The organism is Streptomyces sp. NBC_01429 (assembly GCF_036231945.1).
Classification (GTDB): Bacteria; Actinomycetota; Actinomycetes; order Streptomycetales; family Streptomycetaceae; genus Streptomyces.
The window spans coordinates 1,892,501-1,950,171 of record NZ_CP109599.1 but is presented as its reverse complement, the minus strand read 5'-3'; the positions used below and the strand labels follow the sequence as shown (position 1 = coordinate 1,950,171).

The 57,671-nt window shown below is 69.6% G+C and carries 47 protein-coding genes (2 of these 47 running past the window's edge); 29 read left to right on the top strand and 18 right to left on the bottom strand.

Annotation, left to right across the window (positions count from 1 at the left end; all coding sequences use genetic code 11):
* The 6 genes from dxr to OG627_RS07935 all read left to right on the top strand — a co-directional run.
* Positions 1-957 carry the 3' portion of a 1-deoxy-D-xylulose-5-phosphate reductoisomerase gene (gene dxr, locus OG627_RS07960; protein WP_329062840.1) on the top strand. 318 nt of this gene lie to the left of the window's left edge, so 957 of the gene's 1,275 nt are visible here — the last part of the coding sequence; its start codon lies off the left edge, out of view; it ends in the stop codon at positions 955-957.
* Entirely contained in the window at positions 954-2,255 is a 1,302-nt protein-coding gene (locus tag OG627_RS07955; protein WP_329062838.1) for a M50 family metallopeptidase, read from the top strand. The genes dxr and OG627_RS07955 overlap by 4 nt, the downstream gene beginning before the upstream one ends.
* A gap of 228 nt (positions 2,256-2,483) precedes the next feature.
* On the top strand, positions 2,484-3,638 hold the full coding sequence (ispG, locus tag OG627_RS07950; RefSeq protein WP_329062836.1) for a flavodoxin-dependent (E)-4-hydroxy-3-methylbut-2-enyl-diphosphate synthase: 1,155 nt from the start codon (positions 2,484-2,486) through the stop codon (positions 3,636-3,638).
* A gap of 296 nt (positions 3,639-3,934) precedes the next feature.
* Positions 3,935-4,780: a GNAT family N-acetyltransferase gene (locus OG627_RS07945; protein ID WP_329062834.1), complete on the top strand. Its 846-nt coding sequence runs from the start codon at positions 3,935-3,937 to the stop codon at positions 4,778-4,780.
* Positions 4,781-4,805: 25 nt separating this feature from the next.
* Positions 4,806-5,387 (top strand): GNAT family N-acetyltransferase, encoded by a 582-nt coding sequence (locus OG627_RS07940; protein WP_329062832.1) that lies wholly within the window; start codon positions 4,806-4,808, stop codon positions 5,385-5,387.
* Between the two features lie 74 nt (positions 5,388-5,461).
* Positions 5,462-7,153: a proline--tRNA ligase gene (locus OG627_RS07935; RefSeq protein WP_329062830.1), complete on the top strand. Its 1,692-nt coding sequence runs from the start codon at positions 5,462-5,464 to the stop codon at positions 7,151-7,153.
* A gap of 63 nt (positions 7,154-7,216) precedes the next feature.
* On the opposite strand, the gene OG627_RS07930 is transcribed toward OG627_RS07935, so the two are convergent.
* From OG627_RS07930 to OG627_RS07920, 3 genes are read right to left on the bottom strand one after another with little or no spacing between them, the layout of a single operon-like run.
* Positions 7,217-8,128, bottom strand: a complete 912-nt coding sequence (locus OG627_RS07930; protein ID WP_329062828.1) for an aminoglycoside phosphotransferase family protein — start codon at positions 8,126-8,128, stop codon at positions 7,217-7,219.
* Positions 8,129-8,160: 32 nt separating this feature from the next.
* Positions 8,161-8,583, bottom strand: a complete 423-nt coding sequence (locus OG627_RS07925; RefSeq protein WP_329062826.1) for a ferritin-like domain-containing protein — start codon at positions 8,581-8,583, stop codon at positions 8,161-8,163.
* Positions 8,580-9,224 (bottom strand): hypothetical protein, encoded by a 645-nt coding sequence (locus tag OG627_RS07920; protein WP_329062824.1) that lies wholly within the window; start codon positions 9,222-9,224, stop codon positions 8,580-8,582. The genes OG627_RS07925 and OG627_RS07920 overlap by 4 nt, the downstream gene beginning before the upstream one ends.
* 136 nt (positions 9,225-9,360) lie before the next feature.
* Here OG627_RS07920 and rimP point away from each other — a divergent pair, with 136 nt between their 5' ends.
* The 8 genes from rimP to OG627_RS07880 all read left to right on the top strand — a co-directional run bounded on the left by rimP (position 9,361) and on the right by OG627_RS07880 (position 17,611).
* Positions 9,361-9,858, top strand: a complete 498-nt coding sequence (gene rimP, locus OG627_RS07915; protein ID WP_329062822.1) for a ribosome maturation factor RimP — start codon at positions 9,361-9,363, stop codon at positions 9,856-9,858.
* 2 nt (positions 9,859-9,860) lie between these two features.
* Complete coding sequence (gene nusA / locus OG627_RS07910) at positions 9,861-10,871, top strand: transcription termination factor NusA (RefSeq protein ID WP_329062820.1); 1,011 nt, start codon at positions 9,861-9,863, stop codon at positions 10,869-10,871.
* A gap of 95 nt (positions 10,872-10,966) precedes the next feature.
* Positions 10,967-11,275, top strand: coding sequence for a YlxR family protein (locus OG627_RS07905; RefSeq protein WP_329072469.1), 309 nt, complete (start codon positions 10,967-10,969; stop codon positions 11,273-11,275).
* Positions 11,276-11,424: 149 nt separating this feature from the next.
* Complete coding sequence (gene infB, locus OG627_RS07900; RefSeq protein ID WP_329062818.1) at positions 11,425-14,541, top strand: translation initiation factor IF-2; 3,117 nt, start codon at positions 11,425-11,427, stop codon at positions 14,539-14,541.
* Positions 14,542-14,679: 138 nt separating this feature from the next.
* A complete protein-coding gene (locus OG627_RS07895) occupies positions 14,680-14,973 on the top strand; it encodes a DUF503 domain-containing protein (protein ID WP_329062816.1) in 294 nt (97 codons plus the stop codon).
* Between the two features lie 57 nt (positions 14,974-15,030).
* On the top strand, positions 15,031-15,507 hold the full coding sequence (rbfA, locus tag OG627_RS07890) for a 30S ribosome-binding factor RbfA (RefSeq protein WP_329062814.1): 477 nt from the start codon (positions 15,031-15,033) through the stop codon (positions 15,505-15,507).
* Positions 15,504-16,403, top strand: coding sequence for a tRNA pseudouridine(55) synthase TruB (gene truB, locus OG627_RS07885; RefSeq protein ID WP_329062812.1), 900 nt, complete (start codon positions 15,504-15,506; stop codon positions 16,401-16,403). The genes rbfA and truB overlap by 4 nt, the downstream gene beginning before the upstream one ends.
* Before the next feature lie 269 nt (positions 16,404-16,672).
* Positions 16,673-17,611 carry a bifunctional riboflavin kinase/FAD synthetase gene (locus OG627_RS07880; protein WP_329062810.1) on the top strand — a complete coding sequence of 313 codons (939 nt, stop codon included), beginning with the start codon at positions 16,673-16,675 and terminating at the stop codon, positions 17,609-17,611.
* 55 nt (positions 17,612-17,666) lie between these two features.
* Here OG627_RS07880 and OG627_RS07875 read toward each other — a convergent pair whose 3' ends face one another.
* The 9 genes from OG627_RS07875 to eccE all read right to left on the bottom strand — a co-directional run bounded on the left by OG627_RS07875 (position 17,667) and on the right by eccE (position 30,061).
* Positions 17,667-18,638 (bottom strand): ABC transporter ATP-binding protein, encoded by a 972-nt coding sequence (locus tag OG627_RS07875; RefSeq protein ID WP_329062808.1) that lies wholly within the window; start codon positions 18,636-18,638, stop codon positions 17,667-17,669.
* A 23-nt stretch (positions 18,639-18,661) separates the two neighbouring features.
* Positions 18,662-19,648: an ABC transporter ATP-binding protein gene (locus tag OG627_RS07870; RefSeq protein WP_329062807.1), complete on the bottom strand. Its 987-nt coding sequence runs from the start codon at positions 19,646-19,648 to the stop codon at positions 18,662-18,664.
* Entirely contained in the window at positions 19,645-20,619 is a 975-nt protein-coding gene (locus tag OG627_RS07865) for an ABC transporter permease (RefSeq protein WP_329062804.1), read from the bottom strand. Before OG627_RS07865 ends, OG627_RS07870 begins: the two co-directional genes overlap by 4 nt.
* A complete protein-coding gene (locus OG627_RS07860; protein ID WP_329062802.1) occupies positions 20,616-21,692 on the bottom strand; it encodes an ABC transporter permease in 1,077 nt (358 codons plus the stop codon). The genes OG627_RS07865 and OG627_RS07860 overlap by 4 nt, the downstream gene beginning before the upstream one ends.
* 3 nt (positions 21,693-21,695) lie before the next feature.
* Positions 21,696-23,585 (bottom strand): ABC transporter substrate-binding protein, encoded by a 1,890-nt coding sequence (locus tag OG627_RS07855; protein ID WP_329062800.1) that lies wholly within the window; start codon positions 23,583-23,585, stop codon positions 21,696-21,698.
* Positions 23,586-23,781: 196 nt separating this feature from the next.
* On the bottom strand, positions 23,782-27,060 hold the full coding sequence (locus tag OG627_RS07850) for an SCO5717 family growth-regulating ATPase (protein WP_329062798.1): 3,279 nt from the start codon (positions 27,058-27,060) through the stop codon (positions 23,782-23,784).
* A gap of 474 nt (positions 27,061-27,534) precedes the next feature.
* Positions 27,535-27,768 (bottom strand): DUF397 domain-containing protein, encoded by a 234-nt coding sequence (locus tag OG627_RS07845; RefSeq protein WP_329062796.1) that lies wholly within the window; start codon positions 27,766-27,768, stop codon positions 27,535-27,537.
* Positions 27,769-28,010: 242 nt separating this feature from the next.
* The gene (locus tag OG627_RS07840; RefSeq protein ID WP_329062794.1) at positions 28,011-28,721 is read right to left on the bottom strand and encodes a hypothetical protein; all 711 of its coding nucleotides are present in this window, start codon (positions 28,719-28,721) and stop codon (positions 28,011-28,013) included.
* Positions 28,718-30,061 carry a type VII secretion protein EccE gene (eccE, locus tag OG627_RS07835; protein WP_329062792.1) on the bottom strand — a complete coding sequence of 448 codons (1,344 nt, stop codon included), beginning with the start codon at positions 30,059-30,061 and terminating at the stop codon, positions 28,718-28,720. Before eccE ends, OG627_RS07840 begins: the two co-directional genes overlap by 4 nt.
* 182 nt (positions 30,062-30,243) lie before the next feature.
* Here eccE and eccB point away from each other — a divergent pair, with 182 nt between their 5' ends.
* The 6 genes from eccB to OG627_RS07805 all read left to right on the top strand — a co-directional run bounded on the left by eccB (position 30,244) and on the right by OG627_RS07805 (position 37,516).
* A complete protein-coding gene (gene eccB, locus OG627_RS07830) occupies positions 30,244-31,782 on the top strand; it encodes a type VII secretion protein EccB (RefSeq protein ID WP_329062790.1) in 1,539 nt (512 codons plus the stop codon).
* A gap of 13 nt (positions 31,783-31,795) precedes the next feature.
* Complete coding sequence (gene mycP, locus OG627_RS07825) at positions 31,796-33,088, top strand: type VII secretion-associated serine protease mycosin (RefSeq protein ID WP_329062788.1); 1,293 nt, start codon at positions 31,796-31,798, stop codon at positions 33,086-33,088.
* Positions 33,089-33,292: 204 nt separating this feature from the next.
* Positions 33,293-33,745 (top strand): hypothetical protein, encoded by a 453-nt coding sequence (locus tag OG627_RS07820; RefSeq protein ID WP_329062786.1) that lies wholly within the window; start codon positions 33,293-33,295, stop codon positions 33,743-33,745.
* A 1,641-nt stretch (positions 33,746-35,386) separates the two neighbouring features.
* Positions 35,387-36,646, top strand: coding sequence for a S8 family serine peptidase (locus OG627_RS07815; protein ID WP_329062784.1), 1,260 nt, complete (start codon positions 35,387-35,389; stop codon positions 36,644-36,646).
* Positions 36,647-36,775: 129 nt separating this feature from the next.
* Positions 36,776-37,135, top strand: coding sequence for a WXG100 family type VII secretion target (locus tag OG627_RS07810; RefSeq protein WP_329062782.1), 360 nt, complete (start codon positions 36,776-36,778; stop codon positions 37,133-37,135).
* 84 nt (positions 37,136-37,219) lie between these two features.
* Entirely contained in the window at positions 37,220-37,516 is a 297-nt protein-coding gene (locus OG627_RS07805) for a WXG100 family type VII secretion target (protein ID WP_329062780.1), read from the top strand.
* A gap of 282 nt (positions 37,517-37,798) precedes the next feature.
* Here OG627_RS07805 and OG627_RS07800 read toward each other — a convergent pair whose 3' ends face one another.
* The 4 genes from OG627_RS07800 to eccCa form a co-directional block, all read right to left on the bottom strand.
* Positions 37,799-38,338: a hypothetical protein gene (locus OG627_RS07800; protein WP_329062778.1), complete on the bottom strand. Its 540-nt coding sequence runs from the start codon at positions 38,336-38,338 to the stop codon at positions 37,799-37,801.
* Complete coding sequence (locus tag OG627_RS07795) at positions 38,335-40,419, bottom strand: hypothetical protein (RefSeq protein ID WP_329062776.1); 2,085 nt, start codon at positions 40,417-40,419, stop codon at positions 38,335-38,337. The genes OG627_RS07800 and OG627_RS07795 overlap by 4 nt, the downstream gene beginning before the upstream one ends.
* Positions 40,419-40,868: a hypothetical protein gene (locus tag OG627_RS07790; RefSeq protein ID WP_329062775.1), complete on the bottom strand. Its 450-nt coding sequence runs from the start codon at positions 40,866-40,868 to the stop codon at positions 40,419-40,421. Before OG627_RS07790 ends, OG627_RS07795 begins: the two co-directional genes overlap by 1 nt.
* Before the next feature lie 195 nt (positions 40,869-41,063).
* Positions 41,064-45,038 (bottom strand): type VII secretion protein EccCa, encoded by a 3,975-nt coding sequence (gene eccCa, locus OG627_RS07785; protein WP_329062773.1) that lies wholly within the window; start codon positions 45,036-45,038, stop codon positions 41,064-41,066.
* 473 nt (positions 45,039-45,511) lie between these two features.
* On the opposite strand from eccCa, the gene eccD reads away from it, so the two are divergent.
* The 6 genes from eccD to OG627_RS07755 all read left to right on the top strand — a co-directional run bounded on the left by eccD (position 45,512) and on the right by OG627_RS07755 (position 52,798).
* A complete protein-coding gene (gene eccD, locus OG627_RS07780; protein ID WP_329062771.1) occupies positions 45,512-47,014 on the top strand; it encodes a type VII secretion integral membrane protein EccD in 1,503 nt (500 codons plus the stop codon).
* 219 nt (positions 47,015-47,233) lie between these two features.
* Positions 47,234-47,524: a 30S ribosomal protein S15 gene (gene rpsO, locus OG627_RS07775; RefSeq protein WP_114623975.1), complete on the top strand. Its 291-nt coding sequence runs from the start codon at positions 47,234-47,236 to the stop codon at positions 47,522-47,524.
* A gap of 400 nt (positions 47,525-47,924) precedes the next feature.
* Positions 47,925-50,150, top strand: coding sequence for a polyribonucleotide nucleotidyltransferase (locus tag OG627_RS07770; protein ID WP_329062768.1), 2,226 nt, complete (start codon positions 47,925-47,927; stop codon positions 50,148-50,150).
* A complete protein-coding gene (locus OG627_RS07765; protein ID WP_329062766.1) occupies positions 50,147-51,523 on the top strand; it encodes a M16 family metallopeptidase in 1,377 nt (458 codons plus the stop codon). The genes OG627_RS07770 and OG627_RS07765 overlap by 4 nt, the downstream gene beginning before the upstream one ends.
* Before the next feature lie 64 nt (positions 51,524-51,587).
* Positions 51,588-52,340: a 4-hydroxy-tetrahydrodipicolinate reductase gene (gene dapB, locus OG627_RS07760; RefSeq protein ID WP_329062764.1), complete on the top strand. Its 753-nt coding sequence runs from the start codon at positions 51,588-51,590 to the stop codon at positions 52,338-52,340.
* Positions 52,341-52,345: 5 nt separating this feature from the next.
* Positions 52,346-52,798, top strand: coding sequence for a tetratricopeptide repeat protein (locus OG627_RS07755; RefSeq protein ID WP_329062762.1), 453 nt, complete (start codon positions 52,346-52,348; stop codon positions 52,796-52,798).
* 122 nt (positions 52,799-52,920) lie between these two features.
* Here the strand turns inward: OG627_RS07755 and OG627_RS07750 are convergent, their stop codons facing one another.
* Both OG627_RS07750 and OG627_RS07745 read right to left on the bottom strand, forming a co-directional pair.
* The gene (locus OG627_RS07750; protein WP_329062760.1) at positions 52,921-53,466 is read right to left on the bottom strand and encodes a hypothetical protein; all 546 of its coding nucleotides are present in this window, start codon (positions 53,464-53,466) and stop codon (positions 52,921-52,923) included.
* A gap of 94 nt (positions 53,467-53,560) precedes the next feature.
* Positions 53,561-53,800, bottom strand: coding sequence for a hypothetical protein (locus tag OG627_RS07745; RefSeq protein ID WP_329062758.1), 240 nt, complete (start codon positions 53,798-53,800; stop codon positions 53,561-53,563).
* Between the two features lie 205 nt (positions 53,801-54,005).
* Here OG627_RS07745 and thyX point away from each other — a divergent pair, with 205 nt between their 5' ends.
* From thyX to OG627_RS07730, 3 genes are all read left to right on the top strand, one after another.
* Complete coding sequence (thyX, locus tag OG627_RS07740) at positions 54,006-54,743, top strand: FAD-dependent thymidylate synthase (RefSeq protein ID WP_329062757.1); 738 nt, start codon at positions 54,006-54,008, stop codon at positions 54,741-54,743.
* A gap of 296 nt (positions 54,744-55,039) precedes the next feature.
* Positions 55,040-55,939 (top strand): 4-hydroxy-tetrahydrodipicolinate synthase, encoded by a 900-nt coding sequence (gene dapA, locus OG627_RS07735; RefSeq protein ID WP_329062754.1) that lies wholly within the window; start codon positions 55,040-55,042, stop codon positions 55,937-55,939.
* A gap of 164 nt (positions 55,940-56,103) precedes the next feature.
* Positions 56,104-57,671 carry the 5' portion of a ribonuclease J gene (locus OG627_RS07730; protein WP_329062752.1) on the top strand. The gene runs 118 nt beyond the window's last position, so 1,568 of the gene's 1,686 nt are visible here — the first part of the coding sequence; it begins with the start codon at positions 56,104-56,106; its stop codon lies off the right edge, out of view.

Here is a 57,671-nt window from a genome sequence, read left to right as displayed (position 1 = left end):
CTCGCCGGTCCCGACGCCGCCACCGAACTGGCCGCGTCCGACTGCCACACCGTGCTCAACGGCATCACCGGCTCCATCGGGCTCGCCCCCACCCTGGCCGCCCTCACGGCGGGCCGTACGCTCGCGCTGGCCAACAAGGAGTCGCTGATCGTCGGGGGCCCGCTGGTGAAGGCCCTCGCGCGGCCCGGCCAGATCATCCCGGTCGACTCCGAGCACGCCGCGCTCTTCCAGGCGCTGGCCGCCGGTACCCGGGCCGACGTGCGCAAGCTGGTGGTGACGGCCTCCGGCGGGCCCTTCCGGGGCCGTACCCGCGCCGAACTGGCGGCGGTCACCCGCGAGGAGGCCCTCGCGCACCCCACCTGGGCCATGGGCCCGGTGATCACGGTCAACTCCGCGACCCTCGTCAACAAGGGCCTCGAAGTCATCGAGGCCCATCTTCTCTACGACATTCCCTTCGAACAGATTGAGGTGGTCGTCCACCCTCAGTCGTATGTTCACTCGATGGTGGAATTCAACGACGGCTCGACCCTGGCCCAGGCGACCCCGCCCGACATGCGCGGGCCGATCGCCATCGGTCTCGGCTGGCCCGAGCGGGTGCCGGACGCCGCGCCCGCCTTCGACTGGACCAAGGCCTCGGCCTGGGAGTTCTTCCCGCTCGACACCGAGGCGTTCCCCTCCGTGGGACTCGCCCGGCACGTCGGCGCGCTCGGCGGCACGGCCCCCGCGGTGTTCAATGCCGCGAACGAGGAGTGCGTCGACGCGTTCCTGGCGGGCCGGCTCCCGTTCAACGGCATCATGGATACGGTCACCGAGGTCGTCGCCGAACATGGCACCCCTCGTACGGGAACCTCGCTCACCGTGGCGGACGTCCTGGAAGCAGAGGCCTGGGCGCGGGCCCGGGCCCGCGAGACGGCAGCGAAATTCACCGAAGAACAGCCAGCGGAGGCTCGCGCATGACGATTCTGTTGACAGTCCTGGGCATTGTGGTCTTTGTCCTGGGGCTGCTCTTCTCCATCGCCTGGCACGAACTCGGCCATCTCTCCACGGCCAAGATGTTCGGCATCCGCGTGCCCCAGTACATGGTCGGTTTCGGACCGACCATCTGGTCACGCAAGAAGGGCGACACGGAGTACGGGATCAAGGCGATCCCCATGGGCGGGTACATCCGCATGATCGGCATGTTCCCGCCGGGCGCGGACGGCCGGATCGAGGCGCGGTCCACCTCGCCGTGGCGCGGAATGATAGAGGACGCGCGTTCCGCGGCCTACGAGGAGCTGGAACCCGGCGACGAGAAGCGCCTCTTCTACACGCGCAAGCCGTGGAAGCGCGTGATCGTGATGTTCGCGGGCCCCTTCATGAACCTCATCCTCGCCACCGTGATCTTCATGGGCGTGGCGATGAGCTTCGGGTTCCAGACCCAGACCACGCAGGTCGCCGGCGTACAGAAGTGCGTGATCGCGCAGAGCGACAAGCGCGACACCTGTGAGAAGAGCGACCCGGTCTCGCCCGCGCAGGCCGCCGGGCTCAAGAAGGGCGACCGGATCGTCGCCTTCAACGGGCAGCGGGTCGCCGACTGGTCGACGCTCTCCGACCTCATCCGCAAGACGATCGGCCCGGCCACCATCACCGTCGACCGCGACGGGTCCCAGCAGGTGCTGCACGCCACCCTCGCCAAGAACATGGTCGCCCAGAAGGACTCCAAGGGCGAGGTCGTCCCGGACAAGTACGTGCCCGCCGGATACCTCGGCTTCGCCGCCGCCACCGAGATCGTCCCGCTCTCCTTCGGCGACTCCGTGGGCCGGATGGGCGACATGTTCCAGAACGGTGTCGACTCGATCATCGCCCTCCCCTCCAAGATCCCGGATCTGTGGAGCGCGGCGTTCGGCGACGGGCCGCGCAAGGACGACTCGCCGGTCGGCGTGGTCGGCGCGGCGCGCATCGGCGGCGAGGTGATGTCCCTGGACATCCCGGCGCAGAACCAGATCGCGATGATGCTGTTCCTGCTGGCCGGCTTCAACCTCTCCCTCTTCCTCTTCAACATGCTGCCGCTGCTGCCCCTCGACGGCGGCCATATCGCGGGCGCGCTCTGGGAGTCGGTACGGCGCAGGATGGCGCGGGTCTTCAAGCGCCCCGACCCGGGCCCCTTCGACGTCGCGAAGCTGATGCCGGTCGCCTACGTCGTGGCGGGGGTCTTCATCTGCTTCACCCTGCTCGTGCTGGTCGCCGACGTCTTCAACCCCGTCAAGATCAGCTGACGCAGGGCGGAACCGGACCGGGATCCCGTACGGGACCGGACACGGGAGCCTGTACGGGACCGGCTGATTCCCCGGTTCACCGCGGCCGGACACCATGCGTGTCCGGCCGCTGACCTTTGGGTGGAGTTTTCACGAGGATGTGCTCCCGTCGCGCACGGTGGCGTAATCTCGGAGGCTGGAGCCCGCCGATATCGGGACCTCGATCCACACCTTGGGGTTGCACAGCAGATGACCGCAATTTCTCTCGGAATGCCCTCCGTTCCGACGAAGCTCGCAGACCGAAGGGTCAGCCGCCAGATCCAGGTCGGGTCGGTGGCGGTCGGCGGCGACGCGCCGGTGTCGGTGCAGTCGATGACGACGACGCGGACGTCGGACATCGGTGCGACGTTGCAGCAGATCGCGGAGTTGACGGCGTCGGGTTGCCAGATCGTGCGGGTCGCGTGTCCCACGCAGGACGACGCCGACGCGTTGTCGGTGATCGCGCGGAAGTCGCAGATCCCGGTGATCGCGGATATTCATTTCCAGCCGAAATACGTGTTCGCGGCGATCGACGCGGGATGCGCGGCGGTCCGGGTGAATCCGGGAAACATCAAGCAGTTCGACGACAAGGTCAAGGAGATCGCGAGGGCGGCGGGAGACGCGGGAACGCCGATTCGCATCGGGGTGAACGCGGGATCGCTGGACGCGCGGCTGCTGCGCAAGTACGGGAAGGCGACCCCCGAGGCGCTGGTGGAGTCGGCCCTGTGGGAGGCGTCGCTGTTCGAGGAGCACGGCTTCCGCGACATCAAGATCTCGGTGAAGCACAACGACCCGGTGATCATGGTGAACGCGTACCGCCAGCTCGCGGCGCAGTCCGACTACCCCCTGCACCTGGGAGTGACCGAGGCGGGTCCCGCGTTCCAGGGGACGATCAAGTCGGCGGTCGCGTTCGGCGCGCTGCTGAGCGAGGGGATCGGGGACACGATCCGGGTCTCGCTGTCGGCGCCGCCGGCCGAGGAGGTCAAGGTCGGGATCCAGATCCTGGAGTCGCTGAACCTGAAGCCGCGTCGGCTGGAGATCGTCTCGTGCCCGTCGTGCGGTCGGGCGCAGGTCGATGTGTACAAGCTGGCCGAGGAGGTCACCGCGGGCCTGGAGGGCATGGAGGTCCCGCTGCGGGTGGCCGTCATGGGCTGTGTGGTGAACGGTCCGGGCGAGGCGCGTGAGGCGGACCTCGGGGTCGCCTCCGGCAACGGCAAGGGCCAGATCTTCGTGAAGGGCGAGGTCATCAAGACCGTTCCCGAGTCGAAGATCGTGGAGACCCTCATCGACGAGGCCATGAAGATCGCCGAGCAGATGGAGAAGGACGGCATCGCCTCCGGCGAGCCCGAGGTCTCCGTCAGCTGACCACCCCGTCCCCCGGCCCAAGGCCGGTCACGGACAGGACAGCACGGCGCAGCACGCAGCACAGCACGGACAGCACGGACAGGACAACAGGGTCCCGCGGCCACCGCCCCTCCGGGCACCGGCCCCGGGACCCGCCCCGTTCCGCACCCGCCGCCCGCCCGGAGCCCGCTCGGAGTCCGCCCCCCGCCCGGCCGCCCCGCCCCCGGCGACCCAGGCCCCGGCTCCCGCGAGCGGCGTACCACAGAATCGGCAGGTACAGTGCGGAGATCAGCAGTCGTACGGTGTGAGGCCCCCTCGTGTTGACGCAGACCACCACCCGGGTCCTCGAACCCAGCGAACTCGGCGCCGCGCTCGCCATCCTGGAGAGCGAGCCCGTCGCCAACGCCTTCGTGACAGCCCGCGTGCGGGTCGCGGGGCTCGACCCCTGGCGCCTCGGCGGCGAGATGTGGGGCTGGTACGCGGACGGGCGGCTGCGCTCGCTCTGCTACGCCGGAGCCAATCTCGTCCCCATCTGCGCCACCCCCGAGGCCGTCCGCGCCTTCGCCGACCGCGCCCGCAGGACCGGCCGCCGCTGCTCCTCGATCGTCGGCCCCGCCGAGGCCACCGCCCAGCTCTGGCGGCTGCTGGAGCCCAGCTGGGGGCCGGCCCGCGAGGTCCGTGCCCACCAGCCGCTGATGGTCACCGAACAGCTCTCCCCGGAGATAGCGCCCGATCCCTTCGTACGCCGGATCCGCAAGGACGAGCTGGAAGTGATCATGCCCGCCTGCGTGGCCATGTTCACCGAGGAGGTCGGCGTCTCGCCCCTCGCCGGGGACGGCGGGCTTCTCTACCAGGCGCGGGTGGCCGAACTGGTGGGCGCCGGTCGGTCATTCGCGCGAATCGAGGGCGACCGGGTCCTCTTCAAGGCCGAGATCGGCGCCGCCACCCGGCAGGCCTGCCAGATCCAGGGCGTGTGGGTCGACCCCGCGTACCGGGGCCAGGGCCTGTCCGAGTCCGGCATGGCGGCCGTCGTACGGTACGCGCTGGCCGATGTCGCCCCCGTTGTGAGCCTGTACGTCAACGACTACAACGCCCCAGCCAGGGCCGCCTACCGCCGCGTCGGCTTCCGCGAAGTGGGTGCCTTCATGAGCGTGCTGTTCTGACCGTTCCCACCGTAGGGTTCCGCCCATGCCGAGCATTCCAGGGGACAGCCCCAGGACCCCCGAGGTACAGGTGGGCCCCGTCGATCTCGCCGCCCGCGTGGACGAGGCGCTCGCCGTGCAGGCCCTCGCCTTCGGGCTCAGCGAGGAAGAGATCGACGTACGCCGCCACATCGTCCTGCGCCACCTCCTGCAGCCCGGCTGCCGCGCCCTCGGCGCGACCACCGAGGAGGGCCGGCTCGTCGGATTCGTGTACGGGATGCCCAACGACCGCGCCCACTGGTGGTCCACCGTGGTCCAGCCGTATCTGCGCGTCACCGGCGCCGACGGCTGGCTGGACGAGTCGTTCGTGATCACCGAGCTGCACGTCCACCCCGCGTACCAGGCGCGGGGCATCGGCCGCGCCCTGATCACCACGATCACCGACAACGCCACCCAGCCCCGCTCGATCCTGTCCGCCATCGACATCGAGAGCCCGGCCCGCCGGATGTACCGCTCGCTCGGCTACGAGGATCTCGCCCGCCGCGTCCACTTCCCCAGCGCGCCCAAGCCGTACGCCGTGATGGGCGCACCGCTCCCGCTGCGCAGGCCGGGCGCCGGGGGAATCTGATTTCCGCCTGCCCCCGCGCCCCGGCTAACCTCCTGACAACAGCCGAGAGAACGCAGAACGCAGGAGTGCTCCCCATGTCCCAGGTCCAGCGCATGTCCCGTTTGATGGCCAAGACATTGCGCGACGACCCGGCGGACGCCGAGACCCTCAGCCACAAGCTGCTCGTCCGCGCCGGATACGTCCGCCGTACGTCCGCCGGTCTGTGGAGCTGGCTGCCGCTGGGCAAGAAGGTCCTCGACAACATCTCCCGCGTCGTCCGCGAGGAGATGGACGCGATCGGCGCGCAGGAGGTGCTGCTGCCCGCGCTGCTGCCCCGGGAGCCGTACGAGGCCAGCGGGCGCTGGGAGGAGTACGGCGACCTGCTGTTCCGCCTCAAGGACCGCAAGGGCGCCGACTATCTGCTCGGCCCGACGCACGAGGAGATCTTCACCCTCGTCGTCAAGGACCAGTGCACGTCCTACAAGGACCTGCCGGTGATGCTCTACCAGATCCAGACGAAGTACCGCGACGAGGCCCGCCCCCGCTCCGGCGTGCTGCGCGGCCGCGAGTTCCAGATGAAGGACTCGTACTCCTTCGACACCACCGACGAGGGCCTGGCCGAGTCGTACGCGCTGCACCGCGCCGCGTACCAGAAGATCTTCGCGCGCCTCGGCCTCGACTACCGGATCGTCTCGGCGATCTCCGGCGCGATGGGCGGCTCGGCCTCCGAGGAGTTCCTGGCCCCGGCCGGGGCCGGCGAGGACACCTTCGTGGACTGTCCGAACTGCGACTACGCCGCCAACACCGAGGCCGTGACCTTCCAGGCCCCGGCGGCCGAGGCCGTCGAGCACGGACCGGTCGAGGAGCTGGACACCCCCGACACGCCGACCATCGAGACGCTCGCCGCCCACCTCGGCGTCCCCGCCTCCGCCACGCTGAAGAACCTCCTCGTCAAGGTCGACGGCGAGATCACCGCCGTGGGCGTGCCCGGCGACCGCGAAGTGGACCTCGGCAAGCTCGGTGAGCACCTCGCCCCGGCGGTCGTGGAGCTGGTGACGGCCGAGGACTTCGTGGACCGGCCGGATCTCGTACGGGGCTACGTCGGCCCCCAGGGCCTCAAGATCCGCTACATCGCCGACCCGCGCGTCGCGTCCGGCACGGCCTGGGTCACCGGCGCCAACAAGCCCGACACGCACGCGCGCAACGTCGTCGTGGGCCGTGACTTCGAGGTCGACGACTACCTGGACGTGGTCGTTGTCGAGGCGGGCGACCCCTGCCCCGCCTGCGGCGCGGGCCTCAAGCTCGACCGCGCCATCGAGATCGGCCACATCTTCCAGCTCGGCCGCAAGTACGCCGACACCTTCCAGCTCGACGTCCTCGGCCAGCAGGGCAAGCCCGTCCGGGTGACCATGGGCTCGTACGGCATCGGCGTCTCGCGCGCCGTCGCCGCGCTCGCCGAGCAGACCGCCGACGAGCAGGGCCTGTGCTGGCCGCGGGAGATCGCCCCGGCCGACGTCCATGTCGTCGCTGCGGGCAAGGCGCTCCAGACGGAGCTGGCGCTCGACGTGTCCGAGCAGCTCGCGGCGGCCGGTCTGCGGGTGCTGGTGGACGAGCGCCCCGGCGTCTCGCCCGGCGTGAAGTTCACGGACGCCGAGCTGATCGGGGTCCCGAAGATCCTGGTCGCCGGGCGCCGCTCCGCCGACGGCGTGGTGGAGCTGAAGGACCGCCGTACGGGTGAGCGCGAGGAGCTGACGGTCGCGGAGGCCGTCGCGCGCCTGACCGCCTGAGACACCGGAACGAGGGAGGGGCGGGGTACGGCACGCACGCCGCACCCCGCCCCCGCGCCGTTCTCACAGCCAGCCCGCGTACTCCAGCAGCAGTTCCGCGCTCTGCGGGCGCTCCGCCCGCCAGGCCCGTACGCCCGACTCCACCGCGCGGAAGAGGGTCCAGCCGCGCAGCCGCTCCCGGTCCAGATCCAGCGAGTCGGCCAGCCGGTTGAGGCGACGGCGGGCCGAGGAGGCACCCGCGTCGGAGGCGACGAGATCCTCCACCCGGTCGCGGGCCAGCCGGGCCAGGTCGTAGGCCCGCTCACCGATCAGCGGCTCGGGACCCACCGCGAGCCAGGGCGCGCGGTCACCGGCCAGGACCTTGCCCTGGCGGAAGGCGCCGTGCAGGAGCACCGCCTCCGCCGAGGCGTCGGCGCACAGTTCGTCACGGGCGGCCAGCGCGGCGGAGACGAGCGGGGCGAAGGGCTCGTCGCCCGACGTGGCCCGCAGCGCCTCCGCCTGACGGTCCGTCCGCTCGGCCACCGTCTCGAAGGCATGGCCGGCCGGCGGCTCGACCCACAGCTTGCGCACGGTGTCGGCGGCCTCCAGCAGCGCCTTGGCCTCGGGCAGGGAGCGCAGCGAGATCTCGGGGTGCAGACGCTCCAGCAGCAGCGCGTGGTCCGGCTCCGGCGGCGCGTCGTCGAGGAGCCGCACCGAGCCCCACCCCTGCCAGCACGCCAGCGCGGCCCGCTCCGGGGCGGGGCCGGCGAAGGGCGGCGCGATCTTGAGCGTGGCGGGGGAGCCGTCGGACCGCCGTACGAGGAGGAGCAGAGCGCTCCTGCCGCCCGGCGCGATGACCCGCTCGACCTCCAGGCCGCGCCGGGCTACCGCCTCCCCGGCGGCCTCGGACAGCCGCCCGAGCCACTCGGCGGCGGGTGGCTCCCCGTACTTCTCGGCGAGCGAGCGCACCAGTCGTCGCGGCGGTTCGAAACCCATACGTGCGTCGTTCCCCTTCACCGTTCACGGGCTCACGCGCGCTCGGCGAGCCCAGGAAAGGCTACGCCGCCGCCGCGCCAGCGCACCGCCCGCACCGCCGCCTCCCGCAGCGCGCCCGCCGCCTCCCGGCGCAGCGGCCCCTCGGCGGCCCGGACGAGATCGGAGTAGACGCCCGCGACCCGGTCCTCCAGCTCGGCGGCCAGCCGTACGGCGGCGGACGCGTCCGGCACCGTGAACGGCAGGGCGTACGCCGCCGCCGCTGCCTCGGGCCTGCCGCCCAGGTCGCGCACGGTCCTGGCCAGCGCGTCGCGCCGGGCACGGTGGGCCGCGTACGCGGCGGTGGCCTCGGCGCGGCGGTTGTCGCCGATCCGGCCGCCGACGACGCCGTACCCGTACACGGCGGCGTGCTCCGCGGCGAGCGCCGCCTGCGCGGCGGTCAGCGCACGGGTGGTCACGAGCGTGCTCCTTCGGTCAGCAGATAGGCGTGGGCGGCGTTCGCCGCGGCCACCGAGGCCAGCAGCCTGGCCAGTTCGGGGGAGGCCGTCACGAGGGCGCCGGTGTGCGCGTCGCTGGTGCGGCGCTCGGCGGCGGCCAGCGCCTTGAGCGCCTCCGCCGGCTCGGGGGCGACGGCCGGCGCGCCCGCGAGAGTGGACGACGGGGAGGGGGAGACGGAAGCCACGGGAGGCGCGGGCGAGTGGGACGGGGAGGGCGAGGCGGAGGTGGAGGGTGAGGCGGAAGGTTTTTCCGCTTCTCCGTCCCGGTCCCGCTCGCTCCCGCCGGGCCCCAGCGCCGACACATGGCGCGCGACCGCGGCCCGCAGCGGGGCCAGCCGTCCGCGCTGTCCCGGATGCCGGGTCAGCACCGCGTCGTACTCGCGCAGCAGCGCCTCGCTGCTCTCCGCCGACCGCCGCCGCAGCGCGGTCTGTTCGCGGGCGGCCCGCGCCACCGCGTTCGGGGACAGCGTCCCGTCCGCGGAGCCGTCCGAGGAGCAGGCGGTCAGCAGCCCGGCCCCCGTCGCGCCCGCCGCCATGAGCGCGTGCCTGCGTGTCGTCCCCGTGCGCCCCACGCGTCTCTCCTCGGGCTTCGCGATGATCACCGCAGGCGAGCGTACCCGCGGGTCACCCGTACGTGGACGGCAACACCCCCTGGGACCGGATACCCTTTGATCCGACCCACACCGATCTGACACGCGACGATCCCACAACAGCACACGCGGCCGAGGAGTCACCCGGATGAGCACGACCCAGAGCGAGAGGCTGCGCGGACTGCTGGAACCGCTCGTCAGCGCGAAGGACCTGGATCTGGAAGAGATCGAGCTGTCCCGGGCGGGCAGGCGTCGGGTGCTGAGGATCGTGGTGGACTCTGACGAGGGCGTGGACCTCGACGAGTGCGCCGAGCTGAGCCGCTCCCTCTCCGAGAAGCTGGACGAGACGGACGCGATGGGCGAGGACGAGTACCAGCTCGAAGTGACCTCCCCCGGCGCCGAGCGCCCGCTGACCGAGCATCGCCACTACGTACGCGCCGTCTCCCGGCTGGCCCGCATCCAGCCGGTCGACGGCGATGAGCTGGTGGCCCGCATCCTGGCCGTCGACGACACGGGACTCGATCTCGAAGTGCCGGGCGTGAAGGGGCGCAAGCCCACCGCCCGCCGGATCGAGTTCGCGCAGATCGCCAAGGCGCGCGTGGAGATCGAGTTCAACCGCAAGGACAAGAAGGAAGAGGAGGCGTAGCCGTGGACATCGATGTGAAGCTCCTGAAGGGCTTGGCACAAGAGAAGGAGATCCCCTTCGATCTGCTGGTCGAGGCGATCGAATCCGCCCTCCTCATCGCCTACCACCGCACGGACGGCAGCCACCGGCGCGCCCGTGCCGTCATCGGCCGGGACAACGGCCATGTCACGGTCTGGGCCAAGGAGGACCCGGCGGATCTGGAGGAGGGGCAGGAGCCCAAGGAGTTCGACGACACCCCGTCGGACTTCGGCCGGATCGCCGCCACCACCGCCCGCCAGGTGATCCAGCAGCGGCTGCGGGACGCCGAGAACGACGTGACCTTCGGCGAGTACGCCCGCCGCGAGGGCGACATCGTCGCCGGCCTGGTCCAGCAGGGCAAGGACCCGAAGAACGTCCTGGTCAGGCTGGACGACAAGCTGGAGGCCATCCTGCCGGTGCAGGAGCAGGTGCCGGGCGAGGAGTACGTCCACGGGCTGCGGCTGCGCACGTACGTCGTGCGGGTGGCCCGGGGCGTGCGCGGTCCGTCCGTGACGCTCTCGCGCACCCATCCCAACCTGGTCAAGAAGCTCTTCGAGCTGGAGGTCCCGGAGATCGCGGACGGTTCGGTCGAGATCACGGCGATCGCCCGCGAGGCCGGTCACCGCAGCAAGATCGCCGTACGTTCGACACGGTCCGGTCTCAATGCCAAGGGCGCCTGCATCGGCCCGATGGGCGCGCGTGTGCGCAACGTCATGGCCGAGCTGCACGGCGAGAAGATCGACATCGTCGACTGGTCGGACGACCCGGCCGACATGGTGGCGCACGCGCTCTCCCCGGCGCGGGTCAGCAAGGTCGAGGTGGTCGACCTGGGAGCCCGCTCCGCGCGGGTGACCGTGCCGGACTACCAGCTGTCGCTGGCCATCGGCAAGGAAGGGCAGAACGCCCGCCTCGCCGCGCGGCTCACCGGCTGGCGCATCGACATCCGTCCCGACACCGAGCCCGACGAGAGCCGCGACGAAAGTACTCGCGGGTAACGATCCGGGCGTGATCTCCGGACGTCCAGGTGTCATGCAAGCGTTCGAGCATTACCCCAGAGGGGTGAGGTCGGCGCGGGGAGGTAGACTTGAACGTGTCTGGCCGGACGAACGACCGAGCCTGCCCTGAGCGAACCTGCGTGGGCTGCCGGAAGCGAGCGGCCAAGAGCGATCTGCTGCGCATCGTGCTGATCGGTGAACAATGCGTTCCCGATCTACGCGGTACGCTGCCCGGCCGGGGTGCGTACACACACCCCGCCTCGAACTGTCTCGATCTGGCGGTCCGCCGCCGGGCGTTCCCACGGGCCTTCCGGGTCCAGGGACCGCTCGACAGCGCGGAACTGCGCCGGACCGTCGGGACGAGCACGGCCATCGGCACAGACACGGCGCACACAGCGTCGTAAGAAGAAGTACGGCACGGAGCCCCGTGCGGTTCAGGTACCTCGCGAGTTGGAAGTAGGTCGAGATTGCGATGAGCACTCGATGAGTACGCGATGAGTACGCCCATGAAGTAGCGACGGTCCGGCGGTAACCCGGACCTAAAAGGAGCGAAGTGGCTAAGGTCCGGGTATACGAACTCGCCAAGGAGTTCGGCGTCGAGAGCAAGGTCGTCATGGCCAAGCTCCAAGAACTCGGTGAATTCGTCCGTTCGGCTTCCTCGACCATCGAGGCGCCGGTTGTACGCAAATTGACTGATGCTCTCCAGGGGCCCGGCGGCAACGCCGGCAAGCCCGCTGCGAAGCCCGGGGCGCCCCGCAAGGCGACCCCCGCCCGCCCCGCCGCGCCCTCACCGGCGCAGGCGGCACGTCCCGCTGCCCCGAAGCCCGGCGTCCCGGCCCCCAAGCCGGCCGCCGCCGAGGCCCCCAAGAGCAGCACCCCCTCCGCGGCGCCGACTCCCGGCCCGCGTCCGGCACCGGCCCCCCGGCCCGCCCCGGCCGCCAAGCCGGCGCCCGCCGCGCCGTCGGTCCCGGAGTTCACCGCGCCCCCGTCGGCCCCGGCCGCCGGTCCCCGGCCCGGTGCCACGCCCGGCCCGCGTCCCTCCGCCCGCCCCGCGGGCGGTCAGGGTGACCAGCGCCAGAGCGACCGTCCGGCAGACCAGCGCGGCGGCGACCAGCGTCAGGGCGGCCGCTCCGGCGGCGCGCGCCCCGGCCAGGCCCCGCGTCCCGGCGCCCGCCCCGCGGGCCCGCGTCCGGGCAACAACCCCTTCACCTCGGGTGGCTCGACCGGAATGGCGCGCCCCCAGGCGCCCCGTCCCGGCGGCGCCCCGCGCCCCGGCGGCCAGGGTGCCCCCGGCGGCCCGCGTCCGCAGGGCGCCGGTCAGGGTGGCGGTCCCCGCCCCCAGGCCGGTCCCGGTGGTCAGTCCGGCGGCGGCCGTCCGAGCCCCGGCGGCATGCCGCGTCCGCAGGCCCCCAGGGCCGCGGGTCCCGGCGGTGGCCCCGGTGGTAACCGTCCCAACCCGGGCATGATGCCGCAGCGTCCCGCTGCCGGCCCGCGTCCCGGCGGTGGCCCCGGCGGTGGCCGCGGTCCCGGCGGCCCCGGCCGTCCGGCGGGTGCCGGTGGCGGCGGTCGTCCCGGTGGCGGCGGCGGCTTCGCCGGTCGTCCCGGTGGTGGCGGTGGCGGCTTCGCCGGCCGTCCCGGCGGTGGCGGCGGTGCCCCGGGTCGTCCCGGTGGCGGTGGCTTCGGTGGCGGCGGTGGCCGTCCCGGCTTCGGCGGACGTCCGGGTGGTCCCGGCGGTCGCGGTGGCACACAGGGCGCCTTCGGCCGTCCCGGCGGGCCCGCCCGTCGCGGCCGCAAGTCGAAGCGGCAGAGGCGCCAGGAGTACGAGGCCATGCAGGCCCCGTCGGTCGGCGGCGTCATGCTGCCGCGCGGCCAGGGCCAGACGGTCCGGCTGTCGCGCGGTGCCTCCCTCACCGACTTCGCGGAGAAGATCAACGCCAACCCGGCGTCGCTCGTCGCCGTGATGATGAACCTCGGCGAGATGGTCACGGCCACGCAGTCCGTCTCCGACGAGACCCTTCAGGTCCTCGCCGGCGAGATGAACTACGTCGTCGAGATCGTCAGCCCCGAGGAGGAGGACCGCGAGCTGCTCGGGTCCTTCGACATCGAGTTCGGCGAGGACGAGGGCGGCGAGGAAGCACTCGTCTCCCGTCCGCCGGTCGTGACCGTCATGGGTCACGTCGACCACGGTAAGACCAGGCTGCTGGACGCGATCCGCAAGACGAACGTCGTCGCGGGCGAGGCCGGCGGTATCACGCAGCACATCGGTGCGTACCAGGTCGCCACCGAGGTCAACGGTGACGAGCGCAAGATCACCTTCATCGACACCCCGGGTCACGAGGCGTTCACCGCCATGCGTGCCCGTGGTGCCAAGTCCACCGACATCGCGATCCTCGTGGTCGCGGCCAACGACGGTGTGATGCCCCAGACGATCGAGGCGCTGAACCACGCCAAGGCGGCCGGTGTGCCGATCGTGGTCGCGGTCAACAAGATCGACGTCGAGGGTGCCGACCCGACCAAGGTGCGCGGTCAGCTCACCGAGTTCGGTCTCGTGGCCGAGGAGTACGGCGGCGACACCATGTTCGTCGACATCTCCGCCAAGCAGGGTCTGAACATCGACAGCCTGCTGGAGGCCGTGGTCCTCACCGCGGACGCCTCGCTCGACCTCCGGGCCAACCCGGAACAGGACGCGCAGGGTATCGCCATCGAGGCCCACCTCGACCGCGGTCGCGGCGCCGTCGCCACCGTGCTCGTCCAGCGCGGCACGCTGCGCGTCGGCGACACGATGGTCGCCGGTGACGCGTACGGCCGGGTCAGGGCGATGCTCGACGACAACGGCAACAACGTCGACGTGGCGACGCCTTCGACGCCCGTCCTGGTCCTGGGTCTCACCAACGTCCCCGGCGCCGGCGACAACTTCCTGGTCGTCGACGAGGACCGCACCGCCCGGCAGATCGCCGAGAAGCGCGCCGCTCGTGAGCGGAACGCGGCGTTCGCCCGCAGGGGCGTCCGGTTCTCCCTGGAGAACCTGGACGAGGCCCTCAAGGCCGGTCTGGTGCAGGAACTCAACCTCATCATCAAGGGCGACGCGTCCGGTTCGGTGGAGGCTCTCGAGTCCTCGCTGCTCCAGCTCGACGTCGGCGACGAGGTCGACATCCGCGTCCTGCACCGCGGTGTGGGTGCGGTCACCGAGTCGGACATCGACCTGGCGATGGGCTCCGACGCCATCGTGATCGGCTTCAACGTGCGCGCCGCAGGGCGTGCCGCGCAGATGGCCGAGCGCGAAGGCGTGGACGTCCGGTACTACTCGGTCATCTACCAGGCGATCGAAGAGATCGAAGCGGCCCTCAAGGGCATGCTCAAGCCGGAGTACGAAGAGGTCGAGCTGGGCACGGCGGAGATCCGCGAGATCTTCCGCTCGTCCAAGCTGGGCAACATCGCGGGTGTTCTCATCCGCTCCGGCGAGGTCAAGCGCAACACCAAGGCCCGGCTCATCCGCGACGGCAAGGTCATCGCGGAAGACCTCAACATCCAGGGTCTGCGCCGCTTCAAGGACGACGTCACCGAGATCCGCGAAGGCTACGAGGGCGGTATCAACCTCGGAAACTTCAACGACATCAAGATCGACGACGTCATCGCGACGTACGAGATGCGCGAGAAGCCGCGAGGCTGACGTACATCTGCCGTCCGGGGCCGGTCGACGGGACGAAAATCCGTCGATCGGCCCCGGCCGTTCCAGGTACGGTTCTGATGCCTCTGCCGAGCACCGGCAGACCATCCGAACCCGTACCGGCGGGACATCCGGACATACATGTATGTGGGGACTCTGTCCTTCGATCTGCTCCTCGGCGACGTACGGTCGTTGAAGGAGAAACGCTCTGTCGTCCGGCCGATCGTCGCCGAACTGCACCGGAAATTCGCGGTCAGCGTGGCGGAGACCGGTGATCAGGACCTCCACCGCAGGACCGAGATCGGCCTCGCGGTGGTGTCCGGCGACTGGGAACATCTCACGGACGTGCTCGACCGCTGCGAACGCATGGTGGCGGGCCGCCCCGAGGTGGAGCTGCTGTCGGTACGGCGGCGGCTGTACGGCGCCGACGACTGACCGGCCGGCAAGACTGACCTGCACGACAAGAAACCCAGAAGGAAGAGTGACGGACCGGTGACCGACAACGCGCGGGCCCGCAAGCTGGCCGATCGCATCCAGGTCGTGGTCGCGGAGACCCTGGACCGGCGTATCAAGGACCCGCGACTCGGCTTCGTGACCATCACGGACGCCCGCGTCACCGGTGATCTGCGGGAGGCCACGGTCTTCTACACGGTCTACGGAGACGACGAGGAGCGCGCGGCCTCGGCCGCCGCCCTGGAGAGCGCCAAGGGCGTTCTGCGCTCCGAGGTGGGCCGTCAGACCGGCGTCCGCTTCACGCCGACCCTGGCGTTCGTTCCCGACGCCCTCCCGGACAACGCGCGCACCATCGAGGACCTCCTCGACAAGGCGCGCGCCAAGGACGCGGAGGTACGGGAGGTGTCGACCGGCAAGACGTACGCGGCCGGGGCCGACCCGTACCGCAAGGACGACGAGGCCGTCGCCGACACGGACGGCGAGACCGACCGCACGGACGGCGCTGCCTCGGAATGACTCAGCAGAACAGGACGCCCGACGGGCTTGTCATCGTGGACAAGCCGTCGGGCTTCACTTCGCACGACGTCGTCGCCAAGATGCGCGGGATCGCCAGGACCCGGCGCGTCGGCCACGCCGGCACCCTCGACCCCATGGCCACGGGCGTTCTCGTCCTCGGTGTGGAACGGGCCACGAAACTCCTCGGTCACCTCGCGCTGACCGAGAAGGAGTACCTCGGCACCATCAGGCTCGGCCAGAACACCGTGACCGACGACGCCGAGGGAGAGATCACCTCGGCCACCGACGCCTCCGCCGTGAAGCGCGAGGCCATCGACGCCGGGATCGCGGCCCTGACCGGCCCCATCATGCAGGTGCCCTCCAAGGTCAGCGCCATCAAGATCGACGGCAAGCGCTCCTACGCGCGCGTACGCGGCGGCGAGGAGTTCGAGATCCCGGCCCGGCCGGTGACCATCTCGTCCTTCCGGCTGTACGACGTCCGCGAGGCCGTCGCCGAGGACGGCACCCCGGTCCTCGACCTGATCGTCTCCGTCGTCTGCTCGTCCGGCACGTACATCCGCGCCATCGCCCGCGACCTGGGCGGCGGGCTCGGGGTCGGCGGCCATCTCACCGCGCTGCGCAGGACCCGGGTGGGCCCGTACGCGCTGGACGCGGCGAAGACGCTCGACCAGCTCCAGGAGGAGCTGACCGTCATGCCGGTCGCCGACGCCGCCGCCGCGGCGTTCGCGCGCTGGGACGTCGACGAGAAGCGCGCCAAGCTGCTGATCAACGGCGTACGGCTCGACATACCGGCGTTCGCCACGAGCCCGGTCGCCGTGTTCGACCCCGAGGGGCGCTTCGTGGCGCTCGTCGAGGAGCAGCACGGCAAGGCGAAGAGCCTCGCGGTCTTCGGCTGACCGGGCGCGGACTTGTCGTGGAGCGGGCAGGCACGCCTGCCCGCTCCACGATCCCCCTCCGACAGAGGTCTATCCACCTCGCCCCCCTCATTCACCCCATCGGCCGGGCGCACGGAGTGCCCGCCGGGTGCACGGGGGGCGTGCCCGGCTCACGCACCGTCCGAGCGGCGTTCGCCGGTGCCGGTGAGGGGGTTGGGCGCCGGGCATGGCAGTCTTGGAGCTGCGCAATGGGAAATCACGTACATGGGTTCGGGCGAGGAGCGGTCGCAGTGCAGCGCTGGCGTGGCTTGGAGGACATCCCCCAGGACTGGGGGCGCAGCGTCGTCACCATCGGTTCCTACGACGGGGTGCACCGAGGACACCAGCTGATCATCGGCCGGGCCGTGGAGCGGGCGCGGGAGCTGGGCGTCCCGTCCGTCGTCGTGACCTTCGACCCGCATCCCAGCGAGGTCGTACGCCCCGGCAGCCACCCGCCGCTGCTCGCCCCGCACCACCGGCGCGCCGAACTGATGGCCGACCTGGGTGTGGACGCGCTGCTGATCCTGCCGTTCACCGTCGCCTTCTCGCAGCTCTCGCCCGCCGACTTCATCGTCAAGGTGCTGGTCGACAAGTTGCACGCCCGCGCCGTCATCGAGGGCCCCAACTTCCGCTTCGGCCACCGGGCCGCGGGCAATGTCGCCGTCCTCGCCGATCTGGGCCCGACCTACGACTACGAGGTCGAGGTCATCGACCTCCACGTCTCCGGCGAGGCGGGCGGCGGCGAGCCCTTCTCGTCCACGCTCACCCGCAGACTGGTCGCCGAGGGCGATGTCGGGGGCGCCGCCGAGATCCTCGGCCGCCCGCACCGCGTCGAGGGAGTGGTGGTCCGGGGCGCCCAGCGCGGGCGCGAACTGGGCTTCCCGACGGCCAACGTCGAGACCCTTCCGCACACCGCGATCCCGGCGGACGGCGTGTACGCGGGCTGGCTGACGGCCGACGGCGAACGCATGCCGGCGGCGATCTCCGTCGGCACGAACCCGCAGTTCGAGGGTACGGAACGCACGGTCGAGGCGTACGCGATCGACCGCGTCGGCCTGGACCTGTACGGGCTGCACGTGACCGTCGACTTCCAGGCGTACGTGCGCGGTCAGCGGAAGTTCGACTCGATCGAGGGCCTGCTCGAAGCGATGGCGGACGACGTCAAACAGGCGCGGGCGCTGACCGCGTAGCCGTCTGTCGTGCATGGCGGACCGTGATCGGTCAGCCGTGGACACGCTGTCCCCTCTACCCCCGCAAGTGGCACGCCACCTGCGCCCCCGCCCCGCCCGTCAGCACCACCAGCGGTGTGCCGCGGCAGCTGTCCGCGACGCCCGCCCGGTCCGCCTCGCCCGACGCCAGGGCCTGGCACCGGGCGTGGAAGCGGCAGCCTTCCGGGATGCGGGAGGGATCCGGAGGCTCGCCGGTGAGCACCACGGGAGCGACGGGGGACTCCGGGAGTACCGACAACAGCGCCTGGGTGTACGGGTGCTGAGGAGCCGTCAGCACCTCCTCGACCGGACCGGTCTCCACGATCCGGCCCAGGTACATCACCGCGACCCGGTCCGCGATGTTCCACGCGAGCCCGAGGTCGTGCGTCACGACCAGTGCCGACAGGCCGAGTTCGTCGCGCAAGGAGAGCAGCAGCGCCAGGATCTCACCGCGTACCGACGCGTCGAGGGAGGCCACCGGCTCGTCGGCCACGAGGAGTTCGGGGTCCAGGACCAGCGCGCCCGCGATGACGACGCGCTGGCGCTGGCCGCCGGACAGCTCGTGCGGATAGCGCAGGAAGAATCGTTCCGGCGGACGAAGTCCCGCCCGGGACAGCGCCGAGGCGACGGCCTCGCGTTCGTCGCCAAGGTGGCCGTGGATACGCAGCCCCTCGGCGACCGCCTCGTACACGGTGTGCCGGGGGTTGAGCGAGCCGCTCGGATCCTGGAGCACCAACTGCACCCGTTTGCGGTACGACTTGAGGGCGCGCGAACCGTACGACAGTGGCTCCCCGGCGAAGGTGACCCGGCCCGCCGTGGGCGGGACCAGACCGAGCAGGGTGCGCGCGAGGGTGGTCTTCCCGCAGCCGGACTCACCGACGAGGGCCACGATCTCCCCGGCGCCGATGTCGAGATCGACACCGTCGACGGCACGGGCGGGCGGGGCGCCGCGCCGGCCCGGGAAGGTGACGTTCAGTCCGGCCGCCGAGAGCAGGGGGAGGGAGGTCATGGGGGTCTCCTGGGACGGGGCGGTCACGACAGCGGCTCCGCCGGGACCGGGGCGTCGATCCGGACGCAGGCCGCCCGTCGGCCGGGGGCCGCGTCCCGCAGCGCCTGGTCCTGCTCGGCGCAGAGGTCCAGGGCTACCGGGCAGCGCGGATGGAACGTACAGCCGCCCGGCAGCGCCGAGGGGTCCGGCGGGTCGCCCGGCAGCCCGCGCGGGGCGCGGCGCGAGGCCGGGTCGCCGATGCGCGGAAAGGCGGCGGAGAGCGCCTTGCCGTACGGGTGCAGCGCCGCGCCGTACACCTCGCGCGCCGGGCCCTCCTCCACGACGCGGCCCGCGTACATCACGGCGAGCCGGTCGCAGGTGTCCGCGAGTACGGCCAGATCGTGGCTGATCATGAGCAGGCTGATGTTCTGGTCGGCGACGAGCTGCTCGATCAGCCGCAGGATCTGCGCCTGGATCATCACGTCGAGCGCGGTGGTCGGCTCGTCCGCGACGATCAGCCGGGGATCGCAGGCGAGCGCCATGGCGATCATCACGCGCTGGCGCTGGCCGCCGGAGAGTTCGTGCGGGTAGGCGTCGACGCGGTTGGCCGACAGGCCGACCTGCTCCAGCAGCTCGGCGGCGCGCCGGCGGGCGGCGGCCGGGGTGGTGCGCCGGTGCAGCAGCACGGGCTCGGCGATCTGGTCCCCGATGCGGTGGACGGCGTTGAGCGAGTGCATCGCGCCCTGGAAGACGATCGACGCGCCCGCCCACCGTACGGCGCGCAGCCGGCCCCATTTCATGGTGAGGATGTCCTCGCCGTCGAGCAGGATCTCCCCGGACAGGGTGGCCGAGGGCGGCAGCAGCCGCAGCAGGGCGAGCGCCAGCGTGGACTTGCCGCAGCCGGACTCTCCCGCGATGCCCAGCTTGCTGCCCGGCTCCAGGGTCAGGTCGAGGCCCCGTACGGCGGGGACGGCCGAGGAGCCGGAGCCGTAGGTCACCCGCAGGTCCCTGATCTCCAGCAGCGTGCTCATCGGGACACCCCCAGCTTCGGATTGAGCACGGACTCGATGGCCCGGCCGCAGAGGGTGAAGGCGAGCGCGACGAACGCGATGGCGATCCCGGGCGGTGCCAGATACCACCAGTGCCCGGAGGAGACCGCGCCTGCCTCGCGCGCGTCCTGGAGCATGCCGCCCCACGAGATGATGATCGGATCGCCGAGTCCGAGGAAGGCGAGGGTCGCCTCCGTCAGGATCGCGGCGGAGATCCCGAGTGTCGTCTGCGCGAGCACCAGCGGCATCACATTGGGCAGCACATGGCGCGTCATGATGTGCCGGTGTCCGCCGCCCAGGGCCCGCGCGCGTTCGATGTAGGGGCGGGACTCGACGGCGATGGTCTGGGCCCGTACGAGCCGTGCGGTGGTCGGCCAGCTGGTGACGCCGATCGCCAGGATCACCGTCCAGATCGACCGGGACATCACCGTGGCCAGCACGATGGCCAGGACGAGCGTCGGCATCACCAGGAACCAGTCGGTGACGCGCATGATCACGGTCGCGAACCAGCCGCCGTAGTGCCCGGCGACGATGCCGACCAGCGTACCGATGGCCACTGACAGCGCGGCCGCCAGCAGCCCGACGGTCAGCGAGACCCGCGAGCCCCAGATCAGCAGGGAGAGCAGCGAGCGCCCGAACTGGTCCGTGCCGAGGGGGAACCGCGCGCTCGGTGCCTCCAGGGCCGTGCCCGGCGCGTTGGTCACACTGCGCACGTCACTGCCGACGAGCAGCGGTGCGAACAGGGCGATCAGCGCGATGAGGGAGAGCCCGGCGAGACCGAAGAGGCCGCCGCGATGGGTGCGGTAGCGCTGCCAGAAGCGGACGACCGAGGCGCGGCGGCGGGCGCGGGCGAGCGCGGCCGCCGAGCGCGGGGGCGGCGCGGCCGGGAGGGGCGCCGGGACGGCGGGCGTCCGCGGCGTCGGCGGCGTCGGTGGCGTTTTCTCCAGTGTCATCGGCCCACCCGGGGATCGAGCAGCGGATAGAGCAGGTCGGCGAGGAGGTTCGCCAGGATCATGGCACCGGCGAAGACCACGAAGAGCCCCTGGACGAGCGGCAGATCGGGCACGCTCAGCGCCTGGTAGAACAGCCCGCCGAGGCCCGGCCAGGAGAAGACCGTCTCGACCAGGATCGAACCGGCGGCCACATGGCCCAGATTGATGAAGACCATGGTGACCGTGGGCAGCATCGCGTTGGGCACCGCGTGCCTGCGGCGTACGAGGTCGTCCCGCAGCCCCTTCGCCCGGGCCGTCGTCAGATAGTCGCCGCCCATCTCGTCCAGCAGCGAGGACCGCATGACGAGCAGCGTCTGCGCGTAGCCGACCGCGACCAGGGTGGTCACCGGCAGCACCATGTGGTGCGCCACGTCCACGACGTACGCGAAGCCGGTCGTGTCGCCCGACTCCATCCCGCCGGTGGGGAACATGCCGGGGATCGGGCCGATGCCCACCGAGAAGAAGATGATCAGCAGCAGACCGAGCCAGAAGGCGGGCACCGACCACAGCGTGAGCGCCACGCCGGTGCTGAGCCGGTCGCCGAGGCTGCCGTTGCGCCACGCTGAGCGCGTACCGAGCCAGAGCCCGAGCGCCGAGTAGATCACCACGGCGGCGCCCGTGAGCAGCAGCGTCGCGGGCAGCTTCTCGGTGATCAGCTCGCCGACCGGCGCGTGGAACTGGTACGAGGTGCCCAGGTCCCCGCTCAGCGCCTTGGCGCAGTAGTCGGTGAACTGCTGCCACAGCGGCAGATCGAGGCCGAACTGCCTGCGCAGCGTGGCCATCTGCGCCGCGGACGTCGGAACGCCGTGGGTCATCGCCTTGACCGGGTCGCCGGGGATGATCCGGAAGAGGAAGAAGCTGGTGACGAGGACGGCGAACAGCGAGACGGCGGCGCCGCCCAGCTTGCCCGCCACATAGAGCGGATAGGCGGACCTGGTGCCGGAGGCGGCGCGGGCGGGCCGGCCCGGTGGCCCGGTCTCCACCGGGCCACCGGCCGCGTCCCGCACCACCCCGGGGGTGCTCGCGCCGCTCATGCGCTATTCACGGTCTTCCGCGGTGGAACGGCGGCGCCTCATGACGAGGCCACCGGCGACGGCCGCGACCACCACGACGGCCCCCACCCCGATCAGCACACCGGTCGAGGAGGAGCCGCCCGAACCGCCCCCGGCGTCGGCGGCGGGCGTCGCCGACCACCAGCTCCAGTAGCCGTCCTGGCCCCAGATGTTCCCGGCCGCCTCCGGCATCGTCGTGATCGACTTGATCTGGTCGGTGCGGTACGCCTCGACCGCGTTCGGATACGCCATGACGTTCATGTACCCGGTGTCGTACAGCCGCGACTCCATCTGCTTGACCAGATCCGCCCGCTTGGCGGTGTCGTACTCCGCCGTCTGCCGCGTATAGAGGTCGTCGAACCGCTTGTCGCAGATGAAGTTGTCGGTGGCTCCGCTGTCCTTGGGGGTGGCGGGGAGTGAGTAGCACGTATGAATGAAGAGGGCGTTGTCGGGATCCGGGCTGACGGACCAGCCGTCGAAGGCCAGGTCGTAGTCTCCCGCCAGCCAGGGGTCGGAGACGTTGTCGAGGCACTCGACCTTCAGCCCGATGCCGAGCGCGCCCCACCACTCCTGGAGGTACTTGCCGATCGCCTTGTCGTTCGGGTCGGTGGCGTGGCACAGGATCCGGAAGTCGAGCGGCTTGCCGTCCTTGCCGACCCGCTTGCCCGCCCCGTTCTTCCGGTAGCCGGCCTTGTCGAGCGTCCGGACCGCCGCCGCCGGGTCGTACGCGATCCGCCGGTCGTCGGAGGGCTGCCAGAAGTACGGTGCGAAGCGCGGCGGGATGTACCCCTGGCCCTCGACCGCGTACCCCTGGAACACCTTGTCGATGACCGTCCCGCGGTCCACGGCCTGGAAGAGCGCCTTGCGCACCGCCGGGTCCCGCAGCGCCGCGTCCCCGTTGCCGAACTTCGTCCCGTCCTTCGACCGCGCGCCGGGGTTGGTGGCGAGTGCGTAGAAGCGCCGCCCCGGGGCGTTGTTCACCTTGATGTCCTTGGCGCTCTTCAGCGCCGCGGCCTGGGCCGGGGTCAGGTTGGAGACGAAGGACACCTCGCCCTTCTGCAGCGCCGCGACAGCCGCGTCCCCGTCTTTGTAGTACTTGAAGACCAGCTCGTCGAACTTGGGCGCGCCGCGCCAGAAGTCCTTGTTGGGCTTGAGCTTGACGTACTGGTCGACCTTGTAGTCCGTGATGACGAACGGACCGTTGCCGACGATCGGGAACGTCTTGTCGTTGTTGAACTTGGAGAAGTCACCGACCTTCTCCCAGATGTGCTTCGGCACGATCGGCACGTCGAGCGCCGTCATCGTGGCCTGCGGCTTCTTCAGCTTGATGACCAGCGTGGTCGGGTCGGGCGCGGTGACCTCGTCGAAGTTGGCGGTGAAGCTGCCGTTGGCGGTGGCGGCGTTCGGGTCCGTCATCATCTTGTTGAACGTCCAGGCGGCGTCCTCGGACGTGGCCTTCCGGCCGTCGGACCACTTCGAGTCCCCGCGGATGGTGAACGTCCACGTCAGCTTGTCGGCCGACGGCTTCCACGCGGTGGCGAAGCCGGGGACGGTGTGCGCGTCCCCGGGGTCGTAGTTCGTCAGGTACTCGTATGCCAGCCGGTGGATGCTGGTGCTGGTCAGCCGCTGCGCGAGGAAGGGGCTGAGCGAGTCGACGCTCTGACTGACCGCGACAGTGAGAACCTTCTTGCCGTCGGCGGCCCGGGCCTCCTGCGGCGCCGGGAGCAGCGGGCCGAGCGGGAGCACGGATCCGGCCACCAGCGCGGCGGAAGCGGCACCCGAGATCAGGAGCTGACGGAGACGGATGCGCGGACGGCGGCGGGAGCGGGGCCGGACGGACTGTCGCGCGGTGTGCGGGGGAACTCTTTCGACCATGGGACGGTGACCTCGTGTTATCACTCGCACGGAGAAGCCGGGTTGCTGCTGGTTCGCCAACTGGTGAAGCGAAGGTTTATCAGCGCTTGTCCGGTCAGTCAACGGTCGCTCAAACCCCGTGTGGTCTGCGGTAATGCGCCGAGGGGCCGCACCGTGGAGACGGTGCGGCCCCTCATTGGTCTCGACCTCTGAAGCGCTACTGCTGAGGCGCTGGCGGTGCGGGTGGGGTCTGCTGCGGAGGCCATTCACCCGGCGGGACGGCACCCGGCGCGCCCGGCTGATTCTGCTGGCCCGGCTGTCCCTGCGCGGGACCGGCCGGGTAGGGCGGCTGGTGCGGCTGGGGCTGGCCCTGGCCCTGGGCGGGCTGCTGGGGCTGTGGCTGCTGCGTGTGTTGCGGCTGGCCGGGCGGCGGCGACTGCTGCCACCCCTGCTGCGCGGCCGCCCCCGGCTGCGGACCGGCGTACTGCTGCTGTTGCGGCGGGTACGGGTAGGGCGGGCGCTGCTGCTGGGGGTGCTGCGGCGGCGGTTGCTGCTGGTACTGCTGGGGCGGGTAGGGGTAGGGCTGTCCCTGGGGCTGTCCCGGCACCGGCTGACCCGGGAACGGCTGCCCCTGCATCTGCTGGCCCTGGTAGCCGGGCATCGGCGGCGCGAGGTGCGGCGGCGGGTTGCCGTCCGCGGTCCACAGCCCCTGCGCCTGCTGGGCCCGTACGAAGTCCTCGGCGACCAGGGCGGAGAGGTGGAAGTACGCCTCGCGCGTCTTGGGCCGCATCATGTCGAGGTCCACCTCGGCGCCGGCCGCCAGATGTTCGTCGAAGGGCACCACGACCACGCCCCGGCAGCGGGTCTCGAAGTGCTGCACGATGTCGTCGACCTTGATCATCTTGCCCGTCTCGCGGACCCCGGAGATGACCGTCAGCGAGCGCTGCACCAGGTCGGCGTACCCGTGCGCGGACAGCCAGTCGAGCGTCGTGGAGGCGCTGCTCGCACCGTCCACCGAGGGCGTCGAGATGATGATCAGCTGATCGGCGAGGTCCAGCACCCCGCGCATCGCGCTGTAGAGCAGACCGGTGCCCGAGTCCGTGAGGATGATCGGATACTGCTTGCCCAGCACATCGATGGCACGCCGGTAGTCCTCGTCGTTGAACGAGGTCGAGACGGCCGGGTCCACGTCGTTGGCGATGATCTCCAGCCCGGAGGACGCCTGCGAGGTGAACCGCCGGATGTCCATATAGCTGTGCAGGTGCGGGATCGCCTGGACCAGGTCCCGGATGGTCGCCCCGGTCTCCCGCCGTACGCGGCGGCCGAGCGTACCGGCGTCCGGGTTGGCGTCGATCGCCAGGATCTTGTCCTGCCGCTCGGTCGCCAGGGTGGAGCCGAGCGCGGTGGTCGTCGTGGTCTTGCCGACCCCGCCCTTGAGGCTGATGACCGCGATCCGGTAGCAGGAGAGCACCGGGGTACGGATCAGATCGAGCTTGCGCTGCCGCTCGGCCTCCGCCGCCCTGCCGCCGATCCGGAAGCGCGACCCCCCTGACGTGGGACGGCTGCTCCTGGCCTTCGGCTTGTTGTTGCGCAGCAGCCGGTCCGAGGAAAGCTCCACGGCCGCCGTGTAGCCGAGCGGCGCACCCGGTACGGAGCGCTCCCGGTGGTCGTGCGCGACGGCCGACGGCCAGCCGGCGCCGGTGCGCGGATCCACCGGGCCGCCGCCGGGCCCGGGAGCGGGTTGCTGGTGGGGCTGGGGCTGATGGAACTGCTGAGCCTGGGGATACTGCGGAGCCTGCGGGGCGTCCGGACTCCGCGGCCCCGGCTGCGGGGGAACGTGCGGCGCCCCGGCGGCCGGGGGTACGGGGGCAGCGGGGACGGGGGCAGCGGGGACGGGAGGCTGCGCGCCCGGCTGCCCCTGCTGCGGGAAGCCGTAACCGCCCAGGGGGGCGGCCGGATGCGGAGCGGGGGCCGCGTACGGTCCCGGCTGACCCTGCTGGTGCGGGAAGCCGTAACCGGGAAGCGGGGCGGGGGTGTTGGGGCCGGGGGCCGGCTGCGGCTGCGCGGGCTGCTGCGGGGCGGGTGCGGGGGCCGATGCGGGGGCCGGGGGCTGCGGGGCGGCGGATTGCGGCGCGGCCGGTGGCTGCGCGGCGGGTCCTGGCGCTGCCGGTTGTCCCTGCTGCTGAGGGAAGCCGTAGCCGCTCTGCGCCGGGTGCGGGGGCCATACGTACGGGCTCGGGCCCGCGCCCTGCGGTGGCTGGACCTGGGGCTCGGCCTGCTGCTGCGAGGCGGGCCACTGCGGTGCGGAGGCGGGCGGGGCCGGCTGGAACGCGGGCGGCAGCGGCGGCAGCCCGGCGCTGTACGGCGCGGGCTGCTGCGGCGACCAGGGCTGCGCCGACGCGGCAGCCGGGGGAGCGTCCTGGGGTTCGGCGTCCGCGGCGTCGGCGGCGTCCGCGGACTCCTCGGCCGGTACCGCGTCGGCGGGTGCGGAGTCCGTGGGCGCGGCATCGGCGGGAACGGCGTCGTCGTGGTCCGAGGCGGCCGCCGCGTTGTCGACGTTGTCGGCCTCGGGCCGGCCCTCCTCCTCCCGTACGGCCACCGCTGTCGCCGGGACCTCGTCCGGGGCGGCCTGGTCGGAGTCCTCGGCGTGGTCGGCCTGGTCGGAGTCCGTGTCGGCGGTGGCGGCCCCGGGACCGTGCACGGCCTCGGCCTCGGACTCGGCCTGCGGGGCGTCCGAAGCCTCGGCCCGGTCCGTACCTTCGTGCTCGCCGTCGGCGTCGCCGTCGGCGTCGGCATTGGTGGAGCTCTCGGCGTCGGCGCGGCTGTCGGCGACGGCGGGTTCCGGCGTGGCGGCAGGGGGTTCGGTGGGTGCCGTGCTCTCCCCGGCTCCCACGGTCGCGGGGGCGTCCGCGTGCTCGGCCACTCCTTCGGGGGCGTCGGCCGCGGCGGGGCCCGTGTTTCCGGCGGCTGCCTTCGCCGCCCGCTCCTTCTCCGCGTCGCGCTCCGCGAACTCGCGCTTGAGCGCGGCCGGGGAGAACCGCATCGTCGCGCCGCTCTCCACATCGCTGCCGCCGTCACCGAACGGCCCCGGCGCTCCAGGAGCGGAGTCCGACGCGGCGTTGACGGGCGGAACACCTACGGGCGGAGCACCGACTGGAGGAACACCGACCGGCGGCGCCGGTGCGGCGGACGGCTCCGGACCCGGCTGCGGGGGCTGCGGCGGCCTGCCCTGAGCCCAGTTCGGGTCGTAGCCGGGCCCTGCGGGCAGCCCCGGCACGGCGACGGGCGTACCGTCCGGCGGCGGGGGCGAGTTGGCGGGCACGGTCGCGGCCGACGCGCCACCACCGGACGTGTCCCCCGGCGCGTTCTGCGTGTACCAGGCGGGCGGGGTGTAGTCGATGGTGAACTCACCCGTCATCTCGGGCTCCGCGTCGGACTGATCGTCCGTGGCCGGCCTGTTCCAGCCTCCCCGGATCTCGTCCCGATCGCCGTTCACTTTGCCTCCTGATGTGGTCGAGCACCCTTGTGCCGTGGTGGGTGGGGGCGACCGAATCCGTCCGTCCGGTCAGCCCGGCTCTTCCCCTTTGCGGCGCGGCCGACGTGCCCGCCGGTCCCGTACTTCCGCGCCCGCACCCACCCTAATCGCCGTCGGCGGCACCACGTCAGGGCGGACCGTCCGCGATGCGCCTCCGGCCGTGCCGTGACCGCCCGCAAGCGGGCCGTGAGCGGCTCCGTATGCGGGGCGAAGGAGTCGAATTCGTATATTCCGCTGCGGATTTCGGTCATAGGTCCGCCCAACGCACGCCACCCAACAATCCGGTCTCGGCCGGGTGACTGGTGCTGACGAACAGCCCGCCGCAGGGAGTACACCACGGGGCGACGCCGCCCGCGCGGCCGGACACCGTATGTTCACGCAGACGAAAGGGGCGCGCTCGTCACGAGCGCGCCCCTTTCCCGTCCGTCCGGTGGATCACTGCAAGTCGAACTCGCCGTCACGCGCGCCGAGTACGAACGCCCGCCACTCGGCCTCCGTGTAGCGCAGCACCGTGTCGTGGTCCAGCGAGGACCGCATGGCCACGGCGCCCTCGGGCAGATAGGCGATCTCGACCCGCTCCTCGTCCGCGCTGGTGCCGGGGGCACCGTGCCACTCGACACCAGAGATGTCGAGGGCGTACAGCTCGTCCTTCTCCTGTGCGCTCCCCATGGGTGAAGATTCCTTTCGTAACGGCCGAGATGAAGGTGGATTCTCCGCGACGGATACAGGGGAATGTCCGCTGGATGCCGGTCAAAGCCACTTCGGCATCCTAGGACAGCTCATTCCCCGCGATGGAACACTCCGGGAATGCGGCCCTCGGGCCGTGCCCAGGCTGTACTTCAGCCCATGCCTCGGCCCATGTCTCAGCCAGTGCCGCAGCCCAGGCCCCGGCCGGTGCCGCTGTCCGCGCCTCAGTCCATCCGGCGGGCGACGCCCAGCAGACCGGTCTCCGCGTCCGTGGGACTCGTCATCACCCAGTGCCGTTCCCGCCCGGTGCACCAGAGAGTCACTCCGTCCGCCAGCGTGGGCAGGGCGTCGCTCTCGGCCCGGGACAGCCCCAGAATGCGGCTGGTCTGCTCCGCCTCCTGCGGCGATATCCGCTGCACCCCCACCAGTGTGGAGTCCCGCATCAACCGCGGCGCCACCGGGCTCAGATACGGCAGCAGGGTCATCACGGACTGCCAGGGCGCGGACACCACACGACCGCGCGGCGGGCGCATGCCGCAGTCCCGGATCACCACCACCGGGCTGCCGACCGTGGCACCCATCGGAGGCACGCGTCCCACCTCGTGCAGGGTGATGCACTCCAGCCCCGCGCCCGCGGCCTGCGCCAGCATCGTCCACGCCTGGGGCCGCCCGGTCTCGACCGCCACCCGCGCACCCGTACCCGCCGCGCGCAGCGCCAGCACCTGGGCCGACCACAGGCCGCCGATGAGCAGTACGTCGTACGGAGTCGAGCGGTGGAAGCCGACCAACTGCTGACGGCCCTCAGCGTCGTCACCGAGCACCACACCGTCGTCGCCCACCGGCAGGGCCAGCGAGCCCAGATGGTCGACGGCCATGGTGTGTCCCGCGTAGCGCGGTCCGCGCAGCCCGCGTGCCGTGCCGATTCCGGCGGTCATCGCGCGCCTCCCAGGGGCAGTGTCGCCAGCACGCCGGGCAGCTGCTCGCGGTCCAGCCGTATCAGTCCGACCTTCGCCGTGCGGGCGGCGGCCTCCAACGTGCGGCGCACCCGCACCAGTTCCGTATCGCTGCCGCCGGTGATCCGCACATGGCCGGCGATGTCCATCGAACCCCGGTGCGCGCCTGGGCGCAGCGTCACACTGAAGGTCGTGGCGTACGCCGGGGCCGAGGTGAGCAGCGAGACCAGCCGGGGGAGCGGAGTGGCGGCGCGCCCCAACTCCGGCCAGCGGCCCACCGCGTACGTGGTGTGCCAGCGGTCGTCGCACCGCCAGACCCGGGTCGTCTCCGCCGTACGCGCGCGCGTGGTGGCCTCCGGCCGGCTCGCCCGCGTGGACACGGCGGGGCTGGCGCACGCCGAGGTCGTCATGGTCGAGTTCAGCTCCTGCTGGTCCAGCACCACGGCCCGGAACCCGGCTCCGGTGATCCGGCTCGCCACATGGTCCGCCACCCGCACCAGACAGCGCTGGGCGCCCTCGATGCCGCCACCGCGCGCCTCGACCGCCTCCCGGCACAGCTCGGGATCCAGCTTCACCGCCACCCAGGTGAGCCGCAGCGCGGGCGCGCCCGTCGCCTCCTGGAGCGGCGCGTACGAGAGGCGGGCCACCGACTGCTCCGGCAGATGCGGCGCGGGCGCGGAACGCACCTGCTGCACCAACTGCACGGACTCCAGAGCGATGTCGTCGACCCGCAGCGAGGCGCCCAGCAGCGACAGCGGCAGCGAACGCGCCCCGGACACCGGGCGCAGCCCGTCACCGCTGGCCTCGACCCGCACCACAGCGGTCAGAAAGCTTCCGTCGCCGAGCATCCCCACCGTGCGCCGGTCCCGGTCGACATAGGTGAACGGGCGCAGGCCCGGCACGCTCTCCACGACCGGTGCCAGCGACGGATCCACGTCCGCCGCTGCCGGCTCGACGGCCCGCCTGCGCGCACGCAGGGCGAGCGCCGAGGACATCCAGTCCTGCATCGCGTGGCCCCGGCGCCGCACCACCGCGAGCAGCACGAGCACGCACGCGACGACCAGCGTCGGTACGAGCCAGAGCCCGCCGAGAGCAACGCCGATCAGCGCCAGCGCGAGCGCCGCCTCGACCAGGACCAACTGCCGCAACTGGAAGGGGCCCACCCGGCCGGTCGTCGACAGGGGCCGTAGCGAGGTCTTCGCGGGAGCCGCGGCCGGAACACCGCCGGAACCCGCCGCCGGTACGTTGCTACGTCGCTTCCGGGAAGCGCCGGGGACCCGCGCCGTACTCCGCTGATCGCGCTCGCGCGTCGCCGTACTCATCGCCGCCTTGCCCCCCTCGTGCCGTAATTACCAAGTTCGCATGGGTGTTGACGGGGCGTTCACCCTACCTGAGCAGTGCGTCGCAAGCCCCAGCATGCATAGTAGGGGGCCGGTACGACAGCGGGCCCTCTCGGTGAGTGTGGCAACCTTGTCGGCCCACGGGGAGAGGGAACAGCGGACAGATGGCATCACGACGGGACGAACTCAACGCGTACACCTTCGCGAAGCGAAGGCTGATCGCGCAGTTCGTACAACCGAACGCGACCGGCTCCGAAGAGGGAGCGCCCCGGCCGTTGCGCGCGGTGCTGCCCGGCGCGATCGTCGGTGTGGTGATCCTCGCGGGCTTCGGCGCCTGGGGGATGTTCAAGCCGGTGGCGCCCAAGGACTGGGACAAGCCCAGCGAGAACGTCATCATCGCCAGCAAGTCCACCACGCGCTACGTGGTGCTGAGGACGGACGGCAAGACGCAGCTCCACCCCGTCCTGAACATGGCCTCGGCCAAGCTTCTCCTCGGCGGCGCCAACAGCAAGGTCGTCAACGTCAGCGAGTCCGTCCTGGACAACGGCAAGATCCCGCACGGCGCCACCATCGGCATCCCCTACGCGCCCGACCGGCTGCCCGACGCCAAGGAAGCGGCCGCCACCAAGCGCTGGGCGGTCTGCGAGCGGCCCGTCGAGGGCGGCGGCGCCATCCAGAAGGCCGCGTTCGTCCTCGCCGAACGCGACCAGGCCAAGACCGACGGCGCCGACCGGCTGCGCGGCGGCGAGCTGATGTACGTCGAGGGCCCGGCCCCCGAACGCACCCGCTACATCGTGGACGCGGGCGGCAAGGCGTACGAGGTGGCGAAGGACGAGCTGCTGCTGCGCCAGCTGGTGGGCCAGGGCCGAAAGCCCCAGCGCGTCTCCGCCGCCTGGCTGGAGACGCTGCACAAGGGCGACCCCATCAGTTTCCCGACGATCGAGGGAATCCCGGGCGACGACGCCGGTGCCCCCGGCGAGCTTGCCCCCGAGCTGAACAAGGTCGGCATGATCCTCGCCGCCGCCGACGGAACCAAGAAGCAGATCTACGTCGTCCTGCCCGGCCGGATCGCCCCCGTATCGGACTTCACCGCGAAGCTGCTGCTCAGCAGTAAGGACCTGGACGTGAGCGAGCTCGGCCAGAACGGCGAGGCCAAGCCCGTGAACCCCAGCGCCATCCGGCCCGGCCGGGCGTTCGGCAGCGAGAACGACTGGCCGGCGAACGCCCCCAAGCACGTCAACTCGGCGAGCACCGAAGCGGGCAGCCGCAACACCGTCTGCAACGTCCTGCGGAAGGTGGACAGGGACAGCGGCGCCACCACTCTCAGCACCTGGGCGGGCACCGGCTTCCCCGCCACCCTGCCCACCGGATCGAGCAGCGCGTACGTCACCCCCGGATCCGGGCAGCTGTTCCGCCAGTTCAAGGGCGCCACGACCGGTTCGGGATTCGTCTTCCTGGTCACCGACACCGGACTGCGCTACGCCATGCAGGCCAACGGCGACACGGCGACGGACGACTCCGGCATCGGCGCCCCCGGTTCGGCCAAGGAGAAGGCGGCGCAGCGGCGGGAGGACCAGCAGGCCCAGAACCTGCTCGGTTACAAGGAGGTCACCCCGGCGCCCATTCCGGCCGCCTGGTCCTCGTTCCTGCCGACAGGACCGCGGCTGTCGACGGGCTCGGCCCGTCAGCCGCAGGGCTCGTGAGGGGCGCCGCCGTATGACACCCACCTCTCGCCGCCTCCGCCTCCACGGCCGTCTTCCGCGTCTGTTGACCTCCGTGGCGGCCACCACCGCGGCCACCGCCGTGACGTTCGTCGGTCTGCCGGTGTCCCAGGCGGCGGCCGACTCGTCCACGCAGTGCACGTACCCCTCGAAGAAGTACGAGGGCCGTCCCTGGTCGCTCCAGCGCGTCCTGCTGGACGAACTGCGCACCCAGTCCACCGGAAAGGGTGTACGGGTCGCGGTCATCGACACCGGCGTCGACATCAAGAACCCGCAGCTGACCAAGGCCGTCGATACCAAGAGCGGGCGCAACTTCCTGCCCAAGGACCTTGAGGACGACAACGGCGACAAGCTCGAACGCGGCAAGGAGAACGGCACCTCCGACACCGTCGGCCACGGCACCAAGGTCGCCGGCATCATCGCGGCCCGCCCCGCGAAGGGCACCGGCTTCGTCGGCCTCGCACCGGACGCCACGATCATCCCCATCCAGCAGAACGACGCGCAGGGACACGGCACCGTCGAGAAACTCGTCGAGGCCATCAACTACGCCGTCGACGCCGAAGCCGATGTCATCAACATCTCGCAGGACACCGAGAACGCCGTCGAACCCATCCCCGCACTGAAGCAGGCGGTGGACACCGCCCTGGCCGCGGGTGTCGTGATCGTCGCCTCGGCGGGCAACGACGGCCTGGGCGGCAACGTCAAGAAGACCTACCCGGCCTCCTACGACGGCGTGCTCGCCGTGGCCGCCTCCGACCGCAACAACGAGCGCGCGGTCTTCTCCCAGTCCGGCGAGTTCGTCGGCATCGCCGCGCCCGGCGTCGACATGGTCACCACCGTGCCGCTGGGCGGCCACTGCGCCGACAACGGCACCAGCTTCGCCGCCCCTTACGTCGCGGGCGTCGCCGCCCTGATCAAGGCCAAGCACGGCGACTGGACGCAGAAGCAGATCGTCGCCCAGATGCAACAGACCGCAGAACGCTCCGTCGCGGGCCACGACCGCCTCGTCGGCTGGGGCGTCATCGACCCCGTACGCGCCCTCACCGAGGACGACAAGCCGATCGAACAGCCGGTGGCCCACGAGGGCCTGACCGAAGCCGAGGCGCCCACCCCGGCAAAGGTCCACCTCGGCGAATCCCCCCAGGAACGCACCGCCCGCCTCGCCACCTACGCCGTCGTGGGCGGCGGAGTCCTCGTGGCGGCCATAGCGGGCGCCGCGACAGCCCTCCGGGACGCGCGCCGGCGGACACGGCGACTGGCCGGGACGGACGAGCGGCTGAGGGCGTGACAAAGCCGGAGGGGAGATCGAGCGGATATGCCCGGCACGGATGGCAACCGCATAGGTTCCCACAGATCGGCATGTCCCCAAGTGCCTTGACCGATAAGACTTTGGGGGCTGTCAGTACCAGTGGATAGAGTGACATGTATGTGACCAGTGATGTGCATGTCGTCACGGTCACGATGCATAGGCGGTAAACGGGGAGGTACGGGGATGGCGGATCCGGGATCAGGCAACGGGAGCGGCGCCGGCAACGGCGATCTCAAGCTTCAGATCGCGGCGCTGAAGAAGTTCCGATCACATGTGGATGTACTGCTGAGCGAGCTGGAGGGCGGCGCCGCCGGCAACGCGAAGGTGGCGGCCCAGACAATCTCCCGCTCCTCCCTCAGCGGACGAAACGCCCCTTTCGCGGAGGCGGACGGCCTCTACTCGCAGTACAACCGCGTCCACGAGGCGCTCGTGTCCCTGTCCAGGACGCTCGGTGACCAGATCGAAGTCCTGAGCATCGGCGTACACGCGGCGGCGGTCGGCTTCAACAACGTTGAGGAAGACGTGCGGCGGCGGTATGCGGAGATCCGGACGCGTATCGATCAGGAACACGAGAAGTCGGAGCGCCGCGGTACCAGCGATACGGCCGGTGGAACGTTTGACCCGGGGGTGCAGTGATGAGCGGTGGAGGAAAGCCCGCGTTGAGTGACGACGAAGCTCGCGTTCAGATTCAGATGAGTCAGACCGAGATCTCCCGGATCTCGGCGTCGATGGTTCCCGGGAGTGGTGGGGGAGCGGGACCGTTCGGGAGCACGAGCTTCGAGGGGCGTGAGCTGAACTCGATGATCGACCTGGTCGACAGCGCGAATCATGCGGACCTGGAGAACGCGGGTAATGCGCTCTGGAAGGCACGGGACGCACTGAAGGAGGCCGCGCGCGAGCTGAAGGGCTACATCGACGAGGTGGAGTGGCAGGGCGACTCGGGTGCTGCCTTCAAGGTCTTCGGGACGAATCTCGCGAAGCACGCGGTAAGTCTCGCCGATTTCGCTGATGTGGCGGGAACTCAGATCACGGTCGCCGGTACGGGGTTGGCATCGGTGCGCAGTTCGATGCCGGCGCGCGACGGTCGGTTGATCAGGAAGAAAGTCGAGGACATTCCGCTTCCTGGCCGTATCGAGGGGAACGCGGACTACGCCGCAGCGGTGAAGGTTGAGAAGGACCGTCAGGAAGCCATCAACCAGATGTACCGGCTGGCGTCGTTCTACGCGGTCTCGGAGGAGAGGCTCGCGGCGCAGGAACCGCCGCAGTTCGATGGAGCGCTCAAGGCGAACGTGCCGCCGCCCACAACGGACCGTGAATTGATTCCGGGGTCGCAAACCGTGCCGTCAGGCGCGCACTTGTCGGGTGGCGCCGCTCCGCAAAGCGTTGCGTACCGGACGAGTGACATTGGTACTCAGGTACGTTCTGAAGGCTTCGAATCGACGCCAGGGCCTGATCGCAGCGTGACCGTCAGCGCAGCAGACGGTGGGACGGGGCGAGTCTCCGCGAGTGATTCCGCAATCCTCCCGGACCGTGATGCGTCGTTGGAGATCAACAGTGTTTCGGCCCCTGCCGTGCCACGTGAGAGCTCCGCACCTGCACCGGTCGGTTCTGGTGGGCCGACAAGCCCCGGAAGTGGATCCGGATTCACACCGTCCTATGTCAGTAACGGGGTAAGCCCATTCCAGAGTGGTGCGCCGCGATCTGCGGGTTCATCTGGTGTGCCGAGGGCGGTTGGACGGTCCGGGGGGCCGGGGAGCGGGGCCGCGGCGGCTGGGAGCTCTGCTTCAGGGCGTCCGGGAGCAGGGGGATCGGTGGGGCCGCGTGGAGGACGCGCGGAGGGCGTCGTGGGTGGTAACCCACGCGCTGCCGGGGGTTCCTCTGGTTCTCGTGTTCCTCGGGGGACCGTCGTTGGCGGAGAAGGTGTTTCTCCGGGCCGCTCTACCGGGGGGAGAACCGGCCAGCCGGGAGTTGTCGGCGCGAATCCTGCAAAGGGATCGGCTCGCGCCGGCGGCCGCGGTGCGGCCAGTTCGAATGGCGTGGTCGGTACGCCTCGTGGCGGTACTAACGGTACGAGGCCGCGTGGCGGCGGATTCACGCAGGGCGGCGCAGGTCTTGTTCGAGGTCCGGGCCGAAGCGGTTCTGAAAAAGATGAGCAGGAGCCCACGGCGTCTTCGCGTCCCGATTACTTGACTGAGGACGAAGAGACGTGGACGGGGCGACGGCGTGGTGCCGTGCCGCCAGTAGTCGAGTAAGTACAGGGAAGGTACGGAAGCCGGGATGACGGCGGAAGCGAGGCAGGACGTGAAGACCAAGGGGCCTCACGTGGTGCGGCGGAGGGTGCTCGGCACGTTGGCTGTGGTCGGGGCCTGGAGTGTGCTCGTCGCAGGCACGGCTCCGGCCGCCATGGCTGCGGGCGATGTGCGCTCGAAGCAGTGGTACCTGGATGTGATGCGCGCTGAGGAGATGTGGGAGGTCACCACAGGCGAGGGCATCAAGGTCGCTGTCATTGACACCGGCGTCAACCCGTCCACCCCTTCGCTGAAGGGGCAGGTCCTGAAGGGGCTGGATGCCACAGGTATCGGAAAGGAAACGGACGACTACAAGGGCCACGGGACAACAATGGCCGAGTTGATCGCCGGCACAGGAAAGGGTGGCGGTCTACAGGGACTTGCCCCTGGCGTGAAGATCATTCCCATGCGAATCTCCAATACCGAATTCCAAAATAATAATCCGGTCAATGGGACAGATGCCGTGGACGCTATCCGTGCTGCGGCTGACAGTGATGCGCAGATCATCAGCATGTCGTTCGGTAGCGAATACTCATCTACGGATGAGCGAGCAGCAGTGAAATATGCTGAGAGCAAAGGAAAGCTCTTTTTCGCCAGTGCTGGCAATAATGCCAAAGAGGGCAATAAGAAAGAATATCCGGCCGCTTATCCCCACGTCATCGGAGTCGCTTCCGCAGACAAAAAGGGTAATGTTGCTGATTATTCCCGGTATGGTGGCAGCGTCGATATTGCCTCGCCTGGAAACGATATCCCGCGTTGGTGCAACGAAAAATTCCAGAGCTACTGCTATGGCGATGGTGGCACCAGCGCCGCCACCGCCATCGCCTCTGCCTCCGCCGCTCTCCTCTGGTCCGCTCATCGTGATTGGACAGCGAATCAGGTACTCCGTGTGCTCTTCGACACGGCCAGCCGTACCTGGAAGGAAAGCGAGCGCAGTAGCTACCTCGGCAACGGCCTGATCCGTCCGGGTGTCAATATCCTGCACGGCAAGGGTGATCCAGGTGACCCCGACATCAACCCGCTGACCGATGAGAAGACCCCCGACCTCTCGGGCTCGCCCACTCCCTCTCCTGCCTCGTCAGCTTCCGCCAAGGCCCCGGACGACAAGTCCGGTGACAAAGCGGTTGTCGCCGGCAGTGCCGAGAAGGCCGATGACAGCAATACAGGCCTGATCATCGGTGGCGTAGCAGTTGTGGCGGTCCTGGCGGCAGGCACGCTCGCCGTCGTACGCAGGCGTCGTAGCGCCTGACCAAGCCGGATTCCCGAGGCTTCGGATTCCCACGTACTTGGGGCTCCTCGGTATTCACCCGCCGTCGAGCCTCGCGAACAGCCCGGTGAGACACTCGCTCACCGATTCTCAAGAGAGGAATCTCATCTTATGGCAGTACAGAAGGTCAACGGAGTCAGCCTTGGCAAGCTGCAAAACGAACTGACGGAGAACTTCGAAAGCGTCAAGGGGCAGCTGAGGGCGCTTCAGGGGACCATCGACAGTCTGGAAGGTGCCTGGAAGGGCATCGGTGCCGGTGAGTTCAACAGGAAGCAGACCGCCATCAACGAAAGGATGGTGAGCCTCGGCAAGCAGCTGCTCAAGTACCAGGAAGCGATCGAGGCAGCTCGTACGATCAGCGGCAACACCGAAAAAGAGGTCGAGGCGGCCCTCCGCGGAATCGACGTGGTCGACGGATATTCCGGCGACGCGAACGCGGAGCGAAAGATGTCGAACCTCAACGGTTACTGATCGCTCAGGCTTGGCCGTATGCCGCGACCGAGCCGTACGCACACGCACGCACACACTCACCTAAAAGATTAGTGGGAGGAATCCATGTCCGACGATGGCACGATGATCGTCAAGTATTCGTCACTCGACGAAGCGGCCGGCTCGATCAGGACGCAGGCCGGTAAGCTCCAGAACAGCCTGGACGCCATCAAGGCCAAGATCGAATCGATCTCTCAGCTGTGGGAGGGCGAGGCGAGGGAGGCGTACAACGCGGGCCAGAAGCAGTGGAACGATGACGCCGCCGAAATCCAGAGGAATCTCACGGACATCGCGACGGCGGTGGAGCAGGCTGGCACCTCCTACCGCAGTGGCGACAAGAAGGCTGCCGCTAACTTCATGTGAGCCATGCGCGTTACGGACTCTTGACACCGGGGTGGGCACGCGCGGGAGGTGCCCACCCTTCCGTCTGGCCCTGATGAGCCGATGGCTTTGGAAGTGCGCCAAGTTAACTCACGAAGCTCTTTGCCGGCGGGTTCGCAACCGAGGGTGCTCCCGCCGGCCGAGAGTTTCATGTACGTCGAGACGAACGAGGCGGTGAGGTGCGTTCCCGTGCACCGGTTATTATGGCAATCGCCCGCTGAATACCGTGTATACAGCTTTTTCGAGTCGCAGATAACATGAAGACTACGAGGTGCACCCTATTTTTTTCTTTGTAGCGACTGTGAATTCCCTGGCGAATGACTCGATGTTGTGTCGCCGTTCGGACGTTTTCTCGTTGAAGTCTCCGCGTACGGTCACATCCGTGATGACGTACTTGGATTTCGGCGAAGAACATTTGGCGATTACTATGCTGTCGGTATCCCCTGCCACCCCCTTTCCTTCAAAAGGGAGTGCTTCAATTACCGAAGAATGTGCGATTTTGCGATATTCTTTTGAGGTCTCCGGATCGTAGTAGTTATTGATCTGGTTTATCTCAATGAAAATGATCAACTCTTTGTCCACGTAGATTTTGCATGAACTCAATGGGTGGCTCAAGGAGCCTGTTCGCCCCTTTATTTCTTTACCCTCGGGCAGTAGTGGTGACAGTGTTTTGACATTTATGGGAATGGAGCAGATCTCTCCGGTCAGTACGTATCTATCCTTTTTATTAGTGCATGCCGGAACGGCCGCCAAGAGCGCGCATGTCAACAGGGCGACAGCGCGGGAAGGTGATCCTTTCGTCATCGCTCTCCTCCGGTTCCGTCGGCCTTATTATTTCCGTGGTCGGCTGCGTCTCTAATCTGAGCATATACGCCTACATCACTGGAATAGCCATCACGGCCATCGGTCCATTGGGAGTTTTCTCGATACCATGCGTCCGCCAAGGATTCCAACTGAAGGTTTCTCTTGGAGTAATTGGCGTAACGAGTGTCTGACGACTCACTACTTATTCTGTTGCCCTCGTCTTCAGCCCATTTTGCGGTGATGGCGTCTATTCCTCGCTGCCCGATGTCTGTGAATGGGGTAAGCGCCCCGCCAACTACATGATAGGCCCAGCGCTGCTTCCATGAAACGTCGCGAAGGTCTTTGTCTTCGTCGGCGTTGATGGTCAACTTTCGAGCCTCTTCGAGGAAGCCGACCGTGCGTCCAGTATTATGCAGGCTATCTTCGGGATGGTCTTTCTCGCTGTTGATTTCCGCTATCATGGCATAGTTCATTTGCTCGTTGAGAAGATTGTAGGAATCTTGATTTCTGGATATCTGCTTGCTCACCTCCAGGAGATCTCTATCGTTCATCTCGGTGGATCCGAGTGGGGAACTCATGGCCTTGTGTACCGTGTCGCCGTGGTTACCTAGGGCCCATGCCATGCTCTTGCGCATCTCGGGCGGGAAGTCGTTACCCGTCTCCGCGAGCAGGTTCACCGAGCGCTTGAGGGCTTCCAGGTGCTCATCGGTGTGCTGGACGAACTTCGCGTTCGGATCCTCGGGGTCGCTGATGCCCGAAGTCGCCGCGAACATCGCCTTGCCCGTTGCCTCCAGGGCCGCGTTCGGGCCGCTGTTCGGCGGGCCGTCGTCGAAGGAGCGTCGTTCCTTGAGGACCCACTCGGCGTTGTCCTGGGGATCCTTGGAGTTGAAGAACTCGGTTGCCGCGTCCGGGCTGTTGGCCAGGGCCTTCATGAAACCGGTCATCGGGTCCCGCCCGAAGTCCCCGTCTCCGTCGCCCATGAAGTTCATCCTCGGCGTCGTCAGGCTACTCGTCGCACCGGTCCAGAAGTTCCCGGGGAGCTTCATTTTCTTCTCGGTGGCTACCAGCGATTTTCCGTAGTCGTTGAGGAAACGGTCATCGTAGTCACCGGCCCTCATCAAGTTGCTCATGATCTGGAAGCCCTTGACCTGGGTGCCGCGGGCCTGGATGTTCTCGCCGCTCAGCTTCAGCATGTCCTCCTTCCAGTCCTGCATCTTCGGACTGTCGGAGTGCGTCGCTCCGGCGAGCGTGAGGCTCAGGTTCTTCTGAAGGTCCCCGAACTGGTTGAACCGCGTGTGCTGCAGCGCTCCGTTGTCCGAGGTATCCGAGATGTCGGCCCAGAAGTCGAGAACACCACGGGCGCCCAGGGTGCTGGCGAACTTCTCCTGGAACAGCGGATCGTTCGCGAAGGAGGCCAGTGTCGCGTTGACCTTGTCGAACTCCGCAGGGGACATGTCGTCCCCCTTCTTCTTGATGATCTGCGCGACTTCTTCCGCTTTTTCCAGCGCTTCCACGGCGGACTCCCGGTCGCTGTACGAGGCACCCGAGAAACCCTTGTCCGCCTGGTCGACGATGGCGCGCAGCACCTTGTCGGCCGAAGTGTCGCTCTCGGTCGCCCGGTTCAGTATGCGCTGGACGTCGTCCCTGAGGTAGTCGACGTCCTGCTGGGAGTGCTGGGCCACCTCGGTGCCCTTGGCGGCGCGGTCGGGGTGGATGAGCATGGTGACGGTGAATCCGCCGCCGGTCGTGCTCGTCACCGTGAGGTTCTTCTTGCGGGCCCGCTCGATGGTCTCCTTCAGTTCATCCCGGAAGCCGACGAGTTCATCGCGGGTGTCCTTGAGGATGTCGTGGATGGTGGTCGCCTGAGTAAGGGCGTCCGCGAACTCACCCGCCGTCTTGTCGATGAACTCTCGGGAGACGGTGGCGTTGACACCCTCCCAATTAGCCTTGTCCGCCTTGCGCTTCATGTCCTCGCGGGCGTCTTTTTCGAGCTTTGTGAGGCTGTTGATGACCGTCGACCAGTCGGCGATCGTGGTGTCGAGCGTCGCGAAGTTTCCGTGGACCAGCTGCTCCATGTTCATCAGGACTGCGCCCTCTCGCTGAATCCATCGTCGAGCAGGGCGATGCTGCTGACGGTGGCGACGACGGCCCGATCGTCGCTCCGATGAGTCTTCTGAGTGAAGTTCATGTGGTTGGAAATGTGCCCGCAGGCGTCCAGCAGCGACTGGAGCTGCTTTTCCCACTGCTCCTGCACATGGTGCAGTCCGCCACCGAGCTTGAATCCCTGCGTCGTGAGATCCTTGGCAGCGCTCTGGCTGCTCGACCAGGCGTCACGGCCGTAGCGCCCCAGATCCTCGAAGAGTTCGAAGGCGCTGTTTCCCACCGCGGCCAGATCCGCCTGGTTGACCTTGAGGTCGCCGTCGGCGCCTCCGCCGCCGGCCGTGGAGCCTTCGGCCTGATTCAGCCTCATATGTGTGGACTGTCTTTCGGCCGCAGCGGCCTTCAGCTGTTCCCACTCGTCCCATGCCATCCGTATGGGTCCTTCCCCCGTTGGCGCGTCGCGATAACTGCGCTGACGGTCAATTTAACAATGCGTCCGGCCACGTGCGGACGCGGCCCGAATGCGGCAACAGGCCCTGAACAGCTGTGGAGTGTGTGCGACGGCAATGCCACCGCACACACTCCACAACTTTTACGATTTCTGCGATCTGCGCCGATATCCGAATCAGTGGTGCTCGGCCGGCAGCAGCCCCGTCTGTACCAGCGGATTGCCGCGGCGCCGGGAGACGAAGACGCCTCGGCCCGTCGGCATCGGGCGGGGACGGGCGTTGCCGAAGATCGCGCCCTCGTTGGGGTCGCCCGACAGGATGAGGGCCTGGGCGCCCAGTTCCTGGAGGCGCTGCATGAAGGACTCGTACGCGGACCTGCTCGCGCCCGCCGTGTTGCGGGCGATGATGAAGCGGACGCCGACGTCACGGGCGAAGGGGAGCAGTTCCGTGAGGCCGGACAGCGGGTTGCCGCTGGAGGTGGAGACCAGGTCGTAGTCGTCGATGACGACGTACACCGTCGGGCCGCGCCACCAGCTGCGGTCCCGCAGCTCCTGTGCCGTGACCGTCTCCGAAGGCGTACGGCGCCGCATCAGGTCGGCCAGCGCGTCCATGTGGTGTTCCATGTTGTTGGACATGGGGATGTACTCGGCCAGGTGCGAGGCCGGGGTGGCGTCCAGCAGGGCGCGCCGGTTGTCGATCACGAAGAGCTTGCAGACGTCGCCCTCGTACCGCTCGGTCAGCTGCTTGATGAGCAGTCGCAGCAGGTTGGACTTGCCGGACTCGCTCTCGCCGAAGACCAGCAGGAACGGGTCCTGATCGAAGTTGAGGAAGACCGGCTCCAGGTTGTTCTCGTCGATACCGAAGGCGACTCCGCGCTGCGGGTACGCCGAACCCGCGGGCAGGTCGGAGGCCGGCAGCTCGCGCGGCAGCAGCCGTACGGCGGGGGCTCCGGGCGCGGTCCAGTGCCGCGACACCTCCTGGGTCATCGCGGCCGTTGCCTCCGACAGGTCGCTGTCGGAGTTGATGCTGTCGATCCTCGGCACCGCCGCCATGAAGTGCAGCTTCTCCGGGGTCAGACCGCGTCCCGGCACGCCCGACGGGACATTGACCGCGACCTTGCGGTCCAGCTCCGAGTCCATGGTGTCGCCGAGCCGCAGCTCCAGCCGGTTCATCAGATGGTCCTTGAGATTCGCGCGGACCTCCATCGAGCGCGAGGCCGTGAGGATCACATGGATGCCGTAGCCCAGCCCGCGTGACGCCATGTCCACGACGGCCTGTTCCAGACCCTCGTAGTCCGTACGGAAGTTGCCCCAGCCGTCGACGAGCAGGAACACGTCGCCCCACGGCTGCTCGGTCATCGAGATGTCACCGCGCGCCCGCAGCCTGCGGTAGGTGGCGATGGAGTCGATGCCCGAGGTGCGGAAGTACTCCTCGCGCCGCGCCAGCACGCCGTAGACCTCGGCGACCGTACGCCGTACCCGCTCGGGGTCGAGGCGTGAGGCGATGCCGCCGACGTGCGGCAGCCCGGAGATCGAGGACAGCCCGCCGCCGCCGAAGTCGAGACCGTAGAACTGCACCTCCTGCGGGGTGTGCGTCAGCGCGAACGCCGACACGATGGTGCGCAGCAGTGTGGACTTGCCGGACTGCGGGCCGCCGACGATCTGCATATGGCCCGCCGCTCCGGAGAAGTCCCGGTACAGCGTGTCGCGGCGCTGCTCGAAAGGCTTGTCGACCACACCCAGCGGTACGACCAGACGTCCCGCCCCCTCGAAGCCCGGCTGGGTCAGCCCACGGCCGGGCACCCCCGCCAGTCCCGGCAGCAGCTCGTCCATGGCCGGCGGATTGTCCAGCGGGGGCAGCCACACCTGGTGGGCCTCGGCGCCGCGCCCTTCGAGCCGGCGCACGATCACGTCGAGCACGGAGTCGGCCAGCGCGTCGTCCTCCGCCGGGCGCCCCTCCGGCACGCGGGAACCGGCGGCCGGCTCCACGTACCGCACGGGCACCGGAGCGGCCGTGAAGGGGACGGGCCTGCGGTCCACCGGCAGCGGTCCGCCCGCCCCGGCGCTCTGCTGCGTCCCGGTCCGGTACACCCCGGAGACGTACGCCGCCTTGAACCGGACCATCTCGTCCGTACCGAACTTCAGATACCCGGAACCGGGGACGTTGGGCAGCTGGTAGGCGTCGGGGACCCCGATGGCCGCCCGCGACTCGGCCGCCGAGAACGTCCGCAGACCGACCCGGTACGACAGATACGTCTCCAGACCGCGCAGCCGGCCCTCCTCCAGCCGCTGCGAGGCCAGCAGCAGATGCACGCCCAGCGACCGGCCGATACGACCGATCTGCACGAACATCTCGATGAAGTCCGGCATCGCGGTGAGCAGTTCGCTGAACTCGTCGATGACCAGCACGAGGGAAGGAATCGGCTGCAACGGGGCGCCCGCCGCGCGCGCCTTCTCGTAGTCGTGGATGTTGGCGTAGTTGCCCGCGTCGCGCAGCATCTCCTGGCGCCGGTTGAGTTCACCGCGGATGGAGTCGCCCATGCGGTCCACCAGCGTCAGATCGTCGGCCAGGTTGGTGATCACCGCGGCGACGTGCGGCATCTGGGACATCCCGGCGAAGGTCGCGCCGCCCTTGAAGTCCGCGAGTACGAAGTTGAGGGTCTCCGACGAATGGGTGACCGCGAGCCCCAGCACCAGCGTGCGCAGCAGCTCCGACTTTCCGGAACCGGTCGCTCCCACGCACAGACCGTGCGGCCCCATGCCCTCCTGCGCCGCCTCCTTCAGGTCCAGCATCACCGGAGCGCCGTCCTCGCCGACCCCGATGGGCACCCGCAGCCGCTCGGCCTGCGAGCGGGGCCGCCAGGTACGCGTGACATCGACGGAGGCCGCGTCGCCCAGATTCAGCAGATCGGTGAAGTCCAGATTGGCGAGCAGCGGTTCGTCGTCGTCACCGCCCGAGGCCACCCGGAGCGGGGCGAGCTGCCGGGCGAGCGCCTCGGCCGCCTCCTCGCTGAGCTGGTCGGGCACCCCGTCGTACACCAGGCCGTGCCCGGACTCCAGTTGCAGCGAATCGGGGTGCACGACCACGGACAGACCGCCACGCGCCCCCTGCGCCTCGCCGGGTACGACCTCGATGACCGTCACGCCCTGAAGCCCCTCGGCGGCGGCGAACACCGACATGGGAGGTACGGACTGGCCGTCGAGCACCACCACGATGTGCGGCTGGTCCAGCAGCGGATGACCGCCCCCCTGGAAACGCGGCCGGCCCTCCAGCCGCTCGGCGAGCAGCTCCTCCAGCTCCAGCACGTCCGTGGTGATCAGACGCCGGCTGCCCGCGCCGTCACCGTTGCCCCGCGCCTGGGCGTGCGGCAGCCACTTCGCCCACTCCCAGCGCGGCGCCGCCTCGCGCCCGGCGACCACGGCGACGACCAGATCCTCCGGCGAGTGCATCGAGACCAGCGAGCCGACCATCGCGCGGGCGGTGGAGCGCACGCACCGCGGCTCGCCGCTGACGGTCAGGTGGTAGAAGGCCCGCAGCGAGATGGCCATCGGCAGCCCGTCGAGGGTGCTGTGCGCCATGATGAACTGCTGCATCGCCCCCGCGGTGAGCGGTTCCAGCTCGTCAACGGGCGCGGTCTCGGGCGCGACGAGCGGGGTCGCGAGCTGCTGACTGCCCAGCCCGATCCGCACCTGCCCGAAGTCGTCGTCGGCCGCGCGCCGCTCCCAGACCCGGCTGCCCTCGGCGACCAGCGCCCACAGCTGCTCGGGCGACGGATGCAGATAGAACTGCGCGTCGCGCTGGAGATGCGCCGTCCTCAGCACGGAGCGCCTGGTCTGCGTCAGGTACTTGAGATAGTCGCGCCGCATGTCGGCGAGCTGACCCTGGCTGCCGCGCCGGTGGCGGACCAGCATCGCGATGGCCATGGCGACCGTCGAGGCGATCATCACCATGCCCATGATCCGCATGATCGGATTCGGCGTCATGAAGAAGAAGACGACCGAGCCGCCCATGCCCAGCATCGGCAGCAGCTGCATCATCGCCCCCTCCTGCTGCCCGCGCGGCAGCTCGGGAGGGGATTGCAACTGCACGTGATCCGCGGGAACTTCGGCGGGTAGGGCCCGTGGTGGGCGCTTGACGACGATCTGACTCACTGCTCACCAATTCCCTTGCCGGATGGAAATGTTCCTATCGGCGCCCCCGTGGCGACGGGTTCCATCCGCGGGGAGGGATCCTACTTGCGCGGGAGGAAAGGGCGTGGCGGTAGGGTGGCGCGACGTGTTTGCTCGCCGATGAACTACCGCAAAACGGAGGGACATTCGGGAAGCGGACAGGACGCGGACAGGAAGCGGACGGAGGCGCGGAGAGGAAGCGGCCGGAAGGCGGACGGGAGGCGCCCCGGCGGCACACCGTCCAACAGGACGGCACCGTGCGGTGGGACCCGTCGGCGTACGTACGGGACATGGGACGTACGCGTACGGCACACGGCACGCACACATCACCCGCACGTACCGGATACGCGCGTGACGGACCACCGGAGACGGGACGGCCGGACACGCGCGCACATCAGGGACACCGAACACCGCAAGAACATCGCAAGAACCACGAGGGGAAACAGCAGGTGAGTATGACGGCCCCAGCGGCGGTCTCCGAAGCCCGGCACACGGGCCCGGCCGCCCCGCCCCGCGGCGGCACCGGGTTCTGCCGGGTCACGGTCGTCGCGCCGGACAGTCGCGTCGACGTGGCGTTGCCCGAGGACATCCCCGTCGCCGACCTCTACCCGGAGATCCTCCGGCTGTCGGGACAGAGCCCCGCCGAGGGCGCCCCGGTCGGCTACCACCTGGTGCGCCGCGACGGCACCGTGCTCGACGGCGCGCGGTCCCTGGCCGCGCAGCGCATCCTCGACGGCGAGCTGTTCTCGCTGCGGCCCTTCGCCGAGTCACTGCCCCCGGCGGTCTTCGACGACGTCTCCGACGCCGTCGCCTCCGCCGTCGCCCGCGACCGCACGCTGTGGACCGACAGCCTGACGCGCGGCGCCGGACTCTTCGGCGGGTCGGTCCTGCTGTCGCTGGTCGCCTTCGTCCTGTGGACCGCCGACCCCCGGCACGACATGCACGGCCTGCCCGGCATCCTGGCCGCCGTCGTCGGCGTCCTGCTGCTCGCCCTCGCGGGCGCACGGGCCCGGGTGTACGACGACCGGGCCTCGGCCGTCGCCCTGGGCATCGGCTCACTGGCCAACCTCGCGGTCGCCGGCGCCGGACTGCTGCCGCTGGCAGCGGGGGAGGGCATCGGCCGGCTCCAGTTCCTGCTGGCCTGTGTCGCCGTGCTGGTCGCCTCGGTGATCCTCACCATCGCCGCGCCCGGCGGCGACGGCCCCTTCGTCGCCTTCGTCCTCGCCGCCGCCATCGGCGTGCTGGTGACCTTCGTCGCGATCATCACCGGCATGGAGCCCGCCGAGACCGCCGCGGTCTGCGCGCCCCTCGCCGTCGGCGCGCTCGCCTTCCTGCCCGGCCTCTCCACCCGCTTCGCCCGGCTGCCCATCGGCTTCGAACCCCCGCGCTCTGCCGTCGGCGGGTACGGGGCCGAGGAGCCCGCGCCCCAGGAACCGATCGACGCCGAACGCGTCGCCGCCCGCGCCCGGCGCGGACACGAGCTGCTGGTCGGCCTGGTCGGCGGCTGCGCGCTCGTCGCGGTGGGCGCCGCCGCGGTGCTCGGATTCTCCGACGGCGTCTGGGGGCAGTTGCTCGCCCTCGCCACCGGCGTCGCCATGCTGATGCGCGCGTACCTCTTCCGCTACACCGCCCAGGTCGGCTGCGCCCTGGCGGCGGGCCTCGGCGCGCTGGTGCTGCTCGTCCTCGGCCTGTGCCTCAACCCGCCCGTGGCCCTGATGCACGACGCGCTCAGGGGCGACGGCGCCGCGCTCGACATCCGTACGATCTGGCTGACCACCGCGGTCGCCGCCGTGGCCGCGCTGATCACCGCCATCGGACTGATCGTGCCGCGCAAGGGCGTGACCCCCTTCTGGGGCCGCTTCCTGGAGATCGCGGAAGCCTTCGTGCTGCTGACGCTCGTACCGCTGTGCCTCGCGGTCTTCGACGTCTACCACTCGATCCGCGCGCTGACCTCCTGAGCCGCCCGCGCCCCCGCCCGTCCGTGCGCCGGGGGCGCGGCGAGTGGCCCCCGAACGGGCTGGTACTCTGGGCGACGGCCGTTTGTGCGCGTATCCCCGGACCCTGTACAGGATCCCCGGACCGCGCGTGACGGATCTCCCGCCTCCCGAGTCACGGAAGCTCCCCAGAGTATTCGACCTGGGGCACTCGAAGGCCACGAAGACCCACGAGGAGTACGCGTGCCGCTCGACGCCGCTACGAAGAAGACGATCATGACCGAGTTCGGCACCAAGGAGGGCGACACCGGCTCCCCCGAGGTCCAGGTCGCCATGCTGTCGCGCCGGATCTCGGACCTGACCGAGCACCTCAAGACCCACAAGCACGACCACCACTCGCGTCGTGGTCTGCTCATCCTGGTCGGTCAGCGCCGCCGCCTGCTCCAGTACCTGGCCAAGAAGGACATCCAGCGCTTCCGTGCGCTGGTCGACCGCCTGGGCATCCGCCGCGGTGCGGCCGGCGGTGCCAAGTAAGACACCGTGAAGGGAGCGGTTCCCACTTCCAGGGGGCCGCTCCTTTCGCGTACGCGCGCCCGAGCGAACGGCACGGGCGCGTACGTACGACCGCACGCACAGAACACGCGTACGGCTGTACGGGGCGAACCGGGCGCCCCGCCCGGGACGGCCGGAATGCCATCCCGCGGCCAAGCTCAGTAATCTGGTGCACGAGCACAACTGAAGAGCACGCGCACCCGCACCACTGAAGAGGAGGAGCGATCTCCACCGCCGCCGGTCCTCGGTAGTGGCGCCCGGAATGAGCGGCCCATGCCGCCGCCCCGGGTGCTTCGATCGAAGACCGGCCCGCACGAAGGAGCGCTTCTCCGCCACGTCCCCTGCCACACGGGCACCGGACGAAGACGAGGAGAAAACACTAGTGGAGAACGAGACCCACTACGCCGAGGCCGTTATCGACAACGGAACCTTCGGCACCCGCACCATCCGCTTCGAGACGGGCCGGCTGGCCAAGCAGGCCGCCGGTTCCGCCGTGGCCTACCTGGACGACGACACCATGGTGCTGTCGGCCACCACCGCCTCCAAGAAGCCCAAGGACCAGCTCGACTTCTTCCCCCTCACGGTGGACGTCGAGGAGCGCCAGTACGCGGCCGGAAAGATCCCCGGATCCTTCTTCCGCCGCGAGGGCCGTCCCTCCGAGGACGCGATCCTCACCTGCCGCCTGATCGACCGCCCGCTGCGCCCCTCCTTCAAGAAGGGCCTGCGCAACGAGATCCAGATCGTCGAGACGATCATGGCGCTCAACCCCGACCACCTGTACGACGTGGTCGCGATCAACGCCGCCTCCTGCTCCACGCAGCTGGCCGGCCTGCCCTTCTCCGGCCCCATCGGCGGCACCCGCGTCGCCCTCATCAAGGGCCAGTGGGTCGCCTTCCCGACGCACACCGAGCTTGAGGACGCCGTCTTCGACATGGTCGTCGCTGGCCGCGTCCTGGAGGACGGCGACGTCGCGATCATGATGGTCGAGGCCGAGGCCACCACGAAGACCATCCAGCTCGTCCAGGACGGCGCCGAGGCCCCCACCGAGGAGGTCGTCGCCGCCGGTCTGGAAGCCGCGAAGCCCTTCATCAAGGCCCTCTGCAAGGCCCAGGCCGACCTCGCCGCCAAGGCCGCCAAGCCCACCGGCGAGTTCCCGGTCTTCCTCGACTACCAGGACGACGTCCTGGAGGCGCTGACCGCCGCCGTCCGCAGCGAGCTGGCCCAGGCGCTGACCATCGCGGGCAAGCAGGACCGCGAGGCCGAGCTGGACCGCGTCAAGGAGCTGGCCGCCGAGAAGCTGCTCCCGCAGTTCGAGGGGCGCGAGAAGGAGATCTCCGGCGCCTACCGCGCGCTGACCAAGTCCCTGGTGCGCGAGCGCGTCATCAAGGACAAGGTCCGCATCGACGGCCGCGGCGTCACGGACATCCGTACGCTCGCCGCCGAGGTCGAGGCCATCCCGCGCGTGCACGGCTCCGCGCTGTTCGAGCGTGGCGAGACCCAGATCCTGGGCGTCACCACCCTCAACATGCTCCGCATGGAGCAGCAGCTGGACACCCTCTCCCCGGTGACCCGCAAGCGCTACATGCACAACTACAACTTCCCGCCCTACTCGGTCGGCGAGACCGGCCGCGTCGGTTCGCCGAAGCGCCGCGAGATCGGCCACGGCGCGCTCGCCGAGCGGGCCATCGTGCCGGTGCTCCCGACGCGCGAGGAGTTCCCCTACGCGATCCGCCAGGTCTCCGAGGCGCTGGGCTCCAACGGCTCGACGTCCATGGGCTCGGTCTGCGCCTCCACCATGTCGCTGCTGAACGCCGGTGTGCCGCTCAAGGCCCCCGTCGCCGGTATCGCCATGGGCCTGATCTCCCAGGAGATCGACGGCAAGACCCACTACGTCGCCCTCACCGACATCCTCGGTGCGGAGGACGCCTACGGCGACATGGACTTCAAGGTCGCCGGTACGAAGACGTTCGTCACCGCGCTCCAGCTCGACACCAAGCTCGACGGCATCCCCGCCTCGGTCCTGGCCGCCGCGCTGAAGCAGGCCCGCGACGCCCGCCTCCACATTCTCGATGTGATGAACGAGGCCATCGACGTCCCGGACGAGATGTCCCCGAACGCCCCGCGGATCATCACCGTCAAGATCCCGGTGGACAAGATCGGTGAGGTCATCGGCCCCAAGGGCAAGATGATCAACCAGATCCAGGAGGACACCGGCGCCGACATCACGATCGAGGACGACGGCACCATCTACATCGGTGCCGCCGACGGACCGGCCGCCGAGGCCGCCCGCGCCACGATCAACAGCATCGCCAACCCGACCATGCCGGAGGTCGGCGAGCGCTACCTGGGTACGGTCGTCAAGACCACCACCTTCGGTGCCTTCGTCTCCCTGATGCCCGGCAAGGACGGACTGCTGCACATCTCGCAGATCCGCAAGCTCGCCGGCGGCAAGCGCGTCGAGAACGTCGAGGACGTGCTCGGTGTGGGCCAGAAGGTCCAGGTCGAGATCGCCGAGATCGACCAGCGCGGCAAGCTCTCCCTCATCCCCGTTCTCGAGGACGAAGAGGCCGCGGAGACCGAGGACGCGAAGGACGACGCCTCCAAGTGACATCCAGCTCCAGGACGACGGCCCGCACCTCCTCGGAGGCGCGGGCCGTCGCCCGTACCCAAACCCTGCTCAAGGGCGAGAACGGGATCGGTACGGTCCGCCGTACCACCCTCCCCGGCGGCCTGCGCGTCGTCACCGAATCCCTCCCGTCGGTGCGCTCCGCGACCTTCGGGATCTGGGTGCAGGTCGGCTCGCGCGACGAGACCCCCGCCCTCAACGGTGCCACCCACTACCTGGAACACCTCCTCTTCAAGGGCACGCGGCAGCGCAGCGCCCTCGACATCTCCTCCGCGATCGACGCGGTCGGCGGCGAGATGAACGCCTTCACGGCGAAGGAGTACACCTGCTACTACGCGCGGGTGCTGGACACCGATCTGCCACTGGCCATCGACGTCGTCTGCGACATGCTCACCGGCTCGCTCATCGAGGCGGCCGACGTCGACGCCGAGCGCGGGGTCATCCTCGAAGAGATCGCCATGACCGAGGACGACCCGGGCGACTGCGTGCACGACCTGTTCGCGCAGACCATGTTCGGCGACAGCCCCCTCGGACGGCCCGTCCTCGGCACCGTCGAGACCGTCAACGACCTCGACCGCGACCGGATCGCCCGCTTCTACCGGAAGCACTACGACCCGACGCGCCTCATCGTGGCCGCCGCCGGCAACATCGACCACGCCGCGGTGGTACGCCGTGTCCGCAAGGCGTTCGACAAGGCCGGCGCCCTCTCCCGTACGGACGCCACCCCCGTCGCACCCCGCGAGGGCAGCCGGACCGTCCGCGCCGCGGGCCGGGTCGAGCTGCTGAACCGCAGGACCGAGCAGGCCCATGTGGTCCTCGGCATGCCCGGCCTCGCCCGCACCGACGAGCGGCGCTGGGCCCTCGGCGTACTGAACACCGCGCTCGGCGGCGGCATGAGTTCCCGCCTCTTCCAGGAGGTACGGGAGAAGCGCGGCCTCGCCTACAGCGTGTACTCGTACACCTCGGGCTTCGCCGACTGCGGCCTCTTCGGCGTCTACGCCGGCTGCCGCCCCAGCCAGGTCCACGACGTACTGCGGATCTGCCGCGACGAACTCGACCGGGCCGCCGCCGACGGGATCAGCGACGAGGAGATCGGCCGCGCCGTCGGCCAGCTCTCCGGCTCCACGGTCCTCGGCCTGGAGGACACCGGCGCGCTGATGAACCGCATCGGCAAGAGCGAGCTGTGCTGGGGCGCCCAGATGTCCGTGGACGAGATGCTGGAACGGATAGCCGCGGTCACCCCCGACGACGTGCGCGCGGTGGCCCGCGATGTACTGGGACAGCGCCCGTCGCTGTCCGTCATCGGACCGCTCAAGGACAAGCAGGCCGCCCGCCTCGACGCGGCGGTCTCCTGACCCGGTCGCTGACACCGGGCCGAGGGCACCGGGCCGCGGCCCAGAAGCCGAAGGAAGCAGAGCAATGAGCAAGCTGCGTGTGGCCGTCGTCGGAGCCAAGGGCCGCATCGGCTCCGAGGCCGTACGGGCCGTCGAGGCCGCCGAGGACCTGGAACTGGTCGCCGCCCTCGGCCGGGGCGACGAGCTGGAGACGCTGGTGGAGACCGGCACCCAGGTCGTGGTGGAACTGACCACCCCGGCCTCGGTGATGGACAACCTCGACTTCTGCGTACGCCACGGCATCCACGCGGTCGTCGGCACCACCGGCTGGACCGACGAGCGGCTCGCGCGGCTGGGCACCTCGCTCGCCGCCTCCCCGGACACCGGGGTGCTGATCGCGCCGAACTTCTCCATCGGCGCGGTCCTCACCATGAAGTTCGCCGAGACGGCCGCCCGTTACTTCGAGTCCGTCGAGATCATCGAACTGCACCACCCCAACAAGGCCGACGCGCCGTCCGGCACCGCCCACCGCACCGCCCAGCTCGTGGCCGCCGCCCGCGCCGACGCGGGCCTCGCCCCGCAGCCCGACGCCACGGTCACGGCGCTGGACGGAGCGCGCGGCGCCGATGTGGACGGGGTACGGGTGCACTCCGTACGCCTCCGGGGCCTCCTCGCCCACCAGGAGGTCGTCCTCGGCGGCGAGGGCGAGACCCTCACCGTCCGCCACGACTCCCTGCACCACAGCAGCTTCATGCCGGGCATCCTGCTCGGTGTGCGCCGCGTGGTGTCCGCCCCCGGCCTCACCTTCGGCCTGGAACACTTCCTCGACCTGAGCTGACTCCCATGCGCGCAAAGATCACCTACTTCCTCACGGCCGCCGTCCTGGTCGTCTACTTCGTCCTGGTCGGCAGCCGTGGCGTGCTGCTGATCGAGCAGGGCACGCTGCTCACCGTCACCTTCGGTGTCGCGGTGCTGATCCTGCCGCTGATCGGTCTCTGGTTCCTCTGGAAGAACACCCAGTTCGTCACCCGGGCCAACCGGCTCGCCGAGGAGCTGGAGGCCGAGGGCGGGCTGCCCGTGGACGAGCTGGTGCGTACCCCCGGCGGGCGGATCGACCGGGACTCCGCGGACGCCGTCTTCGCCGAGCGGCGCGCCGAGACGGAGGACTCGCCGGGCGACTGGCGCTGCTGGTTCCGGCTGGCCGTCGCCTACCACGACGCGCGGGACACGCCGCGTGCCCGCAAGGCCATGCAACGGGCCATCGCACTGCACGACGGCAAGCCCGTACCCGCCTGAGCGGGCGCCGCCGTCCGCCCGTACCGGCACCGGAAACGCGTGAGCGGGGTACGGCCTCCACTGGAGGCCGTACCCCGCTCACTCACGCACACCGGGTGTACGGGACAGCCCGTACGGGACGGTCAGGACGGGCGGTACTCGGCGCCCCACGCCTCGACCGTGTCCGCCGCCCGCTCGAACGCCTCACCGCGCGACAGGAAGTCCGCGTTGTGATCGGTGAGCAGCGCCAGCGGCTCACCCTGTCGGCGTACGACCACGAGGGCCTGGCCCTGCACGGTACGCGGCAGCCCGAGCCAGCGGACCGGCTGCTGGACCGTACGGACGGCCGTGGCCTTGTCCCACGAGACGGTGACGGTCATGAGCAGCCGCACCCGGCGTACGCCGTGCCGGCTGACCCACGCCCCCATCCGCAGCATCCGCAGAGCGATGGCGATGACCACCGCGGCGACGACGAAGCACACGGCCGCGCCGGACAGGGAGCCCGCGGCGGCGATGATCACCGTCGCGAGCAGAACGAACGAGGCCAACAGCAGAAGCAGCGCAGCCGCTGCCACCCGCCAGGGGCCCGGGCGGTACGGACGCCGCCATTGATCATGATCGTCGAAGGGCAGCGCGACATCATCGGTCGCGTCAAAAGCCCGGTCGGCCGTCAGGAAGGGCAGGGGCACGACTGATCCTCACTCACAAGCACGCTCGATTGCTGTGCCCGGTGAGGCTACCGATCAGGCCCCCGTCCGGACCAGCCGAGGGGGGCCGGACGAGTCAGCGGCCCTGAGATGCCTCGGACTGCTGACTGTGCCCCGCGGACTGTCCGGTCTCCAGCGCGGGCGTCCCGAGCAGCAGCGCTCCGACGAATCCGGCGGCGACGGTGAGTCCGATCAGCGTACGGCCCATGAGCTGTGACACGGTGGCGCGCTGTCTGGGGGGCGGGGTGACATTACTGCGGAAGCTGTCGGCCTCGGCGACGAATGCGAACGGGACGGCCTCTCGCCGGCGGAACATGGGGGGCACTCCTCAAGATCTCTTCTCCGAACGCGGCCGCTGTGCCGGCCGCTACAGGGTGAGACGAACAAGGGCGCCATTCGGTGCCCGATTTCCGGGAATTGGCGGAGGAACGTCATGAGTGGCCCTCCGCCGCCGGTCGCTGTCAGTGGCGAGCCGTAGAGTGGGCGCCGCCCGAGCGATGCGACTGGAAGGACCCCCGCCGGTGAGCGACACCCCCGCCGAGACCAAGCCGAGCTTCCGCAGCGATGTCACTGTCGACCTGGTGAAACACACCGCGGGCGACTCCGACGTGCTGTGGGCCGCTCGTGTCTCCACCGCAGGCGAGCAGTCCCTGGAAGAGATCACGAAGGACCCCGAGCGCTCAAAGGGGCTGATCAACTACCTGATGCGGGACCGCCACGGCAGCCCCTTCGAGCACAACTCGATGACCTTCTTCATCAGCGCCCCGATCTTCGTCTTCCGCGAGTTCATGCGCCACCGCGTCGGCTGGTCCTACAACGAGGAATCAGGCCGCTACCGGGAGCTCCAGCCGGTCTTCTACGTGCCCGACGCGTCGCGCAAGCTCGTCCAGGAGGGCCGTCCCGGCAAGTACGTCTTCGTCGACGGCAGCCCGGAGCAGCAGGAGCTGACGGGCCGCGCGATGGAGGGCGCCTACCGTCAGGCGTACGAGGCGTATCAGGAGATGCTCGCCGCCGGCGTGGCCCGTGAGGTGGCCCGCGCGGTCCTGCCCGTGGGTCTCTTCTCCTCGATGTACGCCACCTGTAACGCGCGCTCGCTGATGCACTTCCTCGGGCTGCGCACCCAGCACGAACAGGCGAAGGTCCCGTCCTTCCCGCAGCGCGAGATCGAGATGGTCGGCGAGCGCATGGAGGAGCACTGGGCGAAGCTCATGCCGCTCACCCACGCGGCCTTCAACGCGAACGGCCGTGTCGCGCCGTAGCCGGTTCGCGCGTTCCCCCGGTCCGGGCGGGAGAGGCCCTGTCGTGTGTCCCAGGACCGCCACGGACCTGTTTCCGGACTGTTCCAGGTTCGCTCCTGGACCGTTCCTGACCGATCTGGGGCACATGTGTACGGTCGGCCATGAGAAGTGTCCGTATTGCGGCGTTTCACGAACTTCATCTAGGCTGATCAAACGGACCCGGCACTGCTTGAACCCCCGAGCAGGCAGTGCCGGGCTCCTCTTGTCCCGTCCCCCAAGGGGACACGGTGAGCTGAGCAGCGAGTAGCGTGTTACCCATGGCTCCGATCTCCACTCCGCAGACCCCCTTCGGGCGGGTCCTCACCGCGATGGTCACGCCCTTCACGGCGGACGGCGCACTCGACCTCGACGGTGCCCAGCGGCTCGCCGTCCATCTGGTGGACGCAGGCAACGACGGCCTCGTCCTGAACGGCACCACCGGTGAGTCGCCGACCACCAGTGACGCGGAGAAAGACCAGCTCGTACGAGCGGTCCTGGAGGCCGTCGGAGACCGGGCCCACATCGTCGCCGGCGTCGGCACCAACGACACCCGGCACAGCCTGGAACTGGCCCGCGCCGCCGAACGCGCCGGGGCGCACGGCCTGCTCGCGGTGACCCCGTACTACAACAAGCCTCCGCAGGAGGGCCTCTTCCGGCACTTCTACGCCATCGCGGACGCGACCGAACTGCCGGTCATGCTGTACGACATCCCCGGCCGCAGCGGTGTCCCCATCGACACCGAGACGATCGTCCGGCTCGCCCAGCACCCGCGCATCGTCGCCAACAAGGACGCCAAGGGCGACCTCGGCCGCGCCAGCTGGGCCATCGCGCAGTCCGGGCTCGCCTGGTACTCCGGCGACGACATGCTCAACCTGCCGCTGCTCTCGGTCGGCGCGGTCGGCTTCGTCTCGGTCGTCGGCCACGTCGTCACCCCGGAGCTGCGCCAGCTGCTCGACGCGCACCTCACCGGTGACGTCCAGAAGGCGACCGAGATCCACCAGAAGCTGCTCCCGGTCTTCACCGGCATGTTCCGCACCCAGGGCGTCATCACCACCAAGGCCGCCCTCACGTTGCGCGAGCTGCCCGCCGGACCGCTGCGCCTCCCGCTCGTCGAGCTTTCGGCCCACGAAACGGCCCAGCTCAAGATCGATCTCGCGGCCGGCGGGGTACAGCTCTAACCAACGACTTCACAACTGAATACGCGACAACGGCAAGCCATCGACACACCCAGGAGCGGGAAACCGGTCCGTACGTACAGCCCACACAGACAACAGCAAGTGTACGAATGTCATGCGCGCCACGTGCCTCAGAGGTACGTGGCGCGTGTGGTGAGGAGAGTCTTTTGAGTCATCCGCATCCTGAACTCGGCGCCCCGCCGAAGCTGCCCAAGCACGGCCTGCGTGTAACCCCGCTGGGCGGTCTGGGCGAAATCGGCCGGAATATGACGGTCTTCGAGTACAACGGCCGTCTGCTCATCGTCGACTGCGGCGTCCTCTTCCCCGAGGAGGAGCAGCCCGGTATCGACCTGATCCTGCCGGACTTCACCACGATCCGGGACCGTCTGGACGACATCGACGGGGTTGTGCTCACGCACGGCCACGAGGACCACATCGGTGGCGTCCCCTATCTGCTCCGGCTGAAGCCGGACATTCCGCTGATCGGCTCCAAGCTGACCCTCGCGCTGATCGAGGCGAAGCTCCAGGAGCACCGCATCCGCCCGTACACCCTTGAGGTCACCGAGGGGCACCGCGAGCGCATCGGCCCGTTCGACTGCGAGTTCGTCGCGGTCAACCACTCCATCCCGGACGCCCTGGCCGTCGCCATCCGCACCCCCACGGGCATGGTGGTCCACACGGGCGACTTCAAGATGGACCAGCTTCCGCTGGACCGCAGGCTGACCGACCTGCCCACCTTCGCCAAGCTCGGCGAGGAGGGCATCGACCTGCTGCTCTCGGACTCGACCAACGCGGAGGTCCCGGGCTTCGTCCCGCCGGAGAAGGACATCTCGAACGTCCTGCGGCAGGTCTTCGCGAACGCCCAGAAGCGGATCATCGTGGCCAGCTTCGCCAGCCACGTGCATCGCATCCAGCAGATCCTGGACGCCGCCCACGAGTACGGCAGAAGGGTGGCCTTCGTCGGCCGCTCCATGGTCCGCAACATGGGGATCGCCCGTGACCTGGGCTATCTCAAGGTCCCCGCCGGGCTGGTCGTGGACGTCAAGACACTCGACGACCTTCCGGACCACGAGGTCGTCCTCGTCTGCACCGGCTCCCAGGGTGAGCCGATGGCCGCTCTGTCCCGGATGGCCAACCGCGACCACCAGATCCGGATCGTCCAGGGCGACACGGTGATCCTGGCGTCGTCCCTCATCCCGGGCAACGAGAACTCGGTCTACCGGGTGATCAACGGCCTGACCAGGTGGGGCGCGAACGTCATCCACAAGGGCAATGCCAAGGTCCATGTCTCGGGCCACGCCTCGGCCGGCGAGCTGTTGTACTTCTACAACATCTGCAAGCCGAAGAACCTGATGCCCGTCCACGGGGAATGGCGCCATCTGCGCGCCAACGCCGAGCTGGGCGCGCTGACGGGGGTCCCCAAGGACCGCATCGTCATCGCGGAGGACGGCGTCGTCGTCGACCTCGTCGACGGCAAGGCCAGGATCGTGGGCAAGGTCCAGGCCGGTTACGTCTACGTGGACGGCCTCTCGGTGGGCGACGTCACCGAGACGCACCTCAAGGACCGCCGCATCCTCGGCGACGAGGGCATCATCTCCGTGTTCGTGGTGGTCGACTCCACCACGGGCAAGGTCGTGGGCGGGCCGCACTTCCAGGCCCGCGGATCCGGCATCGAGGACTCGGCGTTCGCGGCCGTACTGCCCAAGGTCGAAGAGGCCATCGGCAGAGCGGCCTC

Excerpts from the sequence above, each read along its gene's own strand:
- OG627_RS07955 (WP_329062838.1), top strand. The coding sequence starts at position 954 with ATGACGATTCTGTTGACAGTCCTGGGCATTGTGGTCTTTGTCCTGGGG.
- ispG (WP_329062836.1), top strand. The coding sequence starts at position 2,484 with ATGACCGCAATTTCTCTCGGAATGCCCTCCGTTCCGACGAAGCTCGCA.
- OG627_RS07940 (WP_329062832.1), top strand. The coding sequence starts at position 4,806 with ATGCCGAGCATTCCAGGGGACAGCCCCAGGACCCCCGAGGTACAGGTG.
- OG627_RS07935 (WP_329062830.1), top strand. The coding sequence starts at position 5,462 with ATGTCCCAGGTCCAGCGCATGTCCCGTTTGATGGCCAAGACATTGCGC.
- OG627_RS07930 (WP_329062828.1), bottom strand. The coding sequence starts at position 8,128 with ATGGGTTTCGAACCGCCGCGACGACTGGTGCGCTCGCTCGCCGAGAAG.
- rimP (WP_329062822.1), top strand. The coding sequence starts at position 9,361 with ATGAGCACGACCCAGAGCGAGAGGCTGCGCGGACTGCTGGAACCGCTC.
- OG627_RS07895 (WP_329062816.1), top strand. The coding sequence starts at position 14,680 with ATGTATGTGGGGACTCTGTCCTTCGATCTGCTCCTCGGCGACGTACGG.
- truB (WP_329062812.1), top strand. The coding sequence starts at position 15,504 with ATGACTCAGCAGAACAGGACGCCCGACGGGCTTGTCATCGTGGACAAG.
- OG627_RS07875 (WP_329062808.1), bottom strand. The coding sequence starts at position 18,638 with ATGACCTCCCTCCCCCTGCTCTCGGCGGCCGGACTGAACGTCACCTTC.
- OG627_RS07870 (WP_329062807.1), bottom strand. The coding sequence starts at position 19,648 with ATGAGCACGCTGCTGGAGATCAGGGACCTGCGGGTGACCTACGGCTCC.
- OG627_RS07865 (WP_329062804.1), bottom strand. The coding sequence starts at position 20,619 with ATGACACTGGAGAAAACGCCACCGACGCCGCCGACGCCGCGGACGCCC.
- OG627_RS07860 (WP_329062802.1), bottom strand. The coding sequence starts at position 21,692 with ATGAGCGGCGCGAGCACCCCCGGGGTGGTGCGGGACGCGGCCGGTGGC.
- OG627_RS07855 (WP_329062800.1), bottom strand. The coding sequence starts at position 23,585 with ATGGTCGAAAGAGTTCCCCCGCACACCGCGCGACAGTCCGTCCGGCCC.
- OG627_RS07845 (WP_329062796.1), bottom strand. The coding sequence starts at position 27,768 with ATGGGGAGCGCACAGGAGAAGGACGAGCTGTACGCCCTCGACATCTCT.
- OG627_RS07840 (WP_329062794.1), bottom strand. The coding sequence starts at position 28,721 with ATGACCGCCGGAATCGGCACGGCACGCGGGCTGCGCGGACCGCGCTAC.
- eccE (WP_329062792.1), bottom strand. The coding sequence starts at position 30,061 with ATGAGTACGGCGACGCGCGAGCGCGATCAGCGGAGTACGGCGCGGGTC.
- eccB (WP_329062790.1), top strand. The coding sequence starts at position 30,244 with ATGGCATCACGACGGGACGAACTCAACGCGTACACCTTCGCGAAGCGA.
- mycP (WP_329062788.1), top strand. The coding sequence starts at position 31,796 with ATGACACCCACCTCTCGCCGCCTCCGCCTCCACGGCCGTCTTCCGCGT.
- OG627_RS07820 (WP_329062786.1), top strand. The coding sequence starts at position 33,293 with ATGGCGGATCCGGGATCAGGCAACGGGAGCGGCGCCGGCAACGGCGAT.
- OG627_RS07815 (WP_329062784.1), top strand. The coding sequence starts at position 35,387 with ATGACGGCGGAAGCGAGGCAGGACGTGAAGACCAAGGGGCCTCACGTG.
- OG627_RS07810 (WP_329062782.1), top strand. The coding sequence starts at position 36,776 with ATGGCAGTACAGAAGGTCAACGGAGTCAGCCTTGGCAAGCTGCAAAAC.
- OG627_RS07805 (WP_329062780.1), top strand. The coding sequence starts at position 37,220 with ATGTCCGACGATGGCACGATGATCGTCAAGTATTCGTCACTCGACGAA.
- OG627_RS07800 (WP_329062778.1), bottom strand. The coding sequence starts at position 38,338 with ATGACGAAAGGATCACCTTCCCGCGCTGTCGCCCTGTTGACATGCGCG.
- OG627_RS07795 (WP_329062776.1), bottom strand. The coding sequence starts at position 40,419 with ATGAACATGGAGCAGCTGGTCCACGGAAACTTCGCGACGCTCGACACC.
- OG627_RS07790 (WP_329062775.1), bottom strand. The coding sequence starts at position 40,868 with ATGGCATGGGACGAGTGGGAACAGCTGAAGGCCGCTGCGGCCGAAAGA.
- eccD (WP_329062771.1), top strand. The coding sequence starts at position 45,512 with ATGACGGCCCCAGCGGCGGTCTCCGAAGCCCGGCACACGGGCCCGGCC.
- dapB (WP_329062764.1), top strand. The coding sequence starts at position 51,588 with ATGAGCAAGCTGCGTGTGGCCGTCGTCGGAGCCAAGGGCCGCATCGGC.
- OG627_RS07755 (WP_329062762.1), top strand. The coding sequence starts at position 52,346 with ATGCGCGCAAAGATCACCTACTTCCTCACGGCCGCCGTCCTGGTCGTC.
- OG627_RS07745 (WP_329062758.1), bottom strand. The coding sequence starts at position 53,800 with ATGTTCCGCCGGCGAGAGGCCGTCCCGTTCGCATTCGTCGCCGAGGCC.
- dapA (WP_329062754.1), top strand. The coding sequence starts at position 55,040 with ATGGCTCCGATCTCCACTCCGCAGACCCCCTTCGGGCGGGTCCTCACC.